The sequence below is a fragment of the Aminobacter sp. SR38 genome, assembly GCF_014843375.1.
In the GTDB taxonomy this organism is placed as follows: Bacteria; Pseudomonadota; Alphaproteobacteria; order Rhizobiales; family Rhizobiaceae; genus Aminobacter; species Aminobacter ciceronei.
Window position 1 is genome coordinate 4032501 of record NZ_CP062112.1, and the last position, 57671, is coordinate 4090171.

51 protein-coding genes, 1 tRNA gene, 2 rRNA genes and 2 pseudogenes (2 of these 56 cut by a window edge) are annotated in these 57671 nt (G+C 59.5%); 33 read left to right on the plus strand and 23 right to left on the minus strand.

What is annotated here, in order from left to right; all coding sequences use genetic code 11:
- From IG197_RS19825 to IG197_RS19835, 3 genes are all read left to right on the plus strand, one after another.
- Positions 1-2362: ribosomal RNA gene (locus IG197_RS19825) — 23S ribosomal RNA — on the plus strand; it begins 449 nt to the left of the window's first position.
- A gap of 100 nt (positions 2363-2462) precedes the next feature.
- Positions 2463-2577, plus strand: a 5S ribosomal RNA gene (gene rrf / locus IG197_RS19830).
- A gap of 171 nt (positions 2578-2748) precedes the next feature.
- A tRNA-Met gene (locus IG197_RS19835) sits at positions 2749-2825 on the plus strand.
- A gap of 13 nt (positions 2826-2838) precedes the next feature.
- On the opposite strand, the gene IG197_RS19840 is transcribed toward IG197_RS19835, so the two are convergent.
- The 3 genes from IG197_RS19840 to IG197_RS19850 all read right to left on the minus strand — a co-directional run bounded on the left by IG197_RS19840 (position 2839) and on the right by IG197_RS19850 (position 5803).
- Entirely contained in the window at positions 2839-4602 is a 1764-nt protein-coding gene (locus IG197_RS19840) for a recombinase family protein (RefSeq protein WP_192314498.1), read from the minus strand.
- Positions 4603-4618: 16 nt separating this feature from the next.
- Complete coding sequence (locus IG197_RS19845) at positions 4619-4846, minus strand: hypothetical protein (RefSeq protein ID WP_154387210.1); 228 nt, start codon at positions 4844-4846, stop codon at positions 4619-4621.
- A gap of 273 nt (positions 4847-5119) precedes the next feature.
- Positions 5120-5803, minus strand: coding sequence for a hypothetical protein (locus IG197_RS19850; protein WP_154387209.1), 684 nt, complete (start codon positions 5801-5803; stop codon positions 5120-5122).
- A gap of 146 nt (positions 5804-5949) precedes the next feature.
- On the opposite strand from IG197_RS19850, the gene IG197_RS36255 reads away from it, so the two are divergent.
- Positions 5950-6192 (plus strand): helix-turn-helix transcriptional regulator, encoded by a 243-nt coding sequence (locus IG197_RS36255; protein ID WP_246670906.1) that lies wholly within the window; start codon positions 5950-5952, stop codon positions 6190-6192.
- A gap of 603 nt (positions 6193-6795) precedes the next feature.
- On the opposite strand, the gene IG197_RS19855 is transcribed toward IG197_RS36255, so the two are convergent.
- Entirely contained in the window at positions 6796-8091 is a 1296-nt protein-coding gene (locus IG197_RS19855; protein ID WP_154387208.1) for an AAA family ATPase, read from the minus strand.
- A gap of 186 nt (positions 8092-8277) precedes the next feature.
- On the opposite strand from IG197_RS19855, the gene IG197_RS19860 reads away from it, so the two are divergent.
- From IG197_RS19860 to IG197_RS19870, 3 genes are all read left to right on the plus strand, one after another.
- Entirely contained in the window at positions 8278-8802 is a 525-nt protein-coding gene (locus IG197_RS19860) for a tetratricopeptide repeat protein (protein WP_246765194.1), read from the plus strand.
- A 75-nt stretch (positions 8803-8877) separates the two neighbouring features.
- The gene (locus IG197_RS19865) at positions 8878-9441 is read left to right on the plus strand and encodes a hypothetical protein (RefSeq protein WP_154387207.1); all 564 of its coding nucleotides are present in this window, start codon (positions 8878-8880) and stop codon (positions 9439-9441) included.
- A 113-nt stretch (positions 9442-9554) separates the two neighbouring features.
- A complete protein-coding gene (locus IG197_RS19870; RefSeq protein ID WP_154387206.1) occupies positions 9555-10049 on the plus strand; it encodes a hypothetical protein in 495 nt (164 codons plus the stop codon).
- A gap of 26 nt (positions 10050-10075) precedes the next feature.
- On the opposite strand, the gene IG197_RS19875 is transcribed toward IG197_RS19870, so the two are convergent.
- The 3 genes from IG197_RS19875 to IG197_RS19885 are packed head-to-tail and all read right to left on the minus strand — an operon-like array spanning position 10076 to position 12814.
- A complete protein-coding gene (locus tag IG197_RS19875) occupies positions 10076-11143 on the minus strand; it encodes a phosphatase PAP2 family protein (RefSeq protein WP_192314501.1) in 1068 nt (355 codons plus the stop codon).
- Positions 11140-12237, minus strand: a complete 1098-nt coding sequence (locus IG197_RS19880) for a phosphatase PAP2 family protein (protein WP_154387204.1) — start codon at positions 12235-12237, stop codon at positions 11140-11142. The genes IG197_RS19875 and IG197_RS19880 overlap by 4 nt, the downstream gene beginning before the upstream one ends.
- Before the next feature lie 58 nt (positions 12238-12295).
- The gene (locus IG197_RS19885) at positions 12296-12814 is read right to left on the minus strand and encodes a prepilin peptidase (RefSeq protein WP_154387203.1); all 519 of its coding nucleotides are present in this window, start codon (positions 12812-12814) and stop codon (positions 12296-12298) included.
- A gap of 395 nt (positions 12815-13209) precedes the next feature.
- Between IG197_RS19885 and IG197_RS19890 the strand changes: the two genes are divergently transcribed.
- From IG197_RS19890 to IG197_RS19950, 13 genes are all read left to right on the plus strand, one after another.
- The gene (locus IG197_RS19890) at positions 13210-13410 is read left to right on the plus strand and encodes a hypothetical protein (RefSeq protein ID WP_154387202.1); all 201 of its coding nucleotides are present in this window, start codon (positions 13210-13212) and stop codon (positions 13408-13410) included.
- A gap of 66 nt (positions 13411-13476) precedes the next feature.
- Positions 13477-14454: a Flp pilus assembly protein CpaB gene (cpaB, locus tag IG197_RS19895; RefSeq protein ID WP_154387201.1), complete on the plus strand. Its 978-nt coding sequence runs from the start codon at positions 13477-13479 to the stop codon at positions 14452-14454.
- Between the two features lie 81 nt (positions 14455-14535).
- A complete protein-coding gene (locus IG197_RS19900; RefSeq protein ID WP_246765195.1) occupies positions 14536-15981 on the plus strand; it encodes a type II and III secretion system protein family protein in 1446 nt (481 codons plus the stop codon).
- Between the two features lie 462 nt (positions 15982-16443).
- Positions 16444-18042, plus strand: a complete 1599-nt coding sequence (locus IG197_RS19905; protein WP_246670905.1) for a pilus assembly protein TadG-related protein — start codon at positions 16444-16446, stop codon at positions 18040-18042.
- Positions 18039-18488, plus strand: a complete 450-nt coding sequence (locus IG197_RS19910) for a TadE/TadG family type IV pilus assembly protein (protein ID WP_154387198.1) — start codon at positions 18039-18041, stop codon at positions 18486-18488. The genes IG197_RS19905 and IG197_RS19910 overlap by 4 nt, the downstream gene beginning before the upstream one ends.
- Positions 18482-19093 (plus strand): TadE/TadG family type IV pilus assembly protein, encoded by a 612-nt coding sequence (locus tag IG197_RS19915; protein WP_154387197.1) that lies wholly within the window; start codon positions 18482-18484, stop codon positions 19091-19093. The genes IG197_RS19910 and IG197_RS19915 overlap by 7 nt, the downstream gene beginning before the upstream one ends.
- Positions 19094-19180: 87 nt before the next feature.
- Complete coding sequence (locus IG197_RS19920; protein WP_154387196.1) at positions 19181-20269, plus strand: pilus assembly protein; 1089 nt, start codon at positions 19181-19183, stop codon at positions 20267-20269.
- Positions 20266-20838, plus strand: a complete 573-nt coding sequence (locus tag IG197_RS19925; protein WP_246670904.1) for a L,D-transpeptidase — start codon at positions 20266-20268, stop codon at positions 20836-20838. The genes IG197_RS19920 and IG197_RS19925 overlap by 4 nt, the downstream gene beginning before the upstream one ends.
- 22 nt (positions 20839-20860) lie before the next feature.
- Positions 20861-22297: a CpaF family protein gene (locus IG197_RS19930; RefSeq protein WP_246670903.1), complete on the plus strand. Its 1437-nt coding sequence runs from the start codon at positions 20861-20863 to the stop codon at positions 22295-22297.
- Between the two features lie 4 nt (positions 22298-22301).
- A complete protein-coding gene (locus tag IG197_RS19935; protein ID WP_154387195.1) occupies positions 22302-23252 on the plus strand; it encodes a type II secretion system F family protein in 951 nt (316 codons plus the stop codon).
- An 8-nt stretch (positions 23253-23260) separates the two neighbouring features.
- Positions 23261-24193, plus strand: coding sequence for a type II secretion system F family protein (locus IG197_RS19940; RefSeq protein WP_246765196.1), 933 nt, complete (start codon positions 23261-23263; stop codon positions 24191-24193).
- Between the two features lie 304 nt (positions 24194-24497).
- Complete coding sequence (locus tag IG197_RS19945; protein WP_185910241.1) at positions 24498-24803, plus strand: hypothetical protein; 306 nt, start codon at positions 24498-24500, stop codon at positions 24801-24803.
- A 13-nt stretch (positions 24804-24816) separates the two neighbouring features.
- Positions 24817-25827, plus strand: coding sequence for an acyltransferase (locus IG197_RS19950; RefSeq protein ID WP_185910240.1), 1011 nt, complete (start codon positions 24817-24819; stop codon positions 25825-25827).
- Positions 25828-25855: 28 nt separating this feature from the next.
- Here IG197_RS19950 and IG197_RS19955 read toward each other — a convergent pair whose 3' ends face one another.
- The 4 genes and pseudogenes from IG197_RS19955 to IG197_RS19970 all read right to left on the minus strand — a co-directional run bounded on the left by IG197_RS19955 (position 25856) and on the right by IG197_RS19970 (position 28948).
- Entirely contained in the window at positions 25856-26083 is a 228-nt protein-coding gene (locus IG197_RS19955) for a hypothetical protein (protein ID WP_154387193.1), read from the minus strand.
- 253 nt (positions 26084-26336) lie between these two features.
- Positions 26337-27137, minus strand: a complete 801-nt coding sequence (gene istB, locus IG197_RS19960; RefSeq protein ID WP_192314504.1) for an IS21-like element ISSme2 family helper ATPase IstB — start codon at positions 27135-27137, stop codon at positions 26337-26339.
- Positions 27137-28351: pseudogene (istA, locus tag IG197_RS19965) on the minus strand (IS21 family transposase); the annotation flags it as partial. The gene istB and the pseudogene istA, both read right to left, overlap by 1 nt.
- A gap of 405 nt (positions 28352-28756) precedes the next feature.
- Positions 28757-28948 (minus strand): hypothetical protein, encoded by a 192-nt coding sequence (locus tag IG197_RS19970; protein ID WP_154387192.1) that lies wholly within the window; start codon positions 28946-28948, stop codon positions 28757-28759.
- Between IG197_RS19970 and IG197_RS19975 the strand changes: the two genes are divergently transcribed.
- The 3 genes from IG197_RS19975 to IG197_RS19985 all read left to right on the plus strand — a co-directional run bounded on the left by IG197_RS19975 (position 28947) and on the right by IG197_RS19985 (position 30891).
- Complete coding sequence (locus IG197_RS19975; RefSeq protein WP_154387191.1) at positions 28947-29987, plus strand: hypothetical protein; 1041 nt, start codon at positions 28947-28949, stop codon at positions 29985-29987. The two genes, IG197_RS19970 and IG197_RS19975, sit on opposite strands and share 2 nt — an antisense overlap.
- Positions 29914-30492 (plus strand): hypothetical protein, encoded by a 579-nt coding sequence (locus tag IG197_RS19980; protein WP_154387190.1) that lies wholly within the window; start codon positions 29914-29916, stop codon positions 30490-30492. The genes IG197_RS19975 and IG197_RS19980 overlap by 74 nt, the downstream gene beginning before the upstream one ends.
- A 231-nt stretch (positions 30493-30723) precedes the next feature.
- Positions 30724-30891, plus strand: coding sequence for a hypothetical protein (locus IG197_RS19985; RefSeq protein ID WP_154387189.1), 168 nt, complete (start codon positions 30724-30726; stop codon positions 30889-30891).
- A 281-nt stretch (positions 30892-31172) separates the two neighbouring features.
- On the opposite strand, the gene IG197_RS19990 is transcribed toward IG197_RS19985, so the two are convergent.
- Positions 31173-31415, minus strand: a complete 243-nt coding sequence (locus tag IG197_RS19990; protein ID WP_154387188.1) for a hypothetical protein — start codon at positions 31413-31415, stop codon at positions 31173-31175.
- 719 nt (positions 31416-32134) lie between these two features.
- Here IG197_RS19990 and IG197_RS19995 point away from each other — a divergent pair.
- Entirely contained in the window at positions 32135-32938 is an 804-nt protein-coding gene (locus IG197_RS19995; RefSeq protein WP_154387216.1) for a sulfite exporter TauE/SafE family protein, read from the plus strand.
- A 623-nt stretch (positions 32939-33561) separates the two neighbouring features.
- Here IG197_RS19995 and IG197_RS20000 read toward each other — a convergent pair.
- The 4 genes from IG197_RS20000 to IG197_RS20015 form a co-directional block, all read right to left on the minus strand.
- Positions 33562-34020: a MucR family transcriptional regulator gene (locus IG197_RS20000; protein ID WP_154387187.1), complete on the minus strand. Its 459-nt coding sequence runs from the start codon at positions 34018-34020 to the stop codon at positions 33562-33564.
- 693 nt (positions 34021-34713) lie between these two features.
- On the minus strand, positions 34714-35049 hold the full coding sequence (locus tag IG197_RS20005; RefSeq protein WP_154387186.1) for a hypothetical protein: 336 nt from the start codon (positions 35047-35049) through the stop codon (positions 34714-34716).
- Between the two features lie 341 nt (positions 35050-35390).
- Positions 35391-35723, minus strand: a complete 333-nt coding sequence (locus tag IG197_RS20010; protein ID WP_154387185.1) for a hypothetical protein — start codon at positions 35721-35723, stop codon at positions 35391-35393.
- The gene (locus IG197_RS20015; RefSeq protein ID WP_154387184.1) at positions 35720-35950 is read right to left on the minus strand and encodes a hypothetical protein; all 231 of its coding nucleotides are present in this window, start codon (positions 35948-35950) and stop codon (positions 35720-35722) included. The genes IG197_RS20010 and IG197_RS20015 overlap by 4 nt, the downstream gene beginning before the upstream one ends.
- Before the next feature lie 413 nt (positions 35951-36363).
- Between IG197_RS20015 and IG197_RS20020 the strand changes: the two genes are divergently transcribed.
- Positions 36364-36591, plus strand: coding sequence for a hypothetical protein (locus IG197_RS20020; protein WP_185910239.1), 228 nt, complete (start codon positions 36364-36366; stop codon positions 36589-36591).
- Positions 36592-36668: 77 nt separating this feature from the next.
- Here the strand turns inward: IG197_RS20020 and IG197_RS20025 are convergent.
- The 3 genes and pseudogenes from IG197_RS20025 to IG197_RS20035 form a co-directional block, all read right to left on the minus strand.
- Positions 36669-37193: pseudogene (locus tag IG197_RS20025) on the minus strand (transposase); the annotation flags it as partial.
- A 257-nt stretch (positions 37194-37450) separates the two neighbouring features.
- Positions 37451-38146, minus strand: a complete 696-nt coding sequence (locus IG197_RS20030; RefSeq protein ID WP_246765197.1) for a transposase — start codon at positions 38144-38146, stop codon at positions 37451-37453.
- Positions 38147-38853: 707 nt separating this feature from the next.
- Positions 38854-40740, minus strand: a complete 1887-nt coding sequence (locus tag IG197_RS20035; RefSeq protein ID WP_154387182.1) for a DUF4209 domain-containing protein — start codon at positions 40738-40740, stop codon at positions 38854-38856.
- A 710-nt stretch (positions 40741-41450) separates the two neighbouring features.
- Between IG197_RS20035 and IG197_RS20040 the strand changes: the two genes are divergently transcribed.
- The 4 genes from IG197_RS20040 (at position 41451) to IG197_RS20055 (ending at position 47336) form a co-directional block, all read left to right on the plus strand.
- Positions 41451-42446 carry an AAA family ATPase gene (locus IG197_RS20040; protein ID WP_246670902.1) on the plus strand — a complete coding sequence of 332 codons (996 nt, stop codon included), beginning with the start codon at positions 41451-41453 and terminating at the stop codon, positions 42444-42446.
- A gap of 82 nt (positions 42447-42528) precedes the next feature.
- Entirely contained in the window at positions 42529-44874 is a 2346-nt protein-coding gene (locus tag IG197_RS20045) for a S8 family serine peptidase (RefSeq protein ID WP_154387215.1), read from the plus strand.
- A 480-nt stretch (positions 44875-45354) separates the two neighbouring features.
- Complete coding sequence (locus IG197_RS20050; protein ID WP_192314506.1) at positions 45355-46098, plus strand: RDD family protein; 744 nt, start codon at positions 45355-45357, stop codon at positions 46096-46098.
- Between the two features lie 575 nt (positions 46099-46673).
- Positions 46674-47336 carry an outer membrane protein gene (locus IG197_RS20055; protein WP_192314509.1) on the plus strand — a complete coding sequence of 221 codons (663 nt, stop codon included), beginning with the start codon at positions 46674-46676 and terminating at the stop codon, positions 47334-47336.
- A gap of 148 nt (positions 47337-47484) precedes the next feature.
- Here the strand turns inward: IG197_RS20055 and IG197_RS20060 are convergent, their stop codons facing one another.
- From IG197_RS20060 to IG197_RS20070, 3 genes are all read right to left on the minus strand, one after another.
- Positions 47485-49476: a proline/glycine betaine ABC transporter permease gene (locus IG197_RS20060; RefSeq protein WP_210346876.1), complete on the minus strand. Its 1992-nt coding sequence runs from the start codon at positions 49474-49476 to the stop codon at positions 47485-47487.
- Positions 49473-50501, minus strand: a complete 1029-nt coding sequence (locus IG197_RS20065; protein WP_192314512.1) for a glycine betaine/L-proline ABC transporter ATP-binding protein — start codon at positions 50499-50501, stop codon at positions 49473-49475. The genes IG197_RS20060 and IG197_RS20065 overlap by 4 nt, the downstream gene beginning before the upstream one ends.
- A gap of 104 nt (positions 50502-50605) precedes the next feature.
- Complete coding sequence (locus IG197_RS20070; RefSeq protein WP_246765198.1) at positions 50606-51559, minus strand: ABC transporter substrate-binding protein; 954 nt, start codon at positions 51557-51559, stop codon at positions 50606-50608.
- A gap of 364 nt (positions 51560-51923) precedes the next feature.
- Between IG197_RS20070 and IG197_RS20075 the strand changes: the two genes are divergently transcribed.
- The 4 genes from IG197_RS20075 to torR all read left to right on the plus strand — a co-directional run bounded on the left by IG197_RS20075 (position 51924) and on the right by torR (position 56229).
- The gene (locus IG197_RS20075; RefSeq protein ID WP_192314515.1) at positions 51924-52616 is read left to right on the plus strand and encodes a response regulator transcription factor; all 693 of its coding nucleotides are present in this window, start codon (positions 51924-51926) and stop codon (positions 52614-52616) included.
- Positions 52617-52645: 29 nt separating this feature from the next.
- Positions 52646-54151 (plus strand): histidine kinase dimerization/phospho-acceptor domain-containing protein, encoded by a 1506-nt coding sequence (locus tag IG197_RS20080; protein WP_192314518.1) that lies wholly within the window; start codon positions 52646-52648, stop codon positions 54149-54151.
- A gap of 147 nt (positions 54152-54298) precedes the next feature.
- Positions 54299-55366, plus strand: coding sequence for a hypothetical protein (locus IG197_RS20085; RefSeq protein WP_192314520.1), 1068 nt, complete (start codon positions 54299-54301; stop codon positions 55364-55366).
- A 128-nt stretch (positions 55367-55494) separates the two neighbouring features.
- Positions 55495-56229, plus strand: coding sequence for a two-component system response regulator TorR (torR, locus tag IG197_RS20090; protein WP_192314524.1), 735 nt, complete (start codon positions 55495-55497; stop codon positions 56227-56229).
- 9 nt (positions 56230-56238) lie between these two features.
- Here torR and torS read toward each other — a convergent pair whose 3' ends face one another.
- Positions 56239-57671, minus strand: the end of a protein-coding gene (gene torS, locus IG197_RS20095) for a TMAO reductase system sensor histidine kinase/response regulator TorS (RefSeq protein ID WP_192314527.1). 1492 nt of this gene lie beyond the right edge of the window; the window shows 1433 of its 2925 coding nt (coding positions 1493-2925); its start codon lies off the right edge, out of view; the stop codon is at positions 56239-56241.

Below are 57671 nucleotides of genomic sequence, written 5' to 3' on the forward strand. Positions count from 1 at the left end.
TCTGAACATGGGGAGACCACTCTCCAAGCCTAAGTACTCGTGCATGACCGATAGCGAACTAGTACCGTGAGGGAAAGGTGAAAAGCACCCCGACAAGGGGAGTGAAAGAGTACCTGAAACCGGTTGCCTACAAACAGATGGAGCCTGAAATGGTGACATCGTACCTTTTGTATAATGGGTCAGCGACTTAGTGTGTCGAGCAAGCTTAAGCCGGTAGGTGTAGGCGCAGCGAAAGCGAGTCTGAACAGGGCGTTCAGTTCGACGCATTAGACCCGAAACCGAGTGATCTAGCCATGAGCAGGATGAAGGTAAGGTAACACTTACTGGAGGTCCGAACCCATAACTGTTGCAATAGTTCGGGATGACTTGTGGCTAGGGGTGAAAGGCCAATCAAACTCGGAAATAGCTGGTTCTCCGCGAAATCTATTTAGGTAGAGCGTCGACCGAATACCCCAGGGGGTAGAGCACTGGATGGGCTAGGGGATCTCACCGATTTACCAAACCTAACCAAACTCCGAATACCTGGGAGTACTAGTCGGCAGACACACGGCGGGTGCTAACGTCCGTCGTGAAAAGGGAAACAACCCTGACCTACAGCTAAGGTCCCCAAGTTATGGCTAAGTGGGAAAGGATGTGAGGATCCCAAAACAACCAGGATGTTGGCTTAGAAGCAGCCATCATTTAAAGAAAGCGTAACAGCTCACTGGTCTAAATAAGGGTCTTTGCGCCGAAAATGTACCGGGGCTAAAGCCATACACCGAAGCTTAGGGTTTGCAGCTTGCTGCAAGCGGTAGCGGAGCGTTCTGTAAGCTGACGAAGCCGTACCTGTGAGGGGCGGTGGAGGTATCAGAAGTGCGAATGCTGACATGAGTAACGTAAGGGGTGTGAGAGACACCCCCGCCGAAAGTCCAAGGGTTCCTGCTTAAAGCTAATCTGAGCAGGGTTAGCCGGCCCCTAAGTCGAGGCAGAAATGCGTAGACGATGGGAACCACGTTAATATTCGTGGGCCTGGAGGAAGTGACGGATCACGTATGTTGTGGGGTCTTATTGGATTGATCCCTGCAGCGGAGTGGTTCCAGGAAATAGCTCCTCCTTATAGACCGTACCCGAAACCGACACTGGTGGACTGGTAGAGTATACCAAGGCGCTTGAGAGAACTATGCTGAAGGAACTCGGCAAATTGCACGCGTAACTTCGGAAGAAGCGTGACCCTTTCCTGCGCAAGCAGGGTGAGGGTGGCACAGACCAGGGGGTAGCGACTGTTTATCAAAAACACAGGGCTCTGCGAAGTCGCAAGACGACGTATAGGGTCTGACGCCTGCCCGGTGCTGGAAGGTTAAGAGGAGAGGTGCAAGCTTTGAATCGAAGCCCCAGTAAACGGCGGCCGTAACTATAACGGTCCTAAGGTAGCGAAATTCCTTGTCGGGTAAGTTCCGACCTGCACGAATGGCGTAACGACTTCCCCGCTGTCTCCAGCATAGACTCAGTGAAATTGAATTCCCCGTGAAGATGCGGGGTTCCTGCGGTTAGACGGAAAGACCCCGTGCACCTTTACTATAGCTTTACATTGGCATTCGTAGTGGCATGTGTAGGATAGGTGGTAGGCTTTGAAGCCAGGGCGCCAGCCTTGGTGGAGCCACCCTTGAAATACCACCCTTATCTCTATGGATGTCTAACCGCGGCCCGTTATCCGGGTCCGGGACAATGTATGGTGGGTAGTTTGACTGGGGCGGTCGCCTCCTAAAGAGTAACGGAGGCGCGCGATGGTGGGCTCAGACCGGTCGGAAATCGGTCGTCGAGTGCAATGGCATAAGCCCGCCTGACTGCGAGACTGACAAGTCGAGCAGAGACGAAAGTCGGTCATAGTGATCCGGTGGTCCCGTGTGGAAGGGCCATCGCTCAACGGATAAAAGGTACGCCGGGGATAACAGGCTGATGACCCCAAGAGTCCATATCGACGGGGTTGTTTGGCACCTCGATGTCGACTCATCGCATCCTGGGGCTGGAGCAGGTCCCAAGGGTATGGCTGTTCGCCATTTAAAGCGGTACGTGAGTTGGGTTCAGAACGTCGTGAGACAGTTCGGTCCCTATCTGCCGTGGGTGTAGGAATATTGAAAGGATCTGTCCCTAGTACGAGAGGACCGGGATGGACGGATCTCTGGTGGACCTGTTGTGGCGCCAGCCGCATAGCAGGGTAGCTATATCCGGACGGGATAACCGCTGAAGGCATCTAAGCGGGAAACCCACCTTAAAACGAGTATTCCCTGAGAACCGTGGAAGACGACCACGTTGATAGGCCGGGTGTGGAAGTGCGGCAACGCATGAAGCTTACCGGTACTAATAGTTCGATAGGCTTGATCGTTCTCATTCCTTATGTTCATCGCAGTGCGATCCCAAAGGGATCGTCACGAAAAACGACAAAAGCACAAAAACAGCTTCTCGATTAACATGCGCTTTGCCGACCTGGTGGTTATGGCGGAGCGGCTGCACCCGATCCCATTCCGAACTCGGCCGTGAAACGCTCCAGCGCTGATGGTACTTCGTCTCAAGACGCGGGAGAGTAAGTCGCTGCCAGGTCTGCCAAGCGCATGTTAAATCTTCTCGATACAAAAGGCCCGCCAACGGGTAGACGGGCCGCGTAAGCGGCCCTTTCCTTTGGCAAAAGCCAGACAAAAAGACATTTTGCCCGTGGCAAAAGTCGGAAAGCGTTGAAAAAGGACGTTTTGCCTGTCGCAAAATGTCCGGTGGCGCGGGGTGGAGCAGCCCGGTAGCTCGTCAGGCTCATAACCTGAAGGTCACAGGTTCAAATCCTGTCCCCGCAACCAATCTTCCTCGAAATCAACGAGCTCTATCGCTGGCGGAAAGCTTCGCTTTCCTGGCGATGGTAGCTCCTCGTCCTGCGGACCATAACCTGAAGGTCACAGGTTCAAATCCTGTCCCCGCAACCATTGATAACGACACTCCCGTGAGCTCTGCTCCGGGAGTGTTTTTGTTTGCAGTCCCAACAGCCTGCCGCTTGGTCCAGTTCAGGATCGTGCCCAGGTCCCCATACAGCGTAGCTTCGATCTCGCCGCGCTTGGCGCCAGGTGTCAGAACGATCTTCTCGATCAACGATCGCAGCGCCGTCGCGGCCTGCGGCCGATCGTCCGGATGATTGAGCGCCTCGGTCAGATGCGCGACCTTCCGCGCATAGAGTGACGATATGCTCGGCAGCAGGTCCGGCTTGTCTTGAGGAGCTGCGGCAAGCACGTTCGTGAGTTCGGCCTTGCGCGCCTCGAGGGCGTCCATCTCGGCCTTCATGCTCTCGTGAAACATGCCGGCCTTGATCGCCTCGATGATGCTGCGGATCTGCTTGTCGACCTTCACCAGTTCTGCGTTCCAGCCATCGGCATTGGCGCGGCGCTCGCGGTTGAGACGGTTGGTCTCCTCGGCGTAGGCCCTCATCGCAACCGCGGCTGCCTCCGGCGCCATCATCCTGTTCTTCAGGCCGGCTAGCACCCGCTGTTCCAGCTCGCTCCGCGCTATGGTGCGCTTGTTCGGGCATGAGCCATTGCTGGTGTGGCTAGAGCAGGCGAAGCGGTCGACGCTCCGCAAGGAATAGGGGCCCTCGCAGCACCCGCAAAAGACAAGCCCCGACAGCAGTGACTTCGGCCGGCGGGCACTGCTCAGCCGGTTGCGCATGTGGTGCGCGCGGACCGCCGCGGTCAGGTTGACGGACCTGTCGGCGATCTCGCTCTGGCGCGCCTTGACCGCTTGCCACAGTTCGTCGCCCACGATGCGCAACTCGGCCACGTCGGTGACGATCCATTCGCTCTCCGGATTGAGCCGGGAGACGCGCTTGCCGGTTGCGGGATCCTTCACATAGCGCTGGCGGTTCCACATCAGTCGACCGACATAGAGTTCGTTGTTGATGATGCCTGTGCCGCGCCTGACATGGCCGCGGATCGTGGTGTCGTTCCACAGCTTGCCGGCAGGTCCTGATATGCCCTGGTCATTGAGGTTCTTGGCGATCGCGCGCGGACTTATGCCTGTGGCAAAGTCCCGGAAGATGCGGCGGACGACCTCGGCCTGATCAGTGTCGATCTCGCGGTCGCCCTTGAGCTGGTCGCCGCGCTCGTCGACATGCCTGACGACACGATAGCCGTAACACAGCCCGCCGCCGGACTTGCCGAGTTCGACGCGGCCGCGCAATCCGCGCCGGGTCCTCATGGCGAGATCCCCGAGAAACAAGGCGTTCATCGTGCCCTTGAGGCCGACATGCAGTTCGGAGATCGCGCCCTCTGCGAGAGTGACGATCGGCACGCCGGCGAACTTCAAATGTTTGTAGAGTGTTGCGATGTCGGCCTGGTCGCGAGAAATGCGGTCAAGGGCCTCGGCCAGCACCAACTGGAACAACCCGCATTGGGCGTCGCGGACCAGTTTCTGGATGCCGGGCCGCAGGATCTGGCTTGCTCCGGAGATGCCGGCATCGTGGTAGGTGCCGGCGATCTCCCAGCCTTCGCGCGCCGCATGTTCGCGGCAAAGCCGGAACTGGTCCTCGATCGAGGCTGCCCGCTGCTGGTCGGATGAGTAGCGGGCATAAAGTGCTACGCGCATGGTCATGAACAATGCTCTCGGTCTAGCTGGTGTCGGAGTTGCCGTCGCCGGCTCTTTCGCCCGGTGGTTCTGCCTTGGCCGCGTGAGAGTTGGGGGCGGCATTGGCGTCCGTTGTGTTTGCAAAGCGCTCTCTTGCCATGCCGCGGCCGATCAGCCAGGCGAGAGCCAGGATCGCCGGATGGCTTCTGGGCCTTTCGGGGTGCTCGCTCGGGGAGGGCGCGTCGGCGGCCGTCACGTTGTCTTCTGCCACAGGCTTCCTCGCTTCGTGGTGTCGAAGCGGGGATGAAGCTGCCAGATATGCTGGCCGGGAAGGGGGAAAATGCAGCCGTAGCAACGTGGCGCGCAATAACCTGCATTCGGCGCCCTCTCCTAAGCAGACGCAGGATGCCGACTGCCGCGACGCTGGAAGCGCCGATCAAGGCCTTGGCGCCAACCCGCCTTGACCTTGACCGGCTCCGCCGTGAAGCCACATGCAATGAAGCCACCCGGCGAATTGTCCGGCAGGGCAGGGGAGAGGCAAGTCTCACCGTTTACCGTCCGGGAAAAACGCATGCGGTGTTAGCTGGTGCCCGATCCGCATCAGGTCCTCGCGCGCCGAGCGGATTTGCGGCCAGGGAAAGGCCGAACGATCTTCCCAGTCCGCGCCGTTGCGCAACACCGCATCGAGCTTGCCCACGACGCCTGCAAGCGAGTTGGCGGGCGTCCCGGAAAGCGCCTCCAGCAGCTCCGCGACCCTTGCAAAGCCTGCCTGCTCAGCCCTTAGGCCCTCGAAATAGCCGATCTCCGTCGCAACCACCTCGAAATGTGCTTGTCGCGCGTCGAGTTCAGCTTCGGCCTTGGCGCGGATAGCCGCCATGTCCGTTCGGTCGCCGACAATCCTGTCTAGCGCTGCCTTCGAGCAAACGATGGCCTCCTCGCCGTCAGGGCTGCTCACAACCGTCCACAGCCCATCCACTCGCTCGGCAAGTGCTGCCTCGAGCTTCTGCTGCCGATCACAGAGCCACATTGCCCGCACATATGCCGCTTCCCAATCCCGCCATACTGCCATCGCCGGGTCTTTGGGATCGGGTACTATGTCAGAAGCTGCTGTCGCGCGGGCCAGAGCATTCCCGCCAAATGCCCACCCACCGCTGACAACAAACAACCCGCCAAGCGCCAGCCGCCGCGTGACGCACCCAAAACTCATGCTATGGTCGGAATCAGCCATGATCCGAGCTCCTGAACAGCTTAGGTTATGGTCAGGCCGAGCCGCGGTTGAACACCCTTGGCGGCCGCTAAGGTATTAAATCGTATCAGGGTTACGATAATGGCAATTGGCCTGAAGATCAACAAAATTCGTATCTGCGTTACGAAATGAATGCAATTCAATGCAAAATGGCGCGCGTCGCGCTGGGGTGGGGAACGCGAGACCTTGCTCGAAACGCGGAGGTATCGCCTGATACGATCGCCCGTCTTGAACGGGGCGAACAGCTAAAGAGTTCGACGATCGACGCAATTCAGCTAGCGTTCGAGACCGCCGGCATCGAGTTCATTCCGGCAAATGGTGGCGGCCCAGGCGTACGGCTGGCTCGAAACTCAGAACCGAAGCGCAGTTAAAGCCCGGATGGGAGGGTTCCTATTTTTAGGCGTTGCTCCGCGCCAACACTAAGACCATTTTCTCACCCACCTGTCATTCATAGCGATGAGCAGCATAAGTCCGACTCTGCCCTCCGAAGGCATGGTACCCGCCCACCAACTTGCCTTAGGTTTACAAGTTTTCGGGCAGGGAGTGCGGGGAGCTTTACGCTATGGGGCACACGCGGCAGGCTCCTGTCCCCGGTCCCTTGCCCATAGGTCTACTTTCGCTAAAACGTAGCGCTTCCTATTCCGATCTGGCACCGATGAGGCAAACGACGGCTACCACCAAGATAGCAACCCAAACCGTCGCGGACCACGCCATTACGTCGCCATTGAGCATTTCTGGAGCACTCCTTCACTGTCCGCCGGAAAGCCAGTATCCACCAAATGGTCCTAGCCATCTTCATGCCGGGATCAAACGCTTTTCCAGGCTTTCCGTGCAACTAAGATGGCGATTTTTCCTCGTGCTTATTGTTCGGAAGCACTATGGAAGCACAAGAGATCGTACCAGTTTCGACGCCGCCTCTGTGGAAAGAGCCATCGATGTCCGCTCCAGGATGACGCGCTGCTTGCGCCTTCCGGCTAACGAGGCACGAGATTCTGCCACGCCGACGCGAGTAGTGTGGCGTTCATATGTGGCTTGTCTCCGCGGAACTGACAGGTCGAGATGACAAAGTCGATTAGATATCTCGGGTGGTGGCCGGCAGGTGTGGCGCCCTTTGACAAATAATGTTCGGTGAAAAACTTCTCAAAGATTGTCAGATCGAACTCAATCCCCCGCCTTTTGCAAACGTCAACAAAGATCGAATGATAATCCGCTGCAGTTGGAGTTGGAATCTCGATTTTGTAATAAAGCCGGCGCAGCGCTCCTGCATCTGCAAGATTCTTCGGTTCAATATTGGTCGAGAAAATGACCAATTGGTCGAATGGTACAGAGAACTTCCTTCCAGTGTTCAGTGTAAGCTGATCGAACCCTCGCTCCAGCGGGACAATCCAACGGTTGAGAACAGCTTGCGGATCAGTACGCTGACGTCCGAAATCGTCGACAACGAAGACGCCTCCGGTTGCCTTGAAATGCACCGGTGCTTCATAAACGCGCGATGCGGCGTCGAACGCCAGATCGAGCATATCTAAAGTGAGTTCGCCGCCGGTAATGACTAAGGGCCGTCTGCACAATTGCCATCGTTGATCGTAAGTTGGCTTGGAAGTGCTTCGATCCTGCGTCTCGACTGGCGTATGAACCGCCGAATCGAAGAAATTGATGATCTGCCCGCCCACGATAAACGAATAGGGCAAGTAGACAGCATCCCTGAACGCCTTCCCTACTGCCTCTGCGATGCTGGTTTTCCCGTTTCCGGGTTCGCCATACAGAAGGATCGACCGTGCCGAATTGACTGCTGGTCCGATCGTGTCAACGAGGCTCTCGGGCAGAACCAGATGAGAAAGGGCAGCTATGATGGCATCACGCGAGAGACGCTCCATACCGATGGATTGCTGGTGGATTTGTGCCACGAATTCTTCGAGGGTAACCGGCGCCGGCCCGACATATTGTGACTGAGCCATCGCATCGAGTGCATAGTCGTGACCTCGACCGCCCAAAGCGTAGCGCACCTCGCCGCGCATGTCCGTTCCGGTTAGTCCTTTGGCTTCTATGATCTGGAGGCGCTGAAGCTCCTTCACAAGAGCGCTCACAATGGCGACCGGAAGGCACATTTCCCGCGCCATTGCGCTCGCCGTCATTGTGCCGTTGATGCGAAGGGTTTTTGCTAGAAGTTTGAGCAGGATTTCCTGCTCAAGACCGGTTTCTTGGACTGTGGAAGGAATTTTTGGAGCGCGGAAGGCCCCCTGAAATCCGAACTGATGTGCTGTTTCGGTCATGCAGGCGACCCCTAAATTCTCTTAAACATGTCAATCCGAGCAGCAAAAATCAAATCGGGCCGCCTATGGCAAATTTGCAACAAGCTCGCGCAATCTCAACGCTAGGGAACAACGCCATTACGAATTCCTTCATTAGCATCGGCATATATGGCAATAACATATCTTATTTAGCCTGAGGAGGCCGCATTGGCCAAAGTCCTTCCGGTCATCTGCTTGGCGGTCTGTGCAGTGGTTGCTGGCTGTCAGTCGAACGTCAAGTCGGCTGGCGGCGCGGAGGATATGTCAAGTTTTGGCGACAGTGCCGACTCCGTGAATGACCTGTCAGACGCATCATTTTATCCTACGGACGAACTGGTGCAGAAGGGAAAAGTCCAGTTCAAGGAGCGTAATTTCGGCAAGTCCTACGCCTTGTTCAAGAAGGCTGTCGAGGTTTATCCCAAAGACCCGCAGGCGTGGCTCGGCTATGCTGCGTCGGCAGATCACTTGGGGCGCTTTGACAATGCAGACCTTGCGTATGCAAAACTTGAGAAAATGATCCCCAACAGGCCAGAGTTTTTGAACAACCGCGGTTACTCTTATCTGCTGCGTGGCGATCTACCTCGGGCGCGGCGATACTTTGTCAAAGCCTATGAAATCGATCCTTCGAATGAAACTACAGCCAATAATCTGGAACTGATGCGAAACAGCGCATCGCTTGCAGAACGCGGTTAAAGCGGAGCGATGGTGAGCTCGACGGCGGCAGCGGAGACATTGGCACTGCCGGACGCTCGCGCCCAAAAATCTGCCATGCTTGAACTCAGCCTGATCCGGCTCCGTCGCGCCACATGGGTCCTCTCAGTGTTTTCCTCGATTCTGCTGTTGCTGACTGCCGTGTCCATGATCGTTGCGTTCCAAATGTGGGGCATGGTCTCCGAAACCAGGGAACTCGCCGAAAAGCTCGGAAATCTCGGTGGCTTTGAAAAGCGCGTCGTCGACCGCCTCGACAGTTTCAACGTTGGCGTCCAGTCGCTCATCGACAGAACGAACGGCCGGTTGGAAGAAATCCGGGCCGAAGCCGAGAGGGCTGCGAAGCTGTCCCAGGAATCGGCGCAACGGATCGGAATAGCCACTGACCAGCTTGAAATGCGCATGAATTCTTTTGCCTTGCAGTCGGACGACGGCGAGGCGATCGATTTTGGGCCGGCCGAGCAGCCGGTTACCCGAAGTGCCCCTGGTCGGAACGCGACGGCGGCGGCACTGCTTGCCGGACAGCCGGATGCGACGCAAGGCAACCCGGCGCCGCAGGCGTCGCAATCGTTCCGACGGACAACCAACGCCGATGGAAGCGTTACCTACGAGAAGGTCAGGTAGCGGGGTCCAGCACGCTTCGACGCGTCCGAATTGGCTGCGGTCATGGATTAATGATCCCTTAGCTTTAAGGCTCTACGAATGCCCTAATCCTTGGGTGCGGAAGGGGCTGTTTGATGCGCAAGATGTCCGACGTCGCCAATTGGTTGCCCGCACTCGTTTTTGTTTTGATGGCAATGTTTCTTGCCATGCGCATGGCGGTTGGCGCGTTTCCGGCGAGCGAATGGACCTGGCGGCTATATTTGGCTCTCGCGCCATTCGGCCGCGAGATCGGACTTTTCTTTCCGGCCAGCTTTGCGGGCGGAATGGCGTCGGTTGTGCTTGCGCTCGTGCTCGCCACCGCCGCCGCCGCCAAGCCAATCCCGGCCCGCAGGGCCCGATTTCTGACGCATCACGCAGCGCTTGTTCTGCTGATCGTGGCGCTCAGAGATGAGGGCGTCTTCGCGGCCTCATCCGACGGAGCAATCGTTGGACATCTCGGATTTTTGCCCGATCTGAACAGCATGTCCCCGTTCTTCGTTGTGCTCCTGCTGGGCGTAGTGTGGGCCTGCGCTTCGACGCACAAAGCCATATTTTGGGCGATGATCCATCCGGTCCGCACGCTGGATTAAGGCCGTCAGGCTTTGCGGGGCGAACTTCAGCCTTGCTCGACAGTGGCCGGCGCATATCTTGGCGATCCAAGCGCCAGCCGCGCCAACGAACCCGCCAATCTCCAGAATGCGAGCGCTAGCACCACGCCGGCAATTCCGTCGACGGCATAATGCCAACCAAGCTGTATGGACCCGATGAGTACCAAAAACGCGAAAGCCAGACCGGCGGATCTTGCCACTCTGCCCTGGTGCCGGAGAGCACAATAGAGCAGGACAGCGAATACGACGTGCAGGCTTGGCATGGCGGAGATGCCGGAAATCGCCCCCTCGTTGCTGGTGTAGGCCGCCCAAAGGGCATCCTGCGCTAGCAGCGCCCAGATCATGCCGGTCTGCTCGTTGGCAAGTCTCAGACTGCTCATCAGCGGATCAAAGGTGTGATCGCCGATCAGCCTTTCAAGGAAACACGGTCCGGCGGAGGAAAAGAAAATGGCCAGGAAATTCCCAGCCACGACCCAAGCAAGAAACATCGCGAACATATACTGCATGCGCAAGTGGTTATCCCGCATGAATGCGCACCAGACGATGGCGGAAACGACAAGGATCAGCCAAAGATTGTAGAAGAAGTTCAGGCCGACAAGGGCAGGAATGCTGCCGAAAAGCAGGCTCGTCCATTGATAGGCGTCATAGCCGCCGAACAGAAGGCGGTCCGCCGCCACGAACTGCAGATCCCATGAGAATGCATTGACCGTCGGGATCGACGATTTGATGGTTGCAAAAGTCCTGATGGTCAAAATGGAAATGATCAGGACGTGCGGCACGTGGATGTAACGGTCATGGGCGATCAAAGCCTCCCGAAGCGCACCGATTAGGGCGCGCGTGGGGTTCTGCCTGCCTTCGCGCAGAAGGCGAACGACCACGACCAGCATGTAGGACAGGCTGAGATTGACAATAAGGTGCGTGGCAACGCGCATGTAGAAGCGGCCGGCCTGGTAATATGGCACCAGGTAGCCAAGTTGGATCATCAGCCACATGATGCCTATATGGCCAACCATGCCGACATAGAGCCAGCGGTATTGCCGGGACACCACAAAGAACCGTGACAACCAGGGGTTCATGCGTGTCTTCGCCTATCGGTCTCTATCATGGCGGACTGTGCTGCAGCGGCCGGGCGCGCCAACATCCCCGCGGCGGCCCACAGCACAATGACCACGGCCCATCCCACATAGGCGTCGATGGCATAGTGCCATCCAAGGTGCACCGAGCCGACGAAAACCAGCAATGCGTGGACAGCTAAAAGCCAGGCCAGCTTCCTGCTCAGGTTCCAGGCAGCGAGCACATTGAGCAGCGCGACTGCGTTGTGCAGGCTTGGCATCGCGGAAATGCCTAATGGTTCTGTCTTGCCGAGATAGCCTTGCCATAACAAGTCCTGTGTCCAGAGTGCAGGCAGGGGTACCAGGTCCACATGAATGGCGCGCAGATAATCCATCAGCGGCGCGTAGGGGTTCGGTACGATCCCTAGCGGGCTAAAATAACACGGGCCCGCCGATGCGAACGTTTTGGCGAGCACACTGCCACAAACAATCCAGGTGAGAATGAACCCTAGCAGATAACGTTTGCGTATCGGGCACGCTGCTTCCGCGAAGAGGAAGTAAAGCGCCATCATCCACATCACCAGAAGCCAGAGCTGGTAGTTGGCGTTCAGGATGATGGTGACGGGCCAGTAACCAGCGACCGGCTGCAGCCACTCCCAAGGTAGCTTTCCCAGATGAATGATGCGGTCGATCTCGGTCAGTCGCTGGTCCCAACCGATCGATGCAAAATCTCTCAATTGGGCCTTCATGGTCCAGAACGCCCCGCAGACGAGTGACAGGATAAGCAGAATGGCTATGCCTCGCCCGATTGTTTCGAGGTTTCGCGAAACGGTCTTGGCTTCCGAAAACATGGTAACGATGGGTCGGTGAGGACGCGCGACGTGGACATAATAGATGAAGCGCAACACGGTTGCCGCTACCAACCAGAACAGGAAGATGCCGGCAATCGACTTGGCCAGATGGAGAAGCATCGGGCCACTGCCAACGCCGAGGTAAAGCCAGACGGCACCGAAATAAAGTAACGCCACGGTCGCAGGCAGTTTCAATTCATTTAGAACGAAGCCGATTGACCCTGCGGCGCTCAAGACGGCTGTATGCTGGGTGTCAGCGTTCGACATCAGCCACCATAGCGTCGCTCATAGTCCGATCCTGCAAATCCTGTCGCTGCCATAGGTCTCATCCCAGTGCGGCGGTGGCGTACCTGTCCCATGCCGACACGAACAAGGCGCCAACCAGAATGACCGCGTAAGGGACCTTTCCGGTCCGCCGAATTTCATTGAGACGCATGCCGGGAATGGTAGCACCCAATCCGGCGGGGAGTGGCAGCTTCAGCGCAAGCAGTGCGACCACAGCCAAGGCAGCGAGCCAGATCGCAAACGGCAGCAGGGCCGTCCACCCAAGAAATAGGCCAATCGGGAACATCAGCTTGGCATCGCCTGCACCGAGCAACTTCAACTGCCACAGCACAAAGCCAATCGCCATCAGCAGGAACGCCGTGGCGAGGGACCAGACAACATCTACGCCGAACCGCAGCGTTTCCCCGGATGCGAGAACCACGCCAGCGAAGATGACATAACAGGCAACCAGAACGAGGATGGTGCGGTTGGGTATCTTCCAGGTCATGAAGTCGACCCAGGCTGCCCGGCTGAAAGTGGCGGCAGAAACAAGTAGCGTTATGACGACGATAGCTGTCATCTGTCAAGCATCGCCAAAACTTACGAAAATATTCATAGCGCTATCCCGCTTGATAAATAAGGTGAGTTGGCATTAGATGACGTGTGGTTTCGTCGCTGTTGCTTATAAAGTATTAATCGCAATAGCTGCTTGAGTCGCAAGTTTTCATCGAATTGTCTCATCGGTCGCCCTATTGTGATCCAATAATCAATCCTTATGTTCTGACTCTGCTTGGCCACCAAATGGAATTTTTCTACATGTTAACCTTATTAGTTAGTTTACATTATCATATAAGGCCCTCCTAATTGACCAGACCCTAATTAACAGATTATTAATAACGACATCGGTGGGGCGATTTTCGATGTCACGCCGAGTGTAGATCAGGGTGTTCACAAAGTGTTCAAGGGGAGTGCGTCATGAAAAAGGCATTGGAAAGTGTGCGGGCGTTCGTCGCGGACGAAGACGGGATCGCGCTGACAGAATATCTGGTTCTTCTCGGGCTGATCGTCGCCGCCGTGGTCGTCGCGGTAGGTGCCGCTGGGTCGAGCCTGGCGGGTGCTTGGGAGCGCTGGGGCACCTGGTGGGATGGTCTTGAGCCGGAGCCGCTGCCGGCCTAACGTCGAACAGAGTTGCATGCGGGCGACTGGGTCAGACCCGGTCGCCCATATCATGGGGGGTGGGCAATGAAATCTTCAACCATCGTAAGCCTGCTGGTGTCGGTCTTCCTGGCCGTTGCTGCAGTATTCGCGGTGCAGGCCTATCTCAAATCTCAGACACAATCGCTGGCCGCCAATCGACCTGCGCCGGGACCAAAGGGTATGATCGTGGTAGCCGCGCAGCCGATGCGCTTCGGCCAACTGGTGGAGCCGGCGGCTCTGAAGGAGATCGAATGGCCCGCGGGCTCGGTGCCGCAGGGCGCGTTCAAGTCGATCGCCGAAATCATGGGCGATAGCACGCAGTCTCGATATGTGATGACGGGAATTGAAGCTTCCGAGCCGATCCTTGCGTCAAAGATCACCGGTCCTGGTCAGCGTGCGACGCTTTCCGCGACCTTGAGCGCGGGGATGAAGGCCGTATCTATCCGAGTCAACGATGTGCTTGGTGTCGCTGGTTTTGTGCTGCCGGGCGACAGGGTAGACATCATGCTCACCCGTCAGCTCGACGCTGAGGGTGACGCAAAACGCAACGGCACAACGGATGTTTTGTTGCAAGGGGTCAAAGTGCTGGCGGTCGATCAGTCGGCCGACGATCGCGCGGACAGGCCCGAGATCGTCAAGACGGTGACATTGGAGGTATCGACGGTCGAGGCACAGAAGCTCACCCTGGCAGCGACGGTCGGCACACTTTCACTGACGCTGCGCAACGTCGCCTCTGCGGAAGTGGAAAATGTCGCCTCGGTCGATCTGTCGGACCTCAGTAGCGGTGCACCTGCCGAGGCACTTATGCAGGAAAAAGAACAGGCCCGCCTGGACAGCATCGAGAAGTTTGTGCGCACCGTCGATGAAAAGGTGGATGCGCGCGTCGAACAGTTAAAGAGCGAGTTGAACAAACCCGCTCCCGCTGCAACTGTTGCGCCCGTGCCACGTGCGCCCTCAACCGTCGGCGTCGGCGTTTACAGGGGTGCAGAAAGAACGGAATATCAAGTAATGGCTGTTAAGTGAGGAACATTGTAACTGCAGCCTTGGGGGGTTTGCGTGATTTGCTCGGCTAACAAGGGAAGGCGGATCAAGCGGCGTTTCGCAGTGGCGGCAATTCTGGCCAGTGCGCTGACCGGTGAAGTGATTTGGCCTGATCGGGCGATGGCACAGGATCTGCGACTATCCCTCGGAGCCGGAACAGTATCACGCGCCCAGGTGCGCCCCGGCATGACCCTGACTGTCCAGACCAATATTCCCTACGCCGATCTTGTCATTGGCAAGACAAGCGTGGCGGATGTGGTGCCCTTGTCTGACCGGTCGTTCTATATTCAGGGCAACGCCCCCGGCATCACCAATATCTCCCTTTTCAACGAAGACAAGAAGCTGCTTGGCATCGTCGACGTGCGGGTGCGCCAGGATTTCAGCGACGTCAACGCCGCCGTTCGCGCGGCAGTACCAGGCGCCGATATCAAGGTTCTGAACCGCAACGAGAAGATCGTCCTTTCCGGCATGGTCGCCAATGCGTCGCAACAGGCAGCCGCGATTGCCGCCGCGCAACAATTCGCCGAAAAGGATGGGCAGGTCATCAGTTCGCTGGGGGTCACCGAGAACCAGCAGGTGGCGCTCCAGGTGCGCGTCATCGAGGCCTCGCGAAGCGTTGGCCGCGATTTGGGTGTCAAGGTCCGGGCGAAGGGCGGCACTTCGCTTTTCGGGTCGGGAACAGGTCTGTCGGTCAACGCTGAGGATGGTCAGGCACAGACGTTCCTCAGCGACGCCGATTCCGGCCAGCGTCTGGCGTCCACAAACACGCCGTTCGGTACACTAGTCGCCCAGGTGCTGGAAGGTGCTGGCGTCAAGGTCGATGTCATCATCGACGCGCTTGAAAAGAAGGGCCTGGCGCGGCGCCTGGCTCAACCCAACCTTACGACGATCAGCGGTGAGCCGGCGAGTTTCACCGTTGGCGGCGAAGTGCCGATCCCGTCCAGCTTGGGCGACAACGGGACGGTCGGCTATGTCTACAAGGACTACGGCGTCCGCCTCAATTTCCTGCCGACCGTTCTCGGGCACGGCAAGATCAACGTGCGGTTGGAGTCGGAGGTCAGCGAAATCGACCGATCCCTGGTCGTCAACGGCTTCCCGGCATTTTCCACCCGCAAGGCTTCATCGGTTCTGGAGTTGCGCGACGGCCAGAGTTTCGCCATGGCCGGCATGCTTCAGTCGGTCAATGAACGCGACGTTCAGCAACTTCCCTGGCTTGGACAAATCCCGATCCTCGGCGCCCTTTTCCGCTCGACCAGTTTTCAAAAGCGCGAGACGGACCTCGTAATCGTGGTCACACCTTATCTCGTTCGACCCACGTCGCCCGGTGAGGCGTTGCGCACACCGCTGGACAATACGCGCCCGTCCAACGACGCCGAGCTTTTCGCCTTCGGCATGCTGGAAGTGGACAAAGACATGATCCGCAAATTCCGCGATGGCGTGGGTGCCAAGGGGGCCTATGGCCATCGTATTGATCTTGATTTCCCGGATGGCGCCGTTGTCAAAAAGTAAGATCATCCTACTCGTGTTCACTATCAGTCTCGGTGGTTGCGCCGACTATATGAACAATCGTGACTCGGTCACGCTGGGTCTGGGCGACGCGCCTGAGGCAAATCTGGCCATCCAGACGGTTGACCCATTTCCGCAGCATTCTCGGAACACGAGGATAGAACCGGACGCAGGCAAGGTGAATGAGGCCTATCGGCGCTATCAGGAGCCTTGCGACAAGGACGTTGCGCCTTGCCGCGCCCCGCCGGGGCCGCGGGTCGTTATCAACAATAATGCTATGCCGGGCGCGCAAGGCCCGGCGACTGCACCGACCGGGTACTAGCGAGGGTACGAGGCCGGGTTGTTTTAGAAATGGGAGTATCAGAAACGGTGTGAGTGTGCGGCCTCACTGACCAGGGCTTGGGACAAGACACCATGGGGAGTTTAGTCAGTGTTGAGCTGGCCGGCCGTCTGAGGCGCCGGGCCTTGAAGATTGGGTTTTCGCGCGATGACAGCGGCTATGCCGTAGTTCTGACGCTTGTAGCCCTACCGCTGATCGTCGGCGTGGCCGCTTTTGTGATTGACGCTTCGCGCGTAACGAACCTTCATACCGACCTTCAGGATGCCGCCGACGCGATGGCGCTGGCCGGTGCGCGCGAACTTGACGGGCGCGACGATGCGATCCCGCGTGCCAAGGCAGCAATCCAGGCAATGATCGGCAATCAGGCCTGGTTCGGCAACGGCGGCGACGGCATGAGCATGGGCGATCGCATTGACGTCAGCTACAACGCCGCGACCGGTGCGGGGAACGTCACCGTCCAGTTCATGGAAGGCATTCCGGCCTTCGACGATCAGGCCATCAACGGCAATTGCATCGACCGCAGAGGCCGTGATGTCTCGTGCAACGTCGAGGCGGACTACGGATCGGTAGACGAGCAGTCGAACCATGCCAAATATGTTCGGGTTATCGCCAACGACTTCAATGTCCGCACGATGTTCACCCTGCCCGGGCTCGGCCGCGACGAAGTGCCCGTCCAGGCGGAGGCGGTGGCGACATACCGGTCATCGGCCTGCGAACTGACGCCGATCTTCATCTGCAACCCGTTCGAGGGAAGCGGCAATCCAGACTTTCATCAGAACTTCAAGGACGGCAACCTTTATGCACGGCAGATAACCATGACGTTGCGGGGCAGCACGACCGCCGGTCCCGGCAATTTCGGTTATCTTGCCGTGGGTGGCAGCGGCGCCAGCGTGTTGCGTGGGGCGCTCGCCACCAACAATCCTGGCATTTGCTATGACCCCGACGAAATCCTGACCGAGCCAGGCGGCAATATCGGTCCGGCCGAACAAGGACTGGGGACACGCTTCGGCATTTACGCTGGCCCGATGAGCAGCAATGCCAGCGACCCAAACTTCAGACCGGACCGCAATGTGCGCATGGGGCAGGATTACAAGGCCAATGGCACTCCGCAAAGCTGCTCATCCTATCAGCCGGAAATCAATCCGATGGACGCCATGCCCTTCCCGCAGGGGACATCCACGACGAATCTGAGCGGTGGCGGCAACATTTCGAACGGTACCTGGGATCTCAATCGCTATTGGCAGGTTTCACACGGCGGCCTGACCTCGCCGCCCAGCGCCGGCACGCCGGCGCCGGCAGCGCCAAGTGCCGTTGTTGACTATCGGCCAAGCCTGCCGTCAACCGCTACTGCGGCCATTACGCATCCTTCCCGCTACGATGTCTATCAGTACGAATTGTCAAACAACCGGGTTAATGATCGTGCTCCCGGCGGCGAGCGCGGCAGCCCATCTCCCCAGTGCTACAGCGGCTACAATCCAGCGGACTATGCAGGTGAAAGGCGCGTGATCGTCGCGGCTATTGTCAATTGCATCGAGCATCAGGCCGAACTTAACGGTCGCAAAAATCTGGAAGCCGAAGCCTACACGCGCTTGTTCCTCACCAAACCGATGGTGACGGCAGGCAGCAACAAATACATCTCGCTCGAGGTGATCGATGTCACCGGCAAGGGAGGAATGGGCACGGTCGAAGATCATCTGCGTGAGGAGGCGGAGTTGGTCCGATGAACCCCATCGCAAACCTTCGCGACTTTCTAAGCGACGAGCAGGGTGTCGCGATGACCGAGGCGATCATCGCGGTACCGTTCCTGACCTTCCTGGCCATCAGTGTGCTGGAATTCGGCTCGGTCCTTTGGCAGCGTGAGCAGATCGAAACCGGGATGCGCGATGCTGCGCGCTATATGGCACGTTGCCGCCATTCCGCCGACAGCTGTCAAAATGTGGCGCGCAACCTAGCCTACTACGGCAGCGCTGCGGCGACGACGCGGCTGCGCGTCCGCGACTGGAACGCGGACAATTCGCCAATCACTTTCACCGAATCGGTATCCGGCTCAAGCACGATCATTTCAGCTACAACGACGCACCAATTGTCAGGCTCGCCGCTCTTCAGCGCACTCGGCATCGGCAACATTACAGTGAACGCCAACCACAACCAGCGCAAGATCGGATGGTAGTTGTCATGCTGCGGAGATTTTTCCGATCAAAGTCGGGCGTGGCGCTGACGGAAGGGCTGATCGTCTTTCCTATTGTGGTTCTGGCCATCAGTCTGTGTGTCGAATTCGGCTACATGATGTATCAATGGAACCTTGCAGCGAAAGCCATGCAGCTCGGCGTCCGGAAACTGGTCGTATCTGAACCGGCGACGCCTGACTTCAACACGGTCTTCGCGTTCGATGACACGCAGTCGGGGCAGCTGATCGATGCAGATGCGGGCGTACAGTCGGCCTGCGGCGCAGGGACCGGCATAGCTTGCGATGCGACCATGATGACCAGGCTCATCAGTGGCAACCTAACGGGAGGCCAGAGATGGCCCGGACTCGCCAATTATTTTCCTGGCATCACAGCTGGTCAGATACGCATCATCTATGAGCTCAGCGGGTTGGGTTATCAGGGACGCCCAGGGGGGCCCGTCGTAACCGTACGCATGGAGATCGCCCGCGATGCCATCGACTTTCCGGTGATCGGACGGCTCCTTGAAAGCATTGGCATCGGCTTCCCTCCCTTCACCGTCACCGCAACATCAGAAGACCTCCGCAGCTGCCCCGGCCCCTGCAGTTAGACTGGATATTTGATGAACGTGAACCTGAGCACTACCAGTCGTTCCCGGATACTGATCTGTTCGCAAGACAGGGATGCGGTCAGGACGATGGACAACATCATCTCGTCCCTGGCGGCCTTTGACACGACCGTCGTTTCTCTCGACGCTTTGGTGCAGAATAAGACGTTCGACGCCGACAGTTTTGACGCCGTAATTATCGATCTTGGCAATGGTGTCGCGCTCGACAATCCACGTCTTGCCGAAGTTCGCGGGCGCTTCGGCAAGGTGCCAGTCATTTTTGTCTCGGACGAGCTGACCCCGGAGCGGATGCGCCAACTCATCAAACTGGATGGTACCGACTGGTTGCCAAAGCCGCTTCAGCCGCGGTTGCTGATCGACACGGTCAATACGGTCACGCAACGCCTGAAGGCTAATGCCAACAACGTCTACGCCGTCTTGCCTTGTGGCGGCGGGGCCGGGGCGACCAGCGTCGCCATTATGCTGGCTTATTATCTCAGCCGTGCGCGCAAGCGCAGCCAACCGACGGTCGCGCTGTTCGATCTGGATTTTTCGTCGGCCTCGACTTCCGCCTATCTCAACACCGATAGCGGTTACGACCTGACCGACGTTCTGGGCAAGCCGGAGCGCATCGATCTCGAATTCATCGACATCATCAAACGGAAGCATCAGAGCGGTTTTTCGCTTTTTTCCTTTGCCAGCCCGGCGCTGATGACCAATCCGGACGCTGCGGAGCTGGTGTTGCGCATGCTCGATATCGTTACTTTTCAGCACGACCACACTGTAGTCGACCTGGCCTCGTGCGAGACCCTCTGGAGTGACAACGTGCTGGCGGCCGTCAACTCTGCTGTGATTGTTACGACAAACTCGGTCCCGGCAGTTCGTCGTGCGAAGGAAACATTGAAGCGAGTGTCGGAAATCCGCGGCAGCGGAAAAGGCATCAGCTTGGCCATCAACAAGGTTCGAGGCGGATGGTTCTCGGCCGGGATCAAACAAAAGGACGTTCAGCGGCTTTTTGGCGATGCTCCGGTGACGATCTTGCCGGACGAGCCTGATATGATGACGGAAGCGCTGAATCGGGGCGTGCTGCCGCTAGAGGTGGACGCGCGCTCGCGGTTTTGCTCCAAGGTGCAGGTTCTTGCCGACGCAATGGCGCTGGTTGCCGGATCGGCGCGATGATGGACGACCACGTTGTTTCGCGCCGGAACTTTCTGATTGCAGGGGCCGCTGGTGCCTGGGCGTTGACGATCGACTCTTCTCTAGCCGAAGCGGCGAAAGTCCCTCGCAGCCACGGGCCGGCGACGCGCCGGCTCGTTAGCGCTGTCACCGGAGAAAGACCAGGAACGATTCTGATCTTTAATTCGGCGCGGACGCTGGATGTCGTGCGCAACGCCGATACGGTCGCACGATACACGATTGGCATTGGCCGAGAGGGGTTTACCTGGACGGGCTCGGTGACGGTCGGGCAAAAAGCTGAATGGCCGCAGTGGCGGCCCCCTGCCGAAATGCGTCAGCGACAATCCGAATTGCCCGACCTGGTGCCGCCGGGACCACTCAACCCGCTCGGCGCACGCGCGCTCTACCTCTACAAAAACGGCAACGACACACTTTTCCGGATCCATGGGACCAACGATGCCGCAACCATAGGCGGGTACGTCACTTCTGGCTGCTTCAGGATGACGAACGCTGACATCCTGGAACTCTATTCGAAAACGCCTGTCGGTACGCGCGTGATCGTTAGCGATTGATGCGGCAGTGGGACATTGAGCAATGAGCGAGAACACATTCAGCCGTTTCTTCCGGCCAAACGCAAAGAGGAATACAAGCGAGGATCTTGAGGTACTGTTCAGGGCGGCGGTGCCTGAGCCTGCGAGCGACGGCGGAACCGGCCCTATGGCAGATGCAAGGGCCGGGCATGCCAACGACGTAATCAAACGCGAAATGGTGGAGCAGCGGGTAGCGCTGCATCGCTTCCTGCTGGACCGGATCAATCTCAGTGTCCTCGACACCATGGCTGGCGAGGAACTCATCGAGGAGATTAGACCGCTGGTGCGCGACTATGTGCGTGACCGCAATCTGCCGATGAGTGCCCGCGAACTGGATATCCTGATTGTTGACACTACCAATGAGATGCTTGGTCTCGGGCCACTCGAGCCTCTGCTGAAGGACGACACGATCGCAGACGTCCTGGTCAACAGCTACAATCAGGTGTTCATCGAGCGCGCCGGCGTACTTGAGGAAACGGACATCCAGTTCAAGGATGAAGACCACCTCATGCGTATTATCGTCAAGATCGTCTCGGCAGTCGGTCGCCGCGTCGACGAGTCCTCACCGCTGGTAGACGCGCGCCTTGCCGACGGATCGCGTGTCAATGTCGCCATCAGGCCGGTAACAATCGATGGCCCGATGGTTTCTATCCGAAAATTCTCGAAACGGCCCTTTACACTGGAGCGCCTCGTAGCAGGAAACTCGATGGCGGAGGGGATGAAGATATTGCTGACCGCTGCCGTCAAGGGACGCAAATCGATAATCGTGTCCGGCGGAACTGGTTCGGGCAAGACGACGATGCTTAATGCGCTTTCTTCGCAGATTTCGGACAAGGAGCGCCTCATTACAATCGAAGACGCGGCTGAACTGCAACTCCAGCAACGGCATGTTTGCCGTCTTGAGACGAAACCGCCGACGCTGGATGGGCGCAACGAAATCAGGCAGCGCGAACTCCTTAGAAATGCACTGCGGATGCGCCCCGACCGTATCATCATCGGCGAGGTGCGCAGCGAGGAAGCCTTCGATATGCTCCAAGCTATGAATACCGGTCATGAAGGGTCGATGTGCACGATCCACGCGAATACTCCGCGTGATGCCATGTCACGCTTGGAACAAATGATCGGCATGGCAGGGATGCCGATGTCGCAGCTTAGTATTCGCCAGCAGATTGCATCCGCTGTCGACCTGGTCGTTCAAGTAGCACGTATGCATGACGGCTCGCGCAAGCTGGTCTCGGTTTCCGAGATTACAGGCATGGAAAATGACGTCATCCAGATGCAGGAGCTGATGGCCTTCAAGAAGGTTGGAGTCGATGAGAACGGGAATCTGCGCGGCCAGTTCGTGGCCACTGGAATTAGGCCGCGCTTCCTCGAACAAATCGCAGACCTAGGGCTGCACGTTCCCGACGAGATCTTCGATCCCAGTAAGAGGCTCAATTGACGTCATGCAGACAACGCTCATCTACCTAGCGGTCTTTCTTGCGGTTCTGGTCTTGGCAGACACTTTCCAGCGTGCGACGCGCAACGCGCTGGAGCGGAAGAAATTCGTCAACTACCGCCTGAGCCTCATTGAGCGCGACGTTGACCGTAAGGTTGTCTATCGCCAAATGCTGAAGGAGCGCGGTATCGGCAGCCGGCAGCAGCAGGCCTCACTTGAATCGCTGCGACGTTATATTGCGCAGTCAGGAATTCGATATGAGGGCGTGAGGTCTATGGCTTATCTAATCGCACTGACACTGGTGCTTTTTACGATCTGGAACTTCATCGGTTTCTCAACGCTGCCGAGCATCATTTTTACAGTGCCTACCGCCATTTTCGTCGTAGCGGCCTTCATCGCGCGCAAGCGTTCCAAGCGGATCAAGAAGTTTCTTGTGCAGTTTCCGGACGCGCTCGAGGTGATTGTGCGAAGCCTCGCAGCAGGACACCCCTTGCCAGTGTCGATCTCGCTTGTGGCGCGTGAAATGCCAGATCCGATCGGGTCGGAGTTTGGGATTCTGACGGATGAATTGACATACGGAACCGATGTAGACACCGGCACGCGCAACATGGCCACGCGCGTAGGTGCCGAGGAATTGAACCTCCTGGCAATCTCCCTTACGGTTCAGCGTGGCGCGGGCGGGAACCTGGCTGAGATTCTTACAAATCTGGCTGATATGGTCCGCAAGCGGGTGATGATGAAAGCAAAGATCAAGGCCATCTCGGCTGAAGGTCGCATGACTTCGTGGTTCATGCTGTGTTTTCCGTTCGTTCTCTACGGCATCATCAACTTTCTGCAGCCAAAATACTTCCAACCGGTCTGGGAAAGCGGTAATGGCCCGATTTTTTTGACTGCCGGTGGCGTCATGATGGTCATTGGGATGCTGATCCTGCGTAAGATCGTAAACTTCGACTACTAGGCGACGCCGTGCTCCAATTTGCTATCCTGTTGGCGACTTTTGCTTCCACGCTGATCCTCAGCGCGCTGGCTCTTGGCTACATCACATCTCGGCGTGAGGTTCAGATGCGGCTTGGCCAAGCAGCATCTGGCGACTCCACATCAGGACCAATTCCGGAGGATCTTCGAGGTCTGCCTGTCGCCGAAGCGGAGCTGGTCCGCAATTATTACACAGTCGTGCGGGCGGACAAGAATCCGAACTCCCTGCAGAATCGCTTGATCCGCGCTGGCTACTTTTCCGCCAGCGCACCGCGTATTTTTCAGCTGATCCGTATCCTGGTGGCAGGTATCACCTTTGCGGGTACGTTTGTATTGCTGGGCTGGGCCAAGCCGGAGATGGCGCGGGGCTATCAGCTGCTTGCCGTGTTCGTGGCAACCGCGTTCGCCTTTTTCCTGTGCAATGTGATGTTGGAACGCCGGGGCGACAAACGCGAGATAGAATACCGGAAGCTGTTTCCCGATTTCATGGATACGCTCATTGTCTGCGTTGATTCAGGAATGAGCATCGAGGCAGCCATCGATCGAGTTACAAAGGAATTCCTGAAGTCCAGAAGCAGAGACTTCGGCCTTCATTTGGCGATCATGATGCTGGAGGTACGTGGCGGCCGCCGGCTGCGCGACGCGCTTTCGCTTTTTGCCAAGCGCTTGCGCATTGAAGAAGCGCACGCGTTAGCCGTTCTTTTTCGCCAATCGGAAGAGCTTGGTGCGAGTGTTACGAAGACATTGCGTGTCTTCAGCCAAGAGATGCGAGAGAAGCGCATGATCAGGGCTGAGGAAAAAGCAAACGCCTTGCCGTTCAAGATGCTCCTTCCGCTTGCTGGCTTTCTCTTTCCCATCAGCGTGCTAATCGTGCTTGTGCCAATTCTAATGCGAGTTGTTACGCTACTGAAAAGTCTTTCTTAAATTGTTGATCGTGGACCTTGATGTAGGTCCGATCGCCGTCGTTTCTTGACAGAGCTTTGGCTTGGATCGGCGACGTACAAGGCCGCGATGAGGCGAGAGCCTCAGTGGCTTCTCGACCCATCGGTAGGATAAGACTGCGGCGGCGACCGAGACGGCCGCGGTTATAGCGAGCAGCGGTCAAGCTGGGAGAGCCTCCCGCAAAGGCGAAGTATTGGATAATGCCAAAGATAGATGTCGCACGAGATTAGACCCAACTTGGCCCCCGGACCCCTTCGGAATCTGGAATTCAACCGATACTTGGCTGATGGACAGCCTTGATCCAACGTTGGGCGCGGAGTACCGGCTGCATCATACGCAAAACGGCACTACGGATCGCAATATCTATCGAAATGGAGTCGGCACGACCGACAGTGGAGTGGTGCAGAAGCCGTCAGGTGCCAGTGCAGTTCTCCTGTACATCTTGGCTGAGGACAACTCGCTGGCCGAATGTGCCAAGGGCTCGATTAATTTCGTCTATCTGCGCAACGGCGCGCTATCGGCCAACTGGATCGCCGCCGAGGACAAAAGCTGGCGGACTCCCGCGACCTTCTATACCATTGCCGATGGGTAGCGAGGGCAGGGGGATGACGTACAATCCAGCGCTCGACGGGCTGCGAGCATTGGCGGTGCTGGCCGTGCTGTTCTTCCATTGTAGGTTTCCTCCGGGCTTCGGTGGGTTCATCGGCGTCGATGTCTTCTTTGTCCTCAGTGGCTATCTGATCACCTCGCTTCTGCGGGCCGAGATTGCCGCGACGGGCCGGATCGATCTGCGCCGGTTCTATCTGCGGCGCGCACTGCGCTTATGGCCGGCGCTTCTGCTGATGCTGGCTGCGTATGCTTTGGTGGCTCCTGCTCTGTTTCCGGAAGACTCCATGCCGCGCGACGTGGCCCTAGCCGGCCTTTACCTGACGGACTATTCATTCGCGTTTTGGGACTGGCCGGATAAGCTCAACCACACATGGTCGCTCGCCGTCGAGCAGCACTACTATCTGATCTGGCCCCTGGTGGTGATCGCGACGTGCCGGCTGTCGCCGCGTTCCGTCGTCTGGATTCTTGCGGCGTTGTTCGTGGCGGCGTCGGCATGGCGCATCTGCGAGGCGCTGGCCTGGGGGAATTGGCAGGAGGTGTATTATCGGTTTGACACGCGCCTGAGCGGCCTGATCATGGGCTCGCTGGTTGCTGTCCTGCCATGGCGTCCCAGCCCGCAAGCCGCGCTGGTCCTGAGCCGCTTCTCGATGATCGTACTTGGACTGGCCTTCCTGTTGCTGCATTGGAAACTGCTCGATGCCTTGACTTGGCCAGCCGTTCTGATCGACCTGGCGGCGGCGGCTTTGGTGATGTCGTTGGCGAGCGGCCACCAAACGCCGATCAGCGCGGCGCTATCGGTTAGGTTGCTAGTCTACCTTGGGTCGATCTCGTACGGTATCTACCTCTGGCACTACCCAATCGTCCGAGCGGTGCGCGATAACGCGGACCCGTTTTCTGGAACCTTCGTGGTGATCGTTCTATCGATCGGTGCCGCAGCGCTCTCCTATCGCTTCGTCGAAAAGCCGCTGCTAGCGCGCCGCAGTCGGCCAGCCGTGCAAGTCGCCTAACATGGATGCTTCGGTCTGGCACATTGGCTCACCTGAGCTTGGCCTCCCATTGATCGGCCTTCGTTAGATGGGTGAGAATGCGCTTGATCTGGACTGCGCGAACATCGTCAGCAACAGGGCGGACATGCGCAGCAAGTCGGAAAGCAAGGTCGGCGATCTCTCGATTCGCCAACTTCGCCTTGCCGCAATCACGGATGTTGACTGCGACGATGGCTGCTGCCGAGTGGGCCGCATTTTCAGAGGCTTCGATGATCATCGAGGCGCACTCTCCTAGTTCGCTCTCGGCCTGGCACATTCGAATGGCAGTATGGCCGCAACAAGCAGGATGCGCTGTTTCATGCAGGATCGCACTAGCCATTCTATGGGAGCGCGCCGGATGACGGTCGCTAGTTCAGCGAATTTCTTGAGGGGTACCAGTTCAGGCTACGCCCAAGGGATTGCCGAAGAGCAGGGTTTGTCAAGCGAAGCGAGGATTTGACCCCTTTGGCGAACTGAAGAACTGACCCCCTTCATTGGTTTGCTGTCTCGTTGGTTTCGAGCGCCGGTCCGGCCTTCTGCAGAAGGCCGGACCGGCGCTTTTCGCGGAGCCGGTAGCTGTCGCCCCGGATGGTGATCACCGTGGAATGGTGTAGCAGGCGATCCAGGATCGCCGTGGCCACAACGGGGTCTCCAAAAACGCTTCCCCATTCGCCCACGGACCGGTTGGAGGTGATCAGGATCGATCCCTTTTCATAGCGCCGCGACACCAGTTGGAAGAACAAATGGGCAGCGTTGGCCTCGAAGGGCAGATAGCCCAGTTCGTCGATGATGAGCAGTTTCGGCCGCGACAGGAGCGTCAACTGCTTGTCGAGCAAGCCGTCGGCATGAGCCTTGGCCAGCATCGCCACCAGCGTCGCCGCCGTGATGAACTGCACGTTGTAATTCTGACGGATGGCCTCTCGGCCCAGGGCGACCGCCAGATGGGTCTTGCCCGTGCCCGGCGGCCCCAGGAACAGGAGTGTGTCGCCGTGCGCGATCCATCGGCAGGTCGCCAGTTCCCTGATCTGTTCCTGATCCAGTGAGGGCTGCGCCTCGTAGTCGAAGCCGTCCAGCTCGCGCACGAAGGGGAACTGGGCGAGCTTGCTCGACATGGAGATGCGCCGCTCGTCGCGGCGGGCAATCTCCCGCGACACCAGGAAGGCCAGGGCCTCGCGCAAGGTCATCTTCGAACGAGCCGCTTCATCCAGCAGCGTATCGAGCTGGTCGCGGATCGCCGTCAACTTCAGCCGGTCCAGCGTTGCGATGAGCACGTCGTGATCTACGTTCGTCATCACCAGGCTCCTCCGACAACCGCCTCGTATTCCGCGAGTGGCCGCAGCAAGGCGGCCGGCGCGATCTCGACAGGATCTGCGCGCACTGGCCCTTCGAAGCCGGCAACGCCAACAAAATGGGCCCGGTCCACGATCCGTTGCCGTCGCCCTCGACACAGGGCATGATCGGCCACCACCTGGCCCGCATGACGGATGATCACCCGGCCTGCCAGCACCACGACCTGAACGCTCTCGCCGATCAGGCGCCAAGGCACAGAGTAGCTGTTCGTGTCGAGATCGATCGCGCAGTCTGCCTGAACCTTGCGTACCAGATCCCGCAACTGTCCGAATGGCGCTCGGCCAGCCAGCGGGCGCAGTGTACGAGCTTCAGCAGCAAAGCGTTCCGTCGGCGCGACACCGGTGGTGCCGTGTTCACGCTGGTCGGCCACCTCGCGTGTCCACCGGTCCAGATGCGCCTCGAACGCCGCCCAACTCTCGAACCGGCGTCCCGCGATTGCGTTCTTCTTGACGTAGCCGACTCCGCGTTCGTCCTTTCCTTTCGTGCGTGCCCGATAGGGAGCGCAGGCCCGCGGCGTGAAGCCCCAATACCGGGCGAAGGCATGCAGCCGAGCGTTGAACTTCACCTCGCGCGTCACCGCATCATGGTGTTCGACCAGCGCCTTCGCGTTATCGATCAGAACTTCCACCGGAACACCCCCAAACCGCAGGAATGCGCCTTCCATCCCTTCGAACCAGTCGGTTTGGCGCTGCCTCGGCGAGGCTCGAATGTGCATCCGGCGGGAATAGCCAAGCGTTCCGACAAACACATGGATCCGCACCCGCTCGCCGCCGATCCAGACACGCGTATCGCCGAAGTCGATCTGCATCTGATGACCCGGCGCCGTCTCGAAGCGGACCGTCGCCCGCTTCTGCGCTTTCAACTCGCGTCGCCATTGTCGAACTCGAAGCTCCACGGAACGCAACCCAATGACGATGCCATGCTCGCTCGCCAGTTCCTGGCGAATGACATCGGCATTGCCGTCGTGGCGGAAAAAGCGCTCCCGAAGCCAATCATCCAGACCGTCAAACGCTGTTCGACGAGCAGGCTGGCGATACGACACCACACCACCTTCACGAAGGTAGCGACGAACCGTATTGCGTGCGCAGCCGAACTCCTGCGCAATCCGTTTCGATCCCCAGCCAACCTCATGCAGTCGAACCATCGCTGAAACCTCTTCCCCCGACCGCATCTCCTCAACTCGCGCTGTTTTCGACACGGCGAGCTTCAATGGAAATTCAACATTCATCTACTGATCCTCTCAAAAACGAGGGGTCAGTTCTTCGTTTCGTTCGGGGGTCAATTTCTCACTTCGCCTGACAGGGTTGCCGCGCTTGACAAGCTGCAAGGCTTCCGTGACGAACTCCGCGCTGTCCCTTCGGCACAACTGATCGACTATTGCGTCCACGGGCACGCGGCAGCGGAGATCGCGCACGCAATCATCATCTAAATATGTGCGCGCTACATTTCGGTTTCATGTGAACCGTACACGAATCGTGCGTTGACTTTCGTCACGAACCCTTTACCGGGTTTCCATGCGCAGAATTGCGACCTGACCCGCCCACGAGGCGGGTTTTGCATTTCAGCATGTCGACACGAACTCCCTGCGACGAAGTGCAACGAACGCAGACGCCAGCTTGAAGAGCAGCGGCGGAAGGCGGCGTAGAGGTATTTGTGACAAAATGCTCGCAGGCAGGAGTTCGAGGGCGGCGGTATTGGCCACCCGCACTCTCGCGAGGCCGGGCAGCCGGTCATCGGGCAGGGTGACGATCATGGGTATCCACCTCAGGGTTCAGCGAAATGGAGCCAATATCCCGGAGTGGGGCTGGGCTCGGTACGCGGGCGACCGGGAGTTCTGCGAGCTATCACTGCCACAGCGACAACACCCATCGGCCGCGCGTGAAATCAAGGTTCCTATTTTCAAACGTAAGGAAAAGGACTTGGTGCCTTGTCCCATTTGTCATCCAACGGAACCTTGGTTCCGCATCGGCAGAATGGCTTGGTTTCCCGAAGAGCGCGTAGTGAGATTTATCGGGCACGATTGCGCCAAACGCCACTACCAAGGGGAGTTTGACGTTGCGGAGAAGCGCTACCGAAAGGAAGCCAGAATCCGTTACTTGCAGCGTCGATGGAGTGAGATAGCTCCGAATGCAGGGCGCTTGATGAACGCTGCTGCAGCTCTTTCAGAGATCGCGAAAGCGCTTGAAGACGTTCGCGCGGAAATCGATCAGAAGGCGCGAGGACTGTCGAAGTTTTTCGGTGCAGAGCTGTCGCGGAATAGCGGTCGCATTGAGATCAAAATCGATACTGGCGTCAAGGACAATCAAGGTAATGCGGTCATTGGTACCGATGTTCTTGGCACAGCTGTTGGAACAGAATTTTGGGGCAGGCCGTTTGTACCTTATCAGCAGCTTCTGACGCTGATGCGAGACATAGAGGATCTGAGTCGTCCGCTGCCCACATGGCGCGGCGAAGAACTTGCCTCACAGCATGAGACAGAAATTCTGGATCGAGGAGCATCTGCGGATGCATTGCCGGATCGACTAGACGATCTGACTCTATTGCTGTTCTGGTCCCAGATGTTTTTCGAGCCCGACAATCTCGCGCTGCTCGAGCGATGGGGCAAGAATGCCGGTTCACCTTTTCAGTCGCTGGTTTGCAGATTTGACGACGGCCGACTTGTGATCGCGTCCAACAGTTTTTTTGCCTATCACTATGCGAACCCCGAAGTGCCACCCCATGCTCTGGTTCGACCGCCTCGTCTATCCAGCGAGATCCTCAACCTGCGTCGCCCAATGGCGAGAAACCGCTAAGGCTAGCTCCGAGACAGAAGGCGGGACATGGAACAACTCAAACCTGGTATTCGCAAGCATCGATCTTAACAAGCAGCTGGTGGCGGCACGGATGTGCGCGGTGCCCAGGGGCGCGCCGTCTGCCCATGAAATCAAAGCGGCCCAAACGGCTCGAAGGAAGGCAGGCGAGAAATCACGCCTTCGCACTCTCAAACTGAAACGGGAGAATGGCGGCAAGGACGGCACACGGCTGACAAAGGTCAAGGTCAAGATTTCGGCCGACTGTCACGAGCGCCAAGAGCTACGTTCTCGGCCTGGCACATTCGAATGGCGCTATGGCCGCAACAAGCAGGATGCTCTTTTCCATGCCGGCTGGGAGCAAGCAGGAATGGCGGTCGCCAGTTCGGCCGATTTCTTGAGGGGCACTCGGTCAGGTTACGCCCAGGGCATTGCCGAAGGCAGGGTTGCCGCGCTCGACAAGCTGCAAGGCGTGACGAGCTCGGCGCGATTTCGCCGGCCCAACTGATCGACTATTGCGTCGAGGGGCACACCGTGACGGAGATTGCTCATACAAATGGCATGAAGGAGCGAGATATGGCTACAGCGCGGATCGTGCGGTGACTTTCGTCGCGCTCCCCGCGAGGCGGTTTTTCGTCAGCGACCCTGACCTTGGGAACGAATTCGGGAGTAGCGCCCCGATTGGGATAGCCGCCCGGTTGAATTCCGGCAATCAATCAAGCCGAGACAGCAGGCGGGCATGAGCCGCTTTGGCCATCGAGAGGACTGGTGTGACGAAATTCATGCGACGCGCTTTATGGCTGCGGCCAGCCGGCGCAGTTACGAACTGGATGGCGCGCCCGGCGCGAAGCCGACACATCGTGCGGTTATGCTGGAGCCTCTGCGTGCCGAGAACAAGGCAGCTTAGGCTGCGTCATCTCCGTGCCGCCTCATGCCTTGCTAGGTCTCTGTTGCCGGCCGCGATTGCCTCTTGTCTCGTCGAGAAGGGGCCGGTCTCCTCCAAAGTGTTACCCCGAAAGTGCACCCTGTAGTAATACCCGTCGGTCTTCTTGTTGACCTCAACACTGTTCATAGCCGGCGAACCAAAGCTCATATAGCGCACTCCCGCATTGAGGCGCGTATCCTCCCACCGCTGCCGCCGCCTGTCGAGCGGGCTCACCAACCCGGCCGAACAAGCGGACCGTGCCCCTAGGCCTTGCTGTCAGTTGCCCGCAGATGGTCGTGTAGAACGTTGATCTCTTCCCAGCTGTATTGAGCGCCTGAGCGCGTGACGATCTTGGCCGAAGAATGTCGCCTGCTTAGCGGAACATTTGCTGCATGCCGCAAGGCTTGCGACAGGTGATCAAACGCCATCCCGTGCGGCAGTTGGCTGTCCTCACACTCAAAGAAAGTGGCGGGCTCGTGTAGATCGACCGACTTGATGTCTTTCATTGCGGGTAAGCGAACACCCCCATCAGAAGTGTGATTGCGCCAATAGCGATCAGCAGCAAGCCTGGCCAGTTGTGGCCACCTCCGCGCAGACGCCAAGGCTCCAGTGTGCGGCCTGCAATGGGGTCAACATGGCTATCGCTGAGTTGGCCTCGGTGGAGAACCGCAAGTGCGAGGGTCACGACACCGCAAACAACCAATAAAGCGCCAAACCACATAACCGCGGTCATAGCTCTGCTCCAGCTTTAGAGCCTGCAAATAAACGCGCAAAAGAGCCATTCGATCCTGATGGTGTGGAATTCCTAGTTGGGTGCGTGCTGGGTGCCTTCCTGAATGGGAGCAGGATCCCGCGCACCGTCCATGAACCCGGTGATGAACAAGGCAACCACCGCGAAAGCGACAGCCACCATCATGGCAAAGAAGCTTGTAGTCTTAACCGCGTAATGGAGAGGGCGACGAACACCATTGCGGCGGGGGCTGTCACAAGTCCCTGGTGGATGCCGTCACTTGCCGACGTGTCACAGACAGCCGGGCTGCGCCTGCCAATTCTGGGCTGCGCCTGGCTGATTGTGCAAATCTTGCACAAGGTAATGGGAAAGGAGCAAACTCATTTTCATTGCAGGCAATCACTCCCCGCCGCCGCAAGGCCGCGGGGCTTTTTTTGTGCGCGAGCGCGGGAGGTGAATCTCGACACACGTTATGTTTTGTTGAATAGAACGCTCATGGAAACATCCGCTTCTTCCTCTAGCCGCCATCGCTCTTCCGCATTTGCTGGAGGTGCAATCATAGGCGCACTTGGTGGGCTGATCGGCCTCGGGGGAGCGGAGTTTCGCCTGCCACTTCTAATAGGGCTTTTCAGATTTGCTGCTCTTGAAGCAGTCATCCTCAACAAGGCGATGAGCCTTGTGGTCGTGGCCACGGCCCTGCCATTTCGTGCTGGCACCGTGCCATTCGCCAGTATCGCGGCAAACTGGCCGATTGTGGTGAACCTGCTGGCGGGAAGCCTGCTAGGTGCATGGTTCGGGGCGGGGTGGGCTACGCGCCTAAAGTCAGAAACTCTCTACAAGGTTATTGCAGCACTGCTGGTCGCCATGGCGATTGTATTGGTCTTCGGTCATGATGCGAACGTCCGCCATCCTCTATTGACCGGGATGGCTCAAATCATTGCAGGTGTAGCAGTCGGGTTTCTCATAGGAGTTGTTGCATCGCTGCTTGGCGTCGCCGGCGGCGAACTCCTTATCCCAACCCTTGTCTTGCTGTTTGGCGCTGACATCAAACTCGCTGGAAGCCTCTCACTCGCGGTCAGCCTACCAACGATGCTGGTAGGCTTCACGCGCTATAGTCGAGATCAGAGCTTCTCGGTGCTGGGTCGTAACAAGGCTTTCCTACTCATTATGGCGGGCGGTTCTATCGTCGGGACCTTTATCGGCGGCTTGCTTCTTGATGTTGTTCCAAACGGGGTACTGCTACCCGCGCTCGCCATTATCCTTCTGATATCGGCGGTGAAAGTCTGGCGGCATTCTTGACGAATTTCGATAGTGCCCCGGCTTCGGCTGGCGGGGCCTATTGTCGTTTTAGCGTGCAGGATGATCCAGAAACAAGAAGCCCCACCTGGCTTGCGTTCGCCTTGGTGGGGCTCGCCTCTTGATGGGTTCCCCGGATGTTAACTCTGCGAAGCCACCCTGGCTGAAGCGGTCATGTATCCAGTACCGCTGACTTACCACCCAATCGCCCCGTTGCCATTAGGCAGCGGGGCTCTTTGTTGTTTGAGCGGTCGCCGGTCGCCGGTTACGGGTCACGGGTCACGGAAGCGGCGTACCTTCACCCATATCTAACCGTGCTCTGAAATCTCCGTTGACGCGGCTTAATCACGACAAATGGGGCAGATACCGACGGAGTGGAGCTAGGCCCAAGCACACAGGTATTGCCCAATGGATGACGAACGGAAAACGACCTCCGACCGATGGGCGCCATTGAAGTGCTTGGCAAATGTCGCATTGCTCTTTGCGCCCATCGCTATCGGGCTTGGCATCTTGGCGATGGTGTCTGCCGGTAATGATCGGGATGTCGATCCCATCGTCACGAGTGCCATTCAGCGAAGCAAGTGAGCCTCGCCAGAATTCTCGGGGAGGCGGAGGCGGAACGTGCTCTATGACTTCGCTCTGCCTGGTGCGCGCTTTACCTGTTTCGCCGCAGGCTTGGTCGCGGGCTTGCGGCCAAGGCCGAGCTTCTTCGCCAGTTCCGAGCGCCTTGCCGAATAGCCCGGAGCTACCATCGGGTAATCTCTCGGCAGCGACCACTTGGCACGGTATTCTTCAGGCGTCAGTCCCAAGATGCCGAGATGCCGCTTAAGGGTCTGGTACTGCTTTCCGTCCTCAAGGCTGATGATGTAATCGGGTGTGACAGTCTTCTTGATCGGCATCCGAGGCGTTAGCGTTTCTTGCTCCGGTTCGAGTGGCGTACCGAGCCTGCTGATGCTGGAGTGGATCTGAGCAATCAATCCCGGAAGTTCTGCTACCGGCACCGGATTGTTCGAAACATAGGCCGTCACAATGTCGGCGGTGAGTTCGATGAGATGATCAGTCGGCTTCGGCAATAGTTCGGTCATACAGATTTCTCCACGTTCAACACTAGCGGAACGTATTCGCTTGTGCGGCTGAGATTGCAAGAGCGCTTACGGCTTCGCTATCGCCAGATTTGGCGATTGACGTGCCTTCGCTACCGAAGGGTGGTGGTGGTTTTTAGCTTAAACTAATATTAATTGCGGACGATGCATCCTGAGCATCTGCGGGCGTGTATTGAGTACCGCGGCGCGAAAAGCGCCCAGGCAATAGGCTCCGTCATCGTAAGGTGGCGGGGCTTCTGTCGTTTAAGAATGGGCAAGCAAGTACGGCCCGCATGGACGTCGCCAGGTCGGGCCGTTTGTTGCCGTAGCATGGATTTCGGAAGGGCAGCCGACGCAACGCTCATTCGTCGATGCAAGGCGTTGCGCCGGGCACTTACCCCAGCCTAATGCTAAATCTTACTCTCAGCGGCGATACGCACAATTAGCTCATTGGATACGAGGGTAGGGCAGACTAGCTACTAGCTGGCGGGAACGCATGGCGCAGTTAGAGATTGTGCTAGCGGAGCGCGTGCCCTCAGGCCGCGCTCCAAGCAGCGGGCCTGCCGTTTTCCAGCCGGTAACGGCAGGTCTCGTGCACAAGCGTTCTTGTGGCGGAGCGCAAGGCAACGCCCCGAACCGTCAGGCGCTCTAGCAGCGAGGCCTGTCGCGAATTCGCCCTCCGGCAGGCCTTCGCTTTCAATCCATCAGCAACACCAAACCCGGATACAATCTTTTGAGATTTGGCAGCGACCGTTCCTGCCACACAATATTGCTATTGCCCCGAACCACCATCCGAACTTCGGGATGATTTCGGGCCTCGATCATCAGCTTTGCCAGAATATTCCTGCCCTGTGAGTTGAGGAATTCAAGGTCGGACAGATGTACCGTGATAGCTGGCGGCCTTGAGTTCAGGAGGTCCCGAACCAGCGACGTAATCTCCGGAGCGGCCTTGTTCTCCAGCCGCATGACTCCGCTAAAATATAGATCGCTTCCTTCAGCCCAAACACTATATTCCTCAGTCTTGATGTCCATAGGATCTGCCCTCAAAACGTCTGATAGTCTATGAAATACAAGATCCTTGTACCTGCTGCATCCTGTACAGCAGATTGGCATGAAGCAGCAGAATTGAGCTAAATACGTCCTGTTGGGCTGATCAGACCTGAGTTTGGCGTAAGAGGTGGCGGGGCCTTTTGTCGTTCTTGCACCGCATAGGCAGGCGTCGGAAAACCGCAGCGCTCATTTCGTATTTTGATGTATAGTGGCCGCGTAGCCGGATCGCCTTCGGTTACATCCTGCTCTCCGGCCTGCCTCGTGGCGGGCCTTTTTTTGTGGGTGCCCGCCAGCGTCCGCCCGACAAAATGCGGTGCGCGGCCCTAAGTCTCGATCCGCCGCTTCTCATCCAGCAGGATCTTGCATGCCTTGATGACTGCGCCTGCTTCAAGCAACATTGCTGAGACTTTATCGGGCGAAAATAGATCGACTGCACTTGCCATCGCATTAAGTTCGAACACGATGTCTCCTTGGCCTGTGTCGTTGGCTGGCGTCCCGGAGAAGGCTATCTCGTCCCTGTAGTCCCGGATGCTCGCTGCGGCGCGCTGCATCAGTCGAGTGGTTTCAGTCGGCGTCAACTTCGCAATCTCATTCGCGGCGCGTGCCAGTTCGGAGATGAAGGCGGGATCTGAGTCTGAGGCCACTCCGATGCTCACCGCAATTCCGCTTCGATGATCTCAAGCGCAGCGTCGTAGATCGATGCCAGTCCCGGTTCGTCGGCCTGGTGCTCCTTAAGCAGGCCATGTGCGTGCACGTAAATCTCCCTGACTTCCTCATCGGAAAAAATGCCTTTCGCCCCAAGCATTCCAACCAAGGAGGCAAGCAGCGACGACGACACCAATTCGCTGGCAGCTAGGGCGTCAACACGGGGATCATCGGACATTTCACGCCTTTCTGAAGTCTGACTGCCATCGGATGCACGCAATCAATGTCCTCAGCCGAGGACGGCAGCTATCATCGCGCAGAGATACAGATGGGCACAAGGCGTCATGGAGCGGAGGCAGTGGAGGCCGATGCCTACGACACCCAAATGCCCATTGTGGGCAATTTGGACCCAACCGGGAAATACGAACTGGGTTCGCATTTGGACGCTGGCAAGAGGTCGGGTTGTGCTCGGCTGGGATGGCCCTAGACAAGAATGGCTGCGCCGACAGCTATCCAAAAACAGACCGTGGCGACCACGATCAAAATTGGGCCGGCTCGAAGTCGTTCGTCGCTTTGGCTGCCGTCTCGCATGCTATACACCCGTCGCCGTATATTAGCTTAACGCACTATACTGGGACACAAGAAATGCAAATGATGGAGACGGCGCCGGTTAAGGCATGGGCGGTCGTCGATGAGACCGGCAAGATCACGCCCCCCAACATTCACGCAAGTGAGATCAAAGCGGCTGCGACAGCAAAACGATGGGGCAAGACCTATCGTGTGATCCCTGTTTTCGTCATCCCAATCGGCGATTGGTCCGGTGGTACCGATGAGGGCACCCCCGTTCAAGGATTGCCCGCCGGCGAAACCGGAGCCTGAGATCGGCATGGGCCACCATGCTCAATTTGGCAGACGGTCCGCAGGCGAACAGCCCGGCTAGCCCCTCATCATCGCCGATGCGATATCGGGCGCTCGGCCTTTCGGTCCGGCGCAAACAGGTAGACTGCCGCCGGCGGCTCGGGTCCGGCCCAGAGTCGCTGCTCACGGGCATAGACCCACAACCGCCCTGTCTTGGTCCGCTCACGGCCCGGATCGAGCACCGGCGCCGGTGTGTCGTCGGCGAACAGATGGTTGGAGGCGAATATGTTCCTCACCAGCCGCTCGTGCAGGGCTTCCACCCACCAGCAGCCGCCGCCGACCCATCCAGCCAGCGTCGAGCGCGCCAGATCGACACCGTGTCGGGCGAAGATCTGCGACTGCCGGTAGAGCGGCGTGTGATCGCAATATTTGGAGACCAGCACCTGCGCCAGAAGCGCCGGCGTTGCCAGTCCGCCGGCGATCAACCGCTCCGGCGCAGCCACTTGTGCTATCGTCTCGCAGGCACGACAGGCGTATTTCGGGCGCGTGATGCGGACCACGCGAAGCTGTGCCGGAACCCAGTCGAGCATATCGCTGATCGCATGGAGTGCGCCGCCACGGCACACACTGCCTGGACCACCATGGCGAGCCAGCCCCTTCCGCATGTCGGTGTGCCCAGCGCCAGATGCACCTTCACCCCGCCGGAACGATCATCATGATGCAGTCCCTCCGCTGTCGACGAACGCTCGTACGGCAACAGGATCACTGCCCGCAGGTGCAAAGACACGCCGCCCATCCGGCAGTTCGATTGCCATCATCCCGTCAGGGGGCCGCACAAGGTTCTGCAGCGCGAGTGCCGCTGCCGCGTCCGTTGCCAGCGTCACAGATGACAGTTCGCTTGCTTCTTCTGCGTCACGCCGAATTCCGCGCGCCAACGAAACAGGATGCCGGTCGCGATCCCGTGCCGGCGCGCGACAGCCGAGACCGTTGCACCTAGAGCTTCGCTCTCCTGGACGATGGCGAGCTTCTGCGCGTCCGTGAAGAACCGGCGGAAGCGCGTGGCGGGAGCGTCATCTGGACGCGCTGTCAAGCCGTTTTCGGACGTCGCGCCGTTAGTGATATCACTAACGGGCGGGCGGGCGGAGGGATGCGCGCGCCAGTCCTCCAAGCGGTCACGCCAACGGCGCAGCGCGTAGGGCGAAAGCTGCAGTGCCGCGGCGTATTCGTGAACGCCCATGCCGCTCCCGTTCATCGCCTCGACATGCATTGCCCAGAACGCCCGAAGCGCACGATTGCGCACATCCGTGCTCACGCCAAAACGTTGGCATTGACGCCGGCGCGGCCCTTTCTGGCGTTGTTGCGGGCACGCTTCTCGGAGCGATTGTGCCTGCGATTCCACATGTTTGCGCGCTGCTTCCTTGCCCATCAGATGGTCAAGCCAGCGCTCGAACGTACGCCGGTTGAGATGGTGATGGCGGCAATAGGTTGTGCGCGCCAACCCGCTCTGACGCCACGCTTCGACGTGAACCACCCAGAAGGACTTACGCGCCGTGTTCTCGAAATGTCTCAAATTCACCGGAGACCCTCCATGCTACGAAGGAACTCCACATGCAGCGATTTTGCACTACGCCAACGAGGTGTCAGGACCGGACGCTTACAGAACGACAGAGGACGGCGAGATAAAAGCGCATGCCCGAAACGCCTTAAGCCATTGGCATGGCTTGCGTTTTCCGGTGCATGGCGGCCGGTCGCGGGCATATTGCCCGGTTTTTGTGAGGGATTTCAGTACCTTCGCATGCACGCTGCCCGCTCCGTCGCCGGGAGCGTCGCATAAGATGGGAAGATCCGGGACATGCACAGCGCTTGAGCGGATATTGGCCAGCAGATCTAGCGCCTCTTGAAAGGGTTGCGTGTTGGACCAGGCCGGGACTGTGCTACCTCAGGTTACGCACACTGGTTCAGCGGCATGGCATGGCCGATCTAACTCGAAGCAGTCGCTTTCCCCACGCTACTGAACGAAGGCTTTGCGCCTTACGTCGACCAGTCAGTTCAACTTCACTGCTCCCGCGAAGCGGACACCATCATTTCTCGACAGCTAAATCGAGACACGCGGTTCCGCTGGATCACTCTGCAGCGTCTTGCAGCGCTCGACTTGTAGCCCCTTCGAAATAACCAAGGCGCTACGATTCACACTGCAGATGATCGATTACCGCGAGGCAATGCCCGCACAGTTGCGTGTCGCCCATAGTGGCGTCGAAATGAACTTCGAAGCCTCCAGTGCTATCAGGATACGCGACGTGAGCGTCTTGATATGCGCGCTGCAACTTCATCCCAATGTCGGAGAGTCGGCAGTGTAGCGATGTGGAGGACCAGCCATATCGAATACGTCACGTCAGGGCTCCAGAATTCGCCATCCGACATTTTTCCATGAGCCAATTCGTGACGGATGGAGGGCCCGCCCCGAAAGTTGAACAGAAGCTCGATTTCCTGAACTAGGGCGGGAGGCATGAGTCGCAGAAGTGCTTCACGGAAATCCTCCAAAATGCGGCTCAGCATTGCCTCTTCCTGTGTGCCATCCTGATTAATCCGGTTAGTTTCCACGCCTTCCAAGTTGAGGATATGCCGCAGGGAGTTCTCCAGTTGCGGCAAGATCAGGTGTGCGGCCTCAAGTTCGTCGCCTCCGATAAACCGTGCAGCACCGATCGCAAACGTGTGTTGGTGATTAGGTGGCACGAACGGACTCGCCTGCATCAAAGGCAACAGTGCCTCGACAGAAACGGAGTGTTCTTCCCAAAGGACGCGCCGGATGGGATCGATCCTGCCGGACACAACAAGGCTGCGCCGAATTCGATCGTGCTGATTGACGAGGAACCGGACTTGATTCTCATTTGGCGGTCCAGCGGGGGCCAAGCCGGGGGCAATGAAACGGGTTCGGCCTTGGCTGTCGCTGACCGTCGTCGAGAAGATCGCTGATATGCTTCCGTAAGCCGCGCTCAGAACTTCGTCGCGCAATTTATCCGGGTCGGGTGACTTCTCACACATGAATAGGGCCCGAACTGTTTCGGCTAGCGTTTTGTTCCGCACCGCTGCTTCGGTTGCCTCAACCAGTTCGGTGATGTTCGTCTCGTGCGAAAAGCTCGACATTTCGTCTGTGATGCGCGGCTGGATTGAATTTAGACGGTCTTGCAATGCCTGCCGTCGACCGGCTGTTCCCGGAAGCGGCCTCAGCGCCTGTATCGCGTCATTCAGGAAGTGAGTCTGAACGAAGGCTGAATCCGGTCGCGCATCGGCATCCGCAACATACGTCTCAGCGGCCTCGATCAAACACCGGTTGCTGCTGTTGGAATCCTTAGCCCGGTGGTAGGCGCGTGCGGCGAGGTCCCACAGCGCTCTTCTGCCCGGATGGTCGCGCGCGAGCTTGTCACTTGCGACGAGGATTTCGGCCGCTTGTCCGAGTTGAGCATAATCCCAAACCTCAGTACCCAGATTGATTGGCCCGATATGGATAAATCCCCAACCGTCATCATTGTCCAAAGCGAATTGGGACACTTCCGCAATGATTTGGCGCAACGGATCAAATTCTTCGCGTTTCCAGCCCATAGCGCGCGCGATGGCAGCGGCCCGCGTTAGGTATTCGGCGGCTGGCACACTGGCAGGATTTGTTTGCTCGAAATCGAAATGAGCTTCGGCGTTCAGCACTGCTCTGACACACTCGACATAGCTCGCCATCGCTCGCAGTCCCGACGCTGTGTCCTTCTTGTTCAAAAGCCAACAGACATCAGCGATTCTGGCACGGAATGCTGGATGGCCGACCTCGGGGGCAAACTGTGAAAGTATTCCAACTTGATCGGCTAGGAGATCGGTGGGGATGGCAGACCTGCGGCCGTCCATGACCGCCAAAGGACCGAACGGCTCGATCCGATCATCAGGCTTGAAGTGGTATCCAGAAACCTGGCTTAAGACCCCTAGTGCTCGTTCGCTTTCGTCGTCTCCGCCTGCCGTTCTTATGTCTACGACTGCTGTACGGATACGAGCATAGACATCAAGACTGTCTGCGACTTTGGAAGCTGCGACAGCCGCTTTGACGGCCTCTAGCTGGAATGAACTCAAGGGAACAACATAATTGACGCCGGGAATTTGAGTATTCGAAGAACTTTCCTGTTCGGACACAACTCCCCCCTTTGCCTGAAATTTCGAACATATCACGCGGTGCAGACCTGCACTGCATTTTCATCCAGTGGCGATTGGAGCCTCGACACGGGACGGTCAACTGCATCAACGGTTGACTCTGGGATACTGGCAAGGAGACGTCTGAAATGGGTTCTCCGCGGGACGGCAGTTTATTGGTATCGGACTAACAAACTTTCGACCCCGCGCCAGGACAAGGCGCTCTGGCCCTTTCTTCAATGGAGGTCAGCTGGCATGGAGCGGTGGTCAGCAGGTTGGCGCCCAAAGAGGCCTGAAACCTAGGCAGATACGGGCGATCGGGTTCTTCCTCGATCACGAAGAACGTATGTGGGATCGTGCCCCTTTTTGACCTCGCAATAGATAGCAAGTTGCGAGGCTGCGACCTGGCGAAGATCAAAACCGGTGCGCCTGTGATGGGTCCGAAAATATGGGCCCGCTCTCAAGTGGTTCAGCAGAGAACCGGCTGGCTGGTCCAGTTCGAGATCACGTCCGACGCGTCCACAGGCCCAACCAGCTTGAATATCCTGCAGGGGTCTCGATTGCCGAGGGCGCGGGCGTCCAGGGATTCACACGGCCGGGGCTGCGTGTTAAGCTTCGCGCCAGAGGCGAAACGCTGCGTGTAGGATTAGATGGCCAGAAGTGATCTCCTTGTTTCGTTGGTGAAGGCAGGAGCGTCTGGCGACCGTTCGACTTTGACCACGACCGTCGAGGCGCTGGTCGCCGAAGAACGCGCCAAAAGCCATCATGTCTTGGCCGACAAGCTTCACCGCGCGCTCGCCTCGGTACCCGTTACCACGTCGAGCGAGCTGCGTCGCACCGGTGCGCCCGGCCGAGATTTCGTCGTCGAATCGGAGCCGCGGGTCGGGCTCGACAGCCTGATCTTGACGCTCCCCGCAGAGCGGCTGACCCGGCAACTGGTCGAGGAGCATCATCGTGCCGACCTGCTGCGCGCCCAGGGCATGCAACCGCGACACCGCGTCCTGCTCTCGGGGCCGCCGGGGAACGGCAAGACCTCGCTGGCCGAAGCAGTCGCTGAAGCGATCGCAGTGCCCTTGCTCACCGTGCGCTATGACGCCCTCGTAGGCGCTTATCTCGGCGAGACCAATGCGCGGCTCGCACGACTGTTCGAATATGTCCGCACGACCCCCTGCGTCCTGTTCTTCGACGAGTTCGATGCCGTCGGCAAAGAGCGCGGCGACATCCATGAGACCGGCGAGATCAAACGCGTCGTTTCCTTCCTGCTCATGCAGCTAGATCAGCTACCAAGCTATGTTGTGGTGGTTGCCGCGACGAATCATGCCGAACTCCTCGACCGGGCGGTCTGGCGGCGGTTCCAGCTGCGCATCGACATGCCCCTGCCATCGCGCGACGCCGCAGCCGTTCTGGTCGATCGCTTTCTCGATGCCTGGCCCGAGCCGACGGGACTGTCGGCGACCCAGATCGCCACTCAAATGGGCGCTTCGAGTTTTGCCGACATCTTCGAGTTCTGCCAGAATATCCGGCGGCGGCACATATTGTCCCAGGGGAGCGAGACGCTGAAAGGCATTCTCGCGGAGGAACTTCGCCTCTGGAAAACGCGGATAAAGCCGGAGAGCGATGGCCATTCCCCCGAAACAGCCCCTGCTGCGCCTCGGCGCACCCGTAGCGATCCCAAGAAAGACAGGGGGGGGAGTTCCCCGGGCGCGTAAGCTCGCTCCCGGGGAACAGGCCGGGACGCCCGCCGGCCAAAAGCTCGCCGGCCTCGCTGCGCAGCTCGACGTCAATACTCCGATGCTACAGCTGCGCGCAGATCCCGATGCCCTCGCGCCGGAACGCCTGCTCGTTTTCGAACTGACCGGCGGGGTCATGCAGTTCACCGAGGCGGTGCGACTCGTGCCCGGCCTCGAATTTTTGGGCGCCGAGGATCTCGACGAAGACGAGCTCGACAGCGATCCCGTCGTCTATCTGATGGTGCCGAGCGAGGCGGCGCTGCGCAACATCGTCACCTTGTGGCGCGGCTGGCAGCAGAACGGCACCGTGCCGTACCGGTTCAGCGCGTGGAAGACGATGCTCTCCCAACTGCGCAACATCCGCCCCTGGGGTCCGCAGGACCGCGTGACCACCGCCGACCATGACATCCTGGTCGAGGAATATGCTCGCGATACGGCGCTCTACCGGGTCGAGGTCGAGCTCGTGTTTCGGCGCAATGGCGAGGTGACCGAGGCTGAGGCGCGCGCCGCGATCCTTGCGGTTGACGGCGCAGTCGTGTCGCGGTCGCGGATCACCGGCGCCGGCTACCATGCGCTGCTCGCCGATTTGCCGGGTCCGGCGCTCGCCGACGTGATCGCACGCAATCCCGCCGGTCTCGCTGGTGTCGAGGCGGTGCTTCAGATCCGGCCCCAGAGCATCTTCCAGTTGGTGCCGTCAGAAGAGGTTGATGGTCTGCCGGCTGGCGGCGCACCGGCGCTCCACGGCGATCCAATTGCGGCAATCTTCGATGCCGTTCCTTTGTCCCAGCATCCGCGCCTCGCCGGAACGCTCAGCATCGACGATCCCTTCGACTTGGAAGGGCAGGCGGTCGGGATGCGCACCCACGGCACCGCAATGGCCAGCGCCGTCGTCCACGGCGACATCAACGCCGCATGGGGACGTCCCCTTGAACGCCGCGTCCACTTCGTCAACATGCTCTACGCGACCGCCGACGCAGCATCGCCCGAGCGGTTCCCCGACCTGCTACCCGCCGATATGTTCGAGCGCGCGGTGCTCGCGATGCGCACCGGCGACGTGCCTACCGCGCGGCACGTGCTCATCGTCAATGCTTCGCTCGGCGACGCCAACAAGCCGTTCGCCGGCCGCCTCTCGGGCTGGGCGCGCGTCGTCGATCACCTCTCTGCGACTTACGGCATTTTGTTCATCATCAGCGCCGGCAATCATCATGCGCCGCTAGAGACGCTCGACATGACCGCCGGTGCCTTCGAGGCGCTCGATCCGGCGGAGAGGGTGCGCGTGGCGCTTCGCGCAAGCGCCAAGCAACTGACGAACCGCCGTATCCTCGCGCCGGCCGAAGCGATGAACGCGATCACCGTCGGCGCCCTGCACGCCGACCAATTCACCTACCCGAACCAGCTGCCGGCCTATAATTTCGACGTCTGGGCAGACACTGGGCTCTGCTCGGTGTCGAGTGCGCTTGGGCCGGGCCACAATGGCGCGACCAAGCCCGAAATCCTGGCGCCTGGCGGTCGCCACCATGTTCGCCTGTCGCCGCAGGGTGACCATCATCATCTTGTACCGCTTACAACCAATGCTGCCACATTTGGGGGCATCGCGGTTGCCGCGCCTCCGTCGGGCACATCGCCTGGCCCTGACGTCATAGCCCGCTCGATCGGCACCAGCGTCGCCGCCGCGCTCGCCACCGGCGTGGCTGCACGTGCTCATGAAGCGCTCGAAGCAGCCTATGCTGACTTCGGCGCGCTTCCGAGCGCGCAGCGTGCTTGCCTGCTGAAGACTCTCCTGGTCCACGGCGCCCGCTGGACCAATGCTCGCGACCTGCTGATCGAGGTGCTGGGACCACCCGAAGGCAAGTATAGCTATCGGCAGAAGGATAATGTCCGCCGCTACATCGGCTATGGGGCTTATGACCCCGAGCTGATCATCAATTGCGCGGACGACCGCGCCACCTTGTGGGCGGTGGGAACACTGATCGCCGACCAAGGTCGGCGTTTCCGCATCCCCTGGCCAGCGACGATGACCGCCAAAGCGAAACCGCACGGCCTCTCGGCAACGCTCGCGTGGTTCTCGCCGCCGCGACCCGGCGCCGTCGCCTATCGCGCCGTGCGGATGAAGATCGTCGAGCCGGCGCAGCTCGGAACGGCCGGCATCAAGGCGAGCGGTGTCCAGCCCGATCCGAAGCAAGCCCACAAAGGGACGGTCGTCCATCGGCGCTGGGATGGTGACAAAGCTGCGGCGATTGCCGCCAACGGTTTTGTTGAACTTGATGTGCAGCGCGAAGCCGACGACGGTGACACACCTGCCAATTTCGCGATCGTCGTAACGCTTGAAATGCCGGGTGAGGTCGAGGTCTATAACCAGGTGCTGAACCGCGTTGCGCTCAAGCCACAGGTGCCGGTCGCGGTCTAATTGACGTAAGATTTGGCCATTTGCAACTGCAATGAAGAGCTGGATCTGATCGGGACGCTTGACGTCACTGAACGGGGCTTCGCCCTCGAAGGGAGGCTATCCCAGTCCCTCGGCTAGAAGCGGTCAGGCAGCCAACGGCGTCAAGGCTGTCCGATGACATGCGCCCTATGCAGGTCATTCCAGCAGTCGCGCCCTCGCACGTTTTGGATGCCGCCCGTGCATCCCATATGGATGTTTCTTGGGCTATCTCTTTCAAACTGCGATATGAAGCAAATGTCGGTATCGGTAGTTGCGTGTCCCCGCAACCAAATACACAAACGCCCCGCCCCAAAGCGGGGCGTTTGTGTATCTGGACGCAGCTGACCACTCGAGTTAAGCCCAGCAGCGGCCAGCAAGCAGGCAAAGCCGACTATCTGACTATCCAGATCACTTGAAACATCGAGTCGAGGCCGTGCATATCTTCTTGCTGGGTGGGGAGAAATGGCAGTGGACAGTCGACAGACGCAGAATGCGAGTATCCTTCGTCGCGTTGCAGCCATTGCAATCGACGCACTCGGCATCCTTTTCGTCACCCAACTGATCCTCGCGTCATTGTATCTTTCAACCAACGGTCAGGTGCAGGGCCAAACCTGGTTCTTCGTCAATCTATGTGGGCCAGCGAATGCGGGCGTATTGCCACCATTGGAGGCCGGCGCCTTCTTCATCGATGACTGCAGCGAAACTGTTCTTGGCCTGCCAACGGCACGGCTATTAGGGACGCGAAACAACGACGAAACGCGGGCTCCGGAATATTACTACCTCAACAGACAGGGGGGCTTGGTCGACGGGAAGATCATTGTCCTTGACTGGCTCGCATTCGCGCTTCTCCTCGTCTACCGGTTGATCGCCGAAGCGAGGGGCGGCGCGACTTTCGGCAAACGGCTGGCTGGGCTGCGCGTAACGAGCGTCAATGACACCAAACAACGACGCCTTCCGATAGCTCGTGCAGTCATTCGGACGGCTGTTCTGGCGCCAGCTTTGGCATTGTTACTATACTCGTCATTTTCATTCGGACTTACTCTCGAACCAGGCGACGGGGCTCCGGCTATCTGGACAAGGAGCCGTCTCGGCGCTGGGGCTATCGTGCCCATGGTTTGGCTGGGCATTTTGTGTGCGTCTGTTCTCGCGAGCCGTGTCGCACTTCACGACCGGATCGCTGGCACAATTGTATTGAAGGCGACGTGACAGGAACGGCGAACCAAACTCATCCCGAGGGTCCAGAGACCACTGCTTGAGATCGGAACGATCGGTTTCCTCCAAGCCCTCGACCGGACTTACCGACAAGCAAAGCGCGATAAAAGCCAAAGCCTGGCCCCAGAACCATTGATAACGACACTCCCGTGAGCCTTGCTCCGGGAGTGTTTTTGGTTGCAGGGCCAACAGCCTGTCGCTCGGTCCAGTTCAGGATCGTACCCAGTTCCCCATACCGCGCAGCTCGATCTCGCCGCGCTTTGTGCCGGGTGTCAGAATGAAGTGGACGGCCGTCGGAACGAATTTCGCAGGCTTCCTCGATCGTGTAGTGCCGGATGGCCGAGACGTCCTAGCCCAGATCCCGCGCACTACCGTCAACGGGATTGCAGAGCCATAGTTTCGATCAACTGGGAAATATCGCTTTGCTTGGTTGACATGCCGGAACAATAAGGTCTGACTGCCCAGCACACTGTCTACACTTTTTGCGATGGCGGCTGCGCCTGTCAGGCGACGCTGCTGAAGCGATCTATATTAAAACTGAAGCGACATATATTGAAGGATATTAGGCTGTGAAGATACATGCTGGCCTTTTGATGACCTCTGCGTTGATTGCGATGAGCGTGGGGACGGCGCGGGCGGAAAACGTGACTACCGAGACCGCCCCAGCCGGCACGGCGTATGCTGACGCGACGGACTGGAGCGGGATCTACGCCGGCCTGCATGTCGGTTTCGCCGATGGCGCCGCGACGCAAGGGGAACAATGGGTTCCTGGTTTTGAGGCAGGCTTCGAGCTTGACGGCTTGCTCGCCGGCGGCCAGGTCGGCGCTCTGGCGCAGTTCGGTAACTTTGTGCTCGGTGTGCAGGGCGATGTCTCCGGGGGTGGCCTGAGCGGTAACTACGACTTCGGCTTCGGGCCATTTCCCAACATCTCCATGGAAGTCAACTGGCTGGCCAGCCTGACCGCCCGTGGCGGTGTCGCCTTCGACAGCGTGTTGCTCTACGGCCTGGCCGGTCTGGCCGTGGCGGATACTGCAATAAAGTACCCGGGAGGATCCGCCGGCCCCACATACACCGGGTACACGGCTGGCGCCGGCGTCGCTTTGAAACTCAATGCCAATTGGTCGGTTTTCGGTGAGTACGCCTATTACGGGCTTGGCGAGCGGGAGTTCGATGGGGACACCTACGACCTCAGCCTTTCAAGCGGCAAGGTCGGCTTGAACTACAAGTTCTGATCTGTCCTGACGGGATTGGCTGCGCCGGCGAGAAGCACACTTCCGCCGGCGCTGCGGGCCGCCACGCCAGTTCCTCCTACATGGCGATGGGCTACGGGCCAGTCGGCTGTCGATCGTCCAGGCGGTGCGACGGGCCGAAGGCCGGTGGTCAGCCTGCCAGCCCCAGCTTCTGTTTCCGCCGCGTTGCCCATGCCGTGATCAGCTGGTCGGCGGTCAGGCCCATGAAGGCGACGCAGAGGCCCAGGACGAGGCCTTTGCCGGCATCGTTGAAGGTCAGCGCCCGGAAGATTTCCTGGCCGATGTCCTTGGTGCCGATGAAGGCGGCGATGATGACCATGAACAGGGCGAACATGATCGTCTGGTTGATGCCGAGCATGATCTCGGGGAAGGCCAGCGGCATGCGGATGTTCCACAGAAGCTGCCTTTGCGTGCAGCCCGATGTGATGCCCGCCTCTACGATTTCTTGTGGCACGTTGCGCAGGCCGAAGATGGTGTAACGGACGATCGGGATCATCGCATAGATGATGATCGCCGAGATCGCGGCGACGTCGCCGACCTTGAACAGCATGATCACGGGGATCAGATAGATGAAGGACGGAAAGGTCTGGAAGGTGTCGCACAGGAGCTTGGCGATGCCGGTGCGGCGTTCGCTGCGCGAAGCCCAGATGCCGATCGGCAGGCCGATCATGATGCACAGCAGCACCGCGACGGTCACCATATAGGCGGTGATCAGCGAGCGCTCCCAATAGCCGGCGAAGGCGATGAACAGCACGAAGCCGGAGACGATCGCAGCGAGCCTGAAGCCGCCGAGTGACCAGCCCGCCGCGGCGACAAGAGCCACCATCGCCGTCCAGGGGATCGACTGGAACAGGTCGCGGATCGGGATCAGCACGTAGAGCAGCATGGCGTTGCGGAAATATTGCAACGGGTCGTAGAGCGTGACGGTGATCCAGTCGACGAGGGCATCCCAGAAGGGGGCGGTGCTGAGGGCGAGCTCCGAAGGCCAGGCCTGGGCGTAAGGCGTGATCGCGGCGAGCAACAGCGACGCGGCAATGACGGCCAGAGATGCGGCGAGGAACGGAAAGCGCTGCAGCAGGCTGGCGTCGGGCGCGAGATGCGAGGGCTCCTTGTGGGCAGCAGCGCGGCTCAACTGGTCGAGCGTGATCGCCATCAGGACGATCGCGACGCCGCTTTCCAGCGCCTGGCCGATCTTCAGCGCCTGGAGCCGGAACAACAGGTCATGGCCAAGGCCGCGGGCGCCGACGAAGGAGGCGATGACCACCATCGCCAGGCACTGCATGATGACCTGATTGACGCCGACGAGCAGCGGCTGGCGCGCCGACGGAATCTCGACCATCCACAGGGTCTGGAAGCGGGTGCAGCCGGCCATCTTGCCGGCCTCGCGCACCTCTTCGGCAACGCCCTTCAGGCCGAGGATGGTAAGACGGGCCATCGGCGGAATGGCGAAGATGACGGTGGCGATCGCGCCGGCCTTGTGGCCGACGCCGATGAAGATGGCGATCGGGATCAGGTAGGAAAAATGCGGCAACGACTGCAGCACGTTGAGCAGCGGCACGACGAGCGCTTCGAACCACTGTTTCTTCACTGCGAGAATGCCGATGCCGAAACCGATGAGACCGGCAATGGGTGCGGCGACGAGGACCACCGACAAGGTGATCATCGACAATTCCCATTTGCCGAAGATCGCCATGTAGGCGACGCAGCCTGCCGCCAGCGCGCTAAGGCGCCAGTCACGGAGATACCAGCCGAGCACGCCTGACAGGCCGGCGGTCATGACCCAGGGCATGGCGGCGATGCCGATATCGGGGAAGCCGGAGACCAACAGTCCCTCGACGAAGGCCAGCGGCCAGGTGATCAGCTCGGCAGCACCGCGCGTCAGGTCGCGGAACGAGAACAGCCCGAAGATCGCGTCGTCGCGCAAATGGTCGAAGACCATGTTCGCCCAGTCGACGAACGGAATAGTCCAGCCCTTGGGCACCTGCACCGCCCAGTCGGGCAAAAGCGAGGCGGCAAGCAGCAGGACGAGGAAAGGCAGAACGACAAGCAGCGGCCTGGTCATTGCGGCCAGCGGCTTCTGCGGTTCCATCGCCTCCTGGCGGGTCAGTGTCGCGGCACTCATGCACACTGCTCCTTGCCGTAGAGAGCATCGATCAGACCGTCGCGGGTCAGCGTACCGACGAGCGCGCCAGCGTCGTCGATGACGTCGACGGGACGCTCCGAGGTCAGCACCTGGCGGGCGACGCTGGCGATCAGGGCCTGTGCCTGGACCGCAGCGGCGTCCGGCTTTCGAGAGGTTGCGGGCGCCATGACGGCGCGAACCGACAGCAGGCGATCATGCGAGACGTTGCGGGTGAACTCGGCGACGTAAGGGGTGGTCGGGCAGGTCACCAGCTCCTCGGCGGTGCCGAGCTGCTCGACGACGCCGTCCTTCATGATGGCGATGCGGTCGGCGACGCGGATCGCCTCGTCGAAATCGTGGGTGATGAAGACGATTGTCTTGTTGAGCACCTTCTGCAGGCGCAGGAATTCGTCCTGCATCTCGCGGCGGATAAGCGGATCGAGTGCCGAGAACGGCTCGTCGAGAAACCAGACGTCGGGGCCGACGGCGAGCGAGCGGGCGATGCCGACGCGCTGCTGCTGGCCGCCGGAGAGTTCACGCGGATAATAGCCCTCGCGGCCCTTCAGCCCGACGAGTTCGATCACCTCGCGGGCGCGTCTCTCACGCTTCTGGCGATCGGTGCCGCGAACCTGGAGCGGGAAGGCAACGTTGTCGAGCACGGTGCGGTGGGGCAGCAGGGCAAAGTGCTGGAACACCATGCCCATCTTGTGGCGCCTGAGATCGATCAGCTCGCGCTCCGTGGCGGCCAGAATGTCGCGGCCCTCGAACATAACCTCGCCCGAGGTCGGCTCGATCAGCCGCGCCAGGCAACGCAGCAAGGTCGACTTGCCCGAGCCGGAGAGGCCCATGACGACGAGGATTTCGCCCGGCATCACATCGAAGGAGACGTTGCGGACGGCGGGGACGTAGCCTTCGGCCCTGATGGTCTCGATGGAAGGATTGTTGTGGTTGCGGCGCAGGAAGCCGGCGGGATCGGAGCCGTAGAGCTTCCAAAGGTTGCGGCATGCGATTTTTGCTTCGGACATGTCTGCCTCTCGCCAAAGGGGGCCGATGGGGTATGCGCGGCGAGGTGGCGCCCGCATTTACGCGGGCGTCACGACGCCATGACGGGACGGATGGATGCGGAGGGTTAGCTGGCGGAACCCATCCAGGCCTTCCAGCGCGCCTCATTGTCGGCCAGCCATTTGTCGGCGGCCGCCTCGGGCTCCATGTTGTCGATGTCGGCGAGCTTCGCCTGCACGGCGATGTCCATGTTGGAGAAGTTGATCTTCTGCAGGATGGCGTAGGCCTTGGGCCACTTGGTCGGGAATTCCTTCCAGGCAGCGATCTTCAGATAACCGTCCTTCGGGTTGCCGCAGTCGTAGCTGAGCTCCTTGTTGGAGCCCCAGGCCGGGTCGTCCTTGCACTTGGGATCAAAAGCCGGGAACTCGACGAACTTGCCGTCATAAAGCGCCTCGACGAAGTTGGGCGTCCAGTTGAAGAGCACGATCGGCTCCTTGCGCTTGACGGCAGATTCGAGCTCGGCCCACAGGGCGGCGGACGAGCCGGCATTGACGACCTCGAAGTTCATACCGAGGGCCTCGACGCGTTCTGCGTCATGCTTGAGCCAGTCGACAGGACCGCCGAGGAAGCGGCCCTTCGGCGCGGTTTCGGCGGTGGCAAACTTGTCGGCGCAGGCGTTCAGCGCTTCCCAGGCGGGCAGGCCGGGGCAGACCTCCTCGACATAGGTCGGATACCACCACTCCTCGCGTGTCTTGGCGTCGTGGGTGGCGGCATCGACGACGCAGCCTTCCTTGACCACCTTCTGGAAGGCAACGCCGAAGGCGCCTTCCCAGACCTCATGCACGAGGCTGACGTCACCTTCGCAAAGAGCGGTGTAGACGACCTGGCTGTCGGCGGAGACGTATTCGACCTTGGCGCCGCCCTTCTCGAGCAGCTTGCCGACGATGTGGGCACCGACGATCTGGCTCGACCAGTTGTGGGTTGGGATCTTGATAGGGTCGGTGGAATCCTGGGCGAACGCCGTGCCGGCCGCAAAAGCCATGATCGTGGCCATGGTTGCGGATTTGGTAAAATGGGTCATTGAACCTCCCGTTCCTGTGTGTTGCGATTGTTCCCATGGAAGGCGGGATGCCGGCCTCTGTGTGCCTGTTGGATTTCCGCGCCATCCCCACAAAGATAGCGACGAGAAGTGAACCGGTGTCGGCCGGGGTGTAAAAGTCGTGAGTCGACTTGTGAAATGATGTTAATAGGCAACCTGTCGCGCGGTGAAAGTCGCGTGTTGTTTCCCGAGGACAGGCCATCAGGTCGGCGAGGCGGCAGGCGCGCCATCATCTTCGCGCTTTTGTCGTCGAGATTGTCGGACAGTGCTTGGCTTGCAATCGCCCGCCTCGATAGAAGAAGCTGGTGTCGGCCATCAGCCGGCATGTCTCCTTGGTGATCGCGCTATGAACCCCAGCATTCTCGTTGTCGATGACGACCCGGACATCCGCAACGTGATCGGCATTGCACTGGAAAGGGCGGGAATGCATGTCCAGCAGGCGGCCAACGGACGCCTGGCTCTGGAGCAGTTGCGGCGACACCATGCCGACCTGGTGGTGCTCGACATCGGCATGCCTGTCATGGACGGCATCGAATGCTGCAAGGCGATCCGTGCCAGCTCGCATGTCCCGATCGTCTTCCTGACGGCGCATGACGACGAAGTCGACCGGATCGTGGGGTTCGAGCTGGGGGCGGACGATTATGTCAGCAAGCCGTTCTCGCCGCGCGAACTGCTGCTGCGGATCAAGGCCATACTGGCACGCGGCAAGCAGGCAGGCAGTATCACGCGGCACGGCGACCTCAGTCTCGACAGCGAACGCCACATCTGCTTGCTTGCCGGAAAAGATCTGCCGCTGACGGCAACGGAATTTTCGGTGCTGGAGATCCTGTCGGTCCGGCCCGGGATCGTCGTCGGTCGGGGGGCGATGATCGACAAGGCCTATGGCGGGAACAACACCTTGTCCGGACGCACGGTGGACAGCCATGTCCGCAACATCCGCGCCAAGGCGGCGGTACTTGGTTACTCCGACATAATCGAAACGGTGCGAGGGGTGGGCCTACGGCTTGGCAATTGTGTCGCCGGACCAGGCACCGCGTGAGCCGGATCGTCCGGAAATGGCGGCCATCCATGCCGCTGGTTGTGGCGATCGTCTGCGTTAGCCTGCTGGCCGTGCCGGTCGTGACGACGCTGGCGTTGCAGATCGGAACAAACCGGCTGGTCAACGAGACGGAGGCCTCGCTGATCAAGCAAGCGGCGATCTATGCCGGCGCCTATGCCGTCGCGTTCGAGGCCGAGCCGCCCGAAGCAGGCGGGGCTGTACCTGGCTACTATCTGCCGCCGCCCAAGCGAATTTTCTGGAGTGCTGCGTCACGAACCTTTCGACCGCTCCTGAACCTGCGCCAGGATGTGGTCGAGCCCGTCCGCCCCGATCCGGTGCCGACCGCGGAGCGACTCGATCCGCGTTATCTCAGGATTGCGCCGGGGCTGGGTGCCTTGGCCGACAATGCCAGCCGCACGACACTTTCGACTGTCGTTTTCCTGGATCATCAGGGCATAGACATGCTCGCTGGCGAGACAGCGAGTTTTGCCGCCGTGCCAGAGGTCCGGCAGGCGCTGCAAGGCGATGTCGGGGCCGCACTGCGCTGGCGGGGTGACGCGGGTACGCGGTTGCGCCTCGCAGTGCTTGGCGGCGGGACAGGGTTCAGGGTGCTGGTTGCCTATCCCGTCATCAGCCACAACCGGGTTATCGGCGCGGTCTATATGTCCAGGACCGTTCCCGGGCTGAGGGAATATCTTGCCGCCGGCGAGCGCAGCGCCGTCATCGTCCTGGCCGTCGTGACGCTGTTGAGCGCCGCAGTCGTGGGAACGTTGCTTGTGCGGACGATGCTACGGCCGATCCGCGCCCTGCGCGACCAGTCGAGAATGGTCGCCAATGGCAGCCATTCCGAGCTAGCCCCGCTCGGCCACTATGGCATGCGGGAGATCGCCGACTTGGGTGAGGCCGTCATCACCATGGCCGGCTCTCTGTCGCAGCGCAGCAAGGAAATCGGCATCTACACCAACCACGTCACCCACGAGCTCAAATCGCCGGTTACCTCGATCATGGGAGCTGCCGAGCTTCTCGAGGATGGCCACCTGTCCGATGCTGCGCAGCAAAGTCTCATAGGCACCATCAGGGCCCAGGGAGAGCGGATGGATTTGCTGCTCCGTCAGCTTCGCGACATGACAAGGTCACGCGAAGCCAGGCGCGGTGAACCTGGCCAGTTGCGAGATATGCTGCCCGAGATTTCCGGGCTCGATATCAGCCTGGCTCCTCCGGATGCCATCCTGCCCCTCTCGGTCGCGCATGGACAAACGGTACTGGCGCACATGGCGGGGAATGCCCGCCATCATGGGGCGACCAGGCTCGACCTCGATTGGGATGGACGAACGCTCCGGCTTTCAGACAATGGTGAGGGATTTGCCGACATCGACCTCGGCCGGATGGTCGAACCGTTCTTCACCACGCGTCGCGAGGAGGGCGGAACGGGGCTTGGCCTGGCCATCGTGGTGGCCATTCTCGAGCTTTATGGTGCGCGGCTGACGCCGGTTGCCGCTCTGGGCGGCGCGGTTTTCGAGATCGATTTCGGCTAGCTTCCATCTGAGCGCATTGCGTTCGAGCTGGCCTGCACGGAATCTGCACAAGAGTTGCACCACTTCGACGGCGAATGCGGGTCATCCGCAAACTAGACGTCTAAGGGTCACGGGCCTGCTGGCCCCGATCCACTCAAGGGTAGACCTATGAAGTTGAAACGTCTTCTTGGCGCCGTCGTAACGCTTTGTGCCGCGATTGCCGCCACATCCTCGATGGCATGGGACAATCCCGCTAATCGATACGCCAACGCCTACAAGCAATACACTGATGCAACATGTCCGCTGCCGGCGGACAAGATCGAGCATTTCGTCTATTTCAGCCGGGATCGCGACGCGATCCGCGACCATGCCTTCCTGACCAGCGATCGTTTCGCAGGCGCGCAGATCATGTATGTGTGGCGCCAGCTTGAGCCGACTGAAGGACACTACGACTTCTCATCGATCCAGTCCGACATCGACTACCTGGCCAAGCATGGCAAGCGGCTTTTCATCCAGTTGCAGGATGCATCCTTCTCACCCGAATACAAGCCGGTGCCCGACTATCTGCTGAAAGGTGACTATGACGGGGGCGTCACCGCCCAACGTACCGACGACGGAGTTGTCGAAGGTTGGGTTGCCAAGCGCTGGAACGCCAAAGTCCAGGCGCGCTTCGCGGCATTGCTTGCGGCACTCGGCAAGCAGTTCGACGGCGTGGTCGAGGGCGTCAACCTGCAGGAAACGGCCATCGGTGTTTCCAAGGAGACGGATGCGTCCTTTACCCCGGACAAATATGTGGCGGTGCTCAAGACCAACATGCAAGCCATGAAGGCCGCATTCCCCAAGTCAACCACCATGCTCTACGCGAACTTCATGCCCGGCGAATGGCTGCCCTGGGAGGACAAGGGATATCTGCGCGGAATCTATGAGTTTGGCGACAAGATCGGCGTCGGCATGGGGGCTCCCGATCTCATGTACAAGAAGAAGGGCCAGCTCAACCATGCCCTGGCCATGATGCACGAAGGCAAGTTCAGCGTGCCGCTCGGCATTGCGGTCCAGGACGGCAATTATGTCGGCGAGACAGGCTCGACGAACATCGTGACGAAGCGCACGAACCTGGTGCCGAGCCTTCATGCCTTTGCGCAAGATTTCCTGAAGGTTAGCTACATGTTCTGGGTCAACCAGGAGCCGTATTTCAAGGAAGATGTCCTGCCTTGCTTCTCGGCTAGGAAAGGCTGACGTGACAGATCCCAGGCAATGATGCAGGGGCCGGCGACGCCATGACAAGTGCGCCGGCTCCTTCCGTCGTTGCCCGGGCCGCCCGACTTGTGAAATGATGTCAACAAAAGTCGGGAGGATAGAATGGCATGCGGGCTCAGCATCACATAGTGATCGTCGAGGATGACCCGGTCACACGGGCGAAGCTTGCGGGCTATTTCCTGGCCGAAGGTTACAAGGTCAGCGAGGCCGGCGACGGCGATCAGATGCGTGCCATCATGTCCAGGCATCCGGCCGATCTCTTGATGATCGACATCAATCTGCCGGGTGAGGATGGGCTCAAGCTGACGCGTGAGCAACGCGAGCGCTCCGACGTCGGCATCATCCTGGTCACCGGGCGCACCGACACTGTCGACCGCATCGTCGGGCTCGAGATCGGCGCCGACGACTATGTCACCAAGCCGGTCGAGCATCGCGAGCTGCTCGCCCGGGTCAAGGGCTTGCTGCGCCGCGTCGGCAAGGGCCGGATACCGCAACCGGCTACGGCCACGCGGCATTTCTATGGCTGGACGCTGGAGGTTGCTCGCCGCACGCTGCAAGCAGCCGACGGCACCTTCGTCGAGTTGACCGGAGCCGAGTTCAAGCTGCTGTCGGTGCTGACAGCCAATCCCGGCCAGGTGCTGTCGCGGGAGCGGCTGCTGCACGAGATATCAAGGCGCGAATGGGATGCCAGCGATCGCACCGTCGACGTGCTGGTCAGGCGTCTCAGGCAGAAGCTGAACGACAATCCGCGTACGCCGCGCATCATCGTCACCGCTCATGGCGAAGGTTACTTCTTCGCGCCGGACGCCGTCCAGCCCGGGCGTGTCGCTGCGGGTCTTTAGGCGATAGCTCTAGGCAGGCAGGACGGGGTCGGCGCTGCCTTCGAGCATCTGTTCCCATTGCTGCGAGCCGTCGGCGAAGGCCGTTTCGCAAGAGCCGACGATCTGCCTGAGCTCAGCTGCCGGCCTTTGCGCCGCAGCCGTCTCAAGAGCTTCAGCCGCCTGCAAGAGACGTGGAAAACCGAGCGAGCCGGCCGTGCTTCGGGTGGCGTGGGCAAGGTCGCGCAATGCTTCGCGGTCATCCGCCTTGACCGCGTCGCGCATCGCTTTGAAGCGCCGGGGCAGGCTGTCATGGGCGATGCGATGCAGCCGCCGCACCGTCTCGGAACCCAATGCGTCGACGTCGGCTTTGATGGCAGCGATATCGAGCGCGACCACGTCCTGTGGCTGCTGCGGCACGGACTGGCCGCCGAGCGAGGCTACGGCGTCGAGCAATTGCTCGTGGACGATCGGCTTGGCAACGAAGGCATCTACACCGGCGTCGAGATAGCGCTCGACATCGGCCTTGAACACATGCGCCGACATCGCCACGACAGGCAGGTCGGGCGTCCCAAGCTTCTCGCGTAAGCGCTTCATCGTCTCGATGCCGTCGATGCCGGGAAGACTGACGTCCATGACGACGAGGTCGGGTCTGAACTCGCCGATTGCCTCGAGCGCGAGATAGCCGGAGCTGACCGCCGTGATCCGGTGACCGGCATTGGCCAGCACCGTGGTCGAGACCAGCCGCGTGGCGTCGTCGTCCTCGACCACCAGGATGTTGCAGGCCGCGGGCTTGGTCTTGCGGCCGCGTTGGCGTTTCTGGGCCGAAAGCGCTGCTGCCTTTGCCTTGCGCAGCGTCATGTCGAGCATGAAGGTGCTGCCCTTTCCGGGCTCCGAGGCGACGCTGAGTTCAGCGCCGATCAGGCTGGCGAACTCGCGGCTGATGGCAAGGCCGAGCCCGGTGCCGCCGAAGCGGCGGGTGATCGAGGCGTCCATCTGGGTGAAGGGTTGGAAAACGTCCTGCTGCCGCTCGGGCGCGATGCCGATGCCCGTGTCCGCTACGGCAAGACGCAACGTCTGCATGTCCTTGCGGTTGGCGACGACCTTGACGTCGACGGTGACCTGGCCGTGCTCAGTGAACTTGATGGCGTTGCTGACCAGGTTGAACAGGATCTGGCGAATCTTGCCGGCGTCGCTGCTGAAGGCGGGCGAAAGCTTGTTGTCGAGCACCAGCGTGAGGTCGAGCCCCTTTTCGGCGGCCATCGGGCGCATGAAGGCGGCAACACCGCTGACCAGCTTGCCGAGGTCGAAATCGACCTTGTCGACGTCGACATTGCCCGTTTCGACCTTGGAGTAGTCGAGGATGGCGTTCAGGATGCCGAGCAGGGCTTCACCGGAGCTGGCCGCGATCGACAGATGCTCGCGCTGCTTCGGCCCCAGCTTGCTGTCGGCGAGCAGGCGCATCA

What these genes read in the sequence shown, in the direction of transcription:
- IG197_RS19950 (WP_185910240.1), top strand. Translation starts at nt 24,817, where the DNA reads ATGACGTACAATCCAGCGCTCGACGGGCTGCGAGCATTGGCGGTGCTG.
- IG197_RS20070 (WP_246765198.1), bottom strand. Translation starts at nt 51,559, where the DNA reads ATGACCCATTTTACCAAATCCGCAACCATGGCCACGATCATGGCTTTT.
- IG197_RS19930 (WP_246670903.1), top strand. Translation starts at nt 20,861, where the DNA reads ATGAGCGAGAACACATTCAGCCGTTTCTTCCGGCCAAACGCAAAGAGG.
- IG197_RS20020 (WP_185910239.1), top strand. Translation starts at nt 36,364, where the DNA reads ATGATGGAGACGGCGCCGGTTAAGGCATGGGCGGTCGTCGATGAGACC.
- IG197_RS19885 (WP_154387203.1), bottom strand. Translation starts at nt 12,814, where the DNA reads ATGACAGCTATCGTCGTCATAACGCTACTTGTTTCTGCCGCCACTTTC.
- IG197_RS19985 (WP_154387189.1), top strand. Translation starts at nt 30,724, where the DNA reads ATGAGCCGCTTTGGCCATCGAGAGGACTGGTGTGACGAAATTCATGCG.
- IG197_RS20080 (WP_192314518.1), top strand. Translation starts at nt 52,646, where the DNA reads ATGCCGCTGGTTGTGGCGATCGTCTGCGTTAGCCTGCTGGCCGTGCCG.
- IG197_RS19870 (WP_154387206.1), top strand. Translation starts at nt 9,555, where the DNA reads ATGCGCAAGATGTCCGACGTCGCCAATTGGTTGCCCGCACTCGTTTTT.
- IG197_RS20005 (WP_154387186.1), bottom strand. Translation starts at nt 35,049, where the DNA reads ATGGACATCAAGACTGAGGAATATAGTGTTTGGGCTGAAGGAAGCGAT.
- IG197_RS19890 (WP_154387202.1), top strand. Translation starts at nt 13,210, where the DNA reads ATGAAAAAGGCATTGGAAAGTGTGCGGGCGTTCGTCGCGGACGAAGAC.
- IG197_RS19955 (WP_154387193.1), bottom strand. Translation starts at nt 26,083, where the DNA reads ATGATCATCGAAGCCTCTGAAAATGCGGCCCACTCGGCAGCAGCCATC.
- IG197_RS19840 (WP_192314498.1), bottom strand. Translation starts at nt 4,602, where the DNA reads ATGACCATGCGCGTAGCACTTTATGCCCGCTACTCATCCGACCAGCAG.
- IG197_RS19910 (WP_154387198.1), top strand. Translation starts at nt 18,039, where the DNA reads ATGAACCCCATCGCAAACCTTCGCGACTTTCTAAGCGACGAGCAGGGT.
- IG197_RS20060 (WP_210346876.1), bottom strand. Translation starts at nt 49,476, where the DNA reads ATGAGTGCCGCGACACTGACCCGCCAGGAGGCGATGGAACCGCAGAAG.
- IG197_RS20015 (WP_154387184.1), bottom strand. Translation starts at nt 35,950, where the DNA reads ATGTCCGATGATCCCCGTGTTGACGCCCTAGCTGCCAGCGAATTGGTG.
- IG197_RS19880 (WP_154387204.1), bottom strand. Translation starts at nt 12,237, where the DNA reads ATGTCGAACGCTGACACCCAGCATACAGCCGTCTTGAGCGCCGCAGGG.
- IG197_RS19925 (WP_246670904.1), top strand. Translation starts at nt 20,266, where the DNA reads ATGATGGACGACCACGTTGTTTCGCGCCGGAACTTTCTGATTGCAGGG.
- IG197_RS19875 (WP_192314501.1), bottom strand. Translation starts at nt 11,143, where the DNA reads ATGAACCCCTGGTTGTCACGGTTCTTTGTGGTGTCCCGGCAATACCGC.
- IG197_RS19995 (WP_154387216.1), top strand. Translation starts at nt 32,135, where the DNA reads ATGGAAACATCCGCTTCTTCCTCTAGCCGCCATCGCTCTTCCGCATTT.
- cpaB (WP_154387201.1), top strand. Translation starts at nt 13,477, where the DNA reads ATGAAATCTTCAACCATCGTAAGCCTGCTGGTGTCGGTCTTCCTGGCC.
- IG197_RS20065 (WP_192314512.1), bottom strand. Translation starts at nt 50,501, where the DNA reads ATGTCCGAAGCAAAAATCGCATGCCGCAACCTTTGGAAGCTCTACGGC.
- IG197_RS19935 (WP_154387195.1), top strand. Translation starts at nt 22,302, where the DNA reads ATGCAGACAACGCTCATCTACCTAGCGGTCTTTCTTGCGGTTCTGGTC.
- IG197_RS19975 (WP_154387191.1), top strand. Translation starts at nt 28,947, where the DNA reads ATGGGTATCCACCTCAGGGTTCAGCGAAATGGAGCCAATATCCCGGAG.
- IG197_RS19915 (WP_154387197.1), top strand. Translation starts at nt 18,482, where the DNA reads ATGGTAGTTGTCATGCTGCGGAGATTTTTCCGATCAAAGTCGGGCGTG.
- IG197_RS20050 (WP_192314506.1), top strand. Translation starts at nt 45,355, where the DNA reads ATGGCAGTGGACAGTCGACAGACGCAGAATGCGAGTATCCTTCGTCGC.
- IG197_RS20075 (WP_192314515.1), top strand. Translation starts at nt 51,924, where the DNA reads ATGAACCCCAGCATTCTCGTTGTCGATGACGACCCGGACATCCGCAAC.
- IG197_RS19865 (WP_154387207.1), top strand. Translation starts at nt 8,878, where the DNA reads ATGCTTGAACTCAGCCTGATCCGGCTCCGTCGCGCCACATGGGTCCTC.
- IG197_RS19850 (WP_154387209.1), bottom strand. Translation starts at nt 5,803, where the DNA reads ATGGCTGATTCCGACCATAGCATGAGTTTTGGGTGCGTCACGCGGCGG.
- IG197_RS19990 (WP_154387188.1), bottom strand. Translation starts at nt 31,415, where the DNA reads ATGAAAGACATCAAGTCGGTCGATCTACACGAGCCCGCCACTTTCTTT.
- IG197_RS19855 (WP_154387208.1), bottom strand. Translation starts at nt 8,091, where the DNA reads ATGACCGAAACAGCACATCAGTTCGGATTTCAGGGGGCCTTCCGCGCT.
- IG197_RS19970 (WP_154387192.1), bottom strand. Translation starts at nt 28,948, where the DNA reads ATGATCGTCACCCTGCCCGATGACCGGCTGCCCGGCCTCGCGAGAGTG.
- IG197_RS36255 (WP_246670906.1), top strand. Translation starts at nt 5,950, where the DNA reads ATGAATGCAATTCAATGCAAAATGGCGCGCGTCGCGCTGGGGTGGGGA.
- IG197_RS19920 (WP_154387196.1), top strand. Translation starts at nt 19,181, where the DNA reads ATGGACAACATCATCTCGTCCCTGGCGGCCTTTGACACGACCGTCGTT.
- IG197_RS20045 (WP_154387215.1), top strand. Translation starts at nt 42,529, where the DNA reads ATGCTACAGCTGCGCGCAGATCCCGATGCCCTCGCGCCGGAACGCCTG.
- IG197_RS20085 (WP_192314520.1), top strand. Translation starts at nt 54,299, where the DNA reads ATGAAGTTGAAACGTCTTCTTGGCGCCGTCGTAACGCTTTGTGCCGCG.
- IG197_RS20000 (WP_154387187.1), bottom strand. Translation starts at nt 34,020, where the DNA reads ATGACCGAACTATTGCCGAAGCCGACTGATCATCTCATCGAACTCACC.
- istB (WP_192314504.1), bottom strand. Translation starts at nt 27,137, where the DNA reads ATGACGAACGTAGATCACGACGTGCTCATCGCAACGCTGGACCGGCTG.
- IG197_RS19980 (WP_154387190.1), top strand. Translation starts at nt 29,914, where the DNA reads ATGCTCTGGTTCGACCGCCTCGTCTATCCAGCGAGATCCTCAACCTGC.
- IG197_RS19945 (WP_185910241.1), top strand. Translation starts at nt 24,498, where the DNA reads ATGGACAGCCTTGATCCAACGTTGGGCGCGGAGTACCGGCTGCATCAT.
- torR (WP_192314524.1), top strand. Translation starts at nt 55,495, where the DNA reads ATGCGGGCTCAGCATCACATAGTGATCGTCGAGGATGACCCGGTCACA.